Raw genomic sequence first — 56,233 nt, 5'->3', positions numbered from 1 at the left:
GGCGGCTTCTGCGGTACCGGCAACCGCTACCGGGTCTACTTCCACGCCCAGTTCGACCGGCCGTTCAGCAGCGCCGGGATCGTCCGCGCGGCGGCCGACGGCAGCGGCACCGTCGACACCGGCCGGCGCAGTGCCACCGGCACGAGCGGGGGCATCGCCCCGCAGCCCGCCCGCACCGCCGAGGCCCGGGAGCGCCGCACCGGCAGCGGCGGCGACCAGCACCCCGACCGGCAGCGCGCCGCCTCCGGCGCCCAGGCCCTGGTCTCCTTCGACACCGGCGCGGACCGCACCGTCACCGCCCGGGTCGGCATCTCCTTCGTCAGCGCCGAAGGCGCCCGCGCCAACATGATCGCCGAACAGCGCGGCGCCGCCTTCGACGAACTCCGCGCGGCGGCCCGCGCCGCCTGGAACGACCTGCTCGGCCGGATCGCCGTCGACGGCGGCACCACCGCCCAGCGGCGCATCTTCTACACCGCGCTCTACCACGCGCTGCTCCACCCCAGCGCGATCAGCGACACCGACGGCCGCTACCCCGGCTTCGACGGGAAGATCCGCACCGCCCGGCCCGGCCACACCCAGTACGCCGACTTCTCCGGCTGGGACGTCTACCGCTCCCAGGTGCAGCTGCTCGCCCTGCTCGACCCGGCCCGCGCCGCCGACATCGCCCAGTCCGTCGCCGACCAGGGCGCGAGCGCCGGCTACTTCGACCGCTGGACGCTGGCCAACGGCGGTACCGGCGTCATGGTCGGCGACCCGCTGCCGATCATCGCCGCGAGCATCCAGGCCTTCGGAGGCACCGACTTCGACGCGGCCGGCCTGCTGCGGACGGCCACGGCCGGCAGCCGCGACACCCGGCAGCGCCCCGGCCACGGCCCGTACGACACCATCGGCTTCATCCCGGCCGACGCCGGCGGGATCTGGGGCTCGGCGGCGACCACCCTGGAGTACACCAGCGCCGACTTCGCCCTCGCCCAGCTCGCCGACCGGATCGGCGACACCGCCGCCCGGGACACCCTGCTGCACCGCTCCGCGAACTGGCGCAACCTGATCAACAGCGGCAGCGGCCGGATCCAGCCACGGGACACCGACCACTCCTGGCCGGACTTCCGGCCGGCCCAGCAGGACCACTTCGTGGAGGGCAGCGCCGCCCAGTACACCTGGATGGTGCCGTACAACCACCGCGGGCTGTTCGACGCGATGGGCGGCGACGCGGCCGTGGCCGGCCGGCTGGACGACTTCTTCGCCGAACTCAACGGCGGCCCCGACTCCGAGCACGCCTACCTCGGCAACGAGCCCTCGTCCAACGTCCCGTGGGCGTACGCCTACGCCGGCCGCCCGTACCGCACCCAGGACGTGGTGCGGCGGGCGCTGACCGGGCTGTTCGCCGACACCCCGGACGGCGAGCCCGGCAACGACGACCTGGGGCAGATGTCCGCCTGGGTGGTGTGGGCCGCGCTCGGGATGTACCCGCAGGCTCCCGGCCGCGCCGAACTCGTGCTGGCCAGCCCGCTGTTCCCGTCCGTCACCGTCCGCCGCGGCAACGGTGCGGTGATCGACCTGGACGCGCCGGGCGCCTCCGGGTCCGCCCGCTACGTGCACGCCCTCACCGTGGACGGCACCGCAAGTACCCGGCCCTGGCTGAGCGAGGACTTCGTCCGCCGCGGAGGCACGCTCGCCTACACGCTCTCCGAGACCCCCGACCCGGCCTGGGGGAGCGCCCGCGAGGACGCCCCGCCGTCCTTCGACGTCGGCCCGGCCCGCCCGGCCACCGGTGCGATCGCCGGCCTCGGCGGCAAGTGTGCGGACGTGGAGGGGAGTTCGACGGCCAGCGGGACGGCCGTCCAGCTCCGGGAGTGCAACGGCAGCACCGCCCAGCAGTGGACCACCGCTTCCGACGGCACCCTGCGCGCCCTCGGCAAGTGCCTCGATGTCGACGGCAGTTCGGTCTTCAACGGCGCCGCCGTCCAGCTCTGGGACTGCAACGGCACCGGCGCGCAGCAGTGGTGGGCGCGCGCAGACGGCTCACTTCTCAACCCGCCCTCCGGTCGCTGCCTGGACGTTCCCGGAAGCAGCACCGCGAGCGGCACCCGACTGCAACTGTGGGACTGCAACGGCACCGGCGCCCAGCGCTGGACCGTGCCCGCCTGACACGGAGGACCGCATGACCGACCAGCCCGCAGCCGCCGCAGGCGGCGCCGACCACTCCCGGGAGCGCGCCGACCTGCTGGAGGCCCTCGGCACCCACCGCGGCTTCCTCCGGTACACCGTCCGCGATCTCGACGACGAGCAGGCCAAGCAGCGCACCACCGTCAGCGAGCTCTGCCTCGGCGGTCTGATCAAGCACGTCGCCGGGGTCGAGGAGCGCTGGATGCGCTTCGCGGTCGGCGGCGCGGCCGCCATGCGCAGCGAACCCGTCGACTGGGAGGGCCAGTTCAAGATGGCCGAGGGCGAGACGCTGGCCGGCCTGCTCGGCGCCTACGAGCAGGTCGCCGCCCGCACCGACGAGCTGGTGGCCACCCTCGACCTGGACGCCGCCCACGCACTGCCCGAGGCGCCCTGGTTCAAGCCCGGCGCGACCTGGTCCGTCCGGCGGGTGCTGCTGCACGTCCTCGCCGAGACCTCCCAGCACGCGGGGCACGCCGACATCATCCGCGAGTCCCTGGACGGGGCCAGGACCATGGGCTGACCCGGCCCGGCCCGGCCCGGCCCGGCCCGGCACCCCGTCACCCACCGACCGAGAGGAAGAGAACCATGGCCGTGCAACCCGAGGGCACCCCCTGTTGGGTGGATGCGATGTTCCACGACGTGGAGGGCGCCAAGGAGTTCTACGGCGCGGTCCTCGGCTGGACCTTCGGCGAGGCCGCCGCCGAGTTCGGCAACTACACGCAGGCCTACAAGGACGGCAAGGCGGTCGCCGCGGTCGTCCCGCCGATGCCCGGCGAGGAGATGCCCTCCACGTGGTGCCTCTACTTCGCCTCGCCCGACACCGCCGCCACCGTGGAGAAGGTCCGCGCCGCAGGCGGCGAGATCATGATGGAGCCCATGCAGGTCGGCGACTTCGGCACCATGGCGCTCGCCCGCGAACCCAGCGGAGCGGTCTTCGGCATCTGGCAGGCGGACAAGCACGAGGGCTTCGAGAAGGTCGGCGAGCCCGGCTCGTACGCCTGGGCGGAGCTGTGCACCCGCGACCCCGCCCGCGCGGACGCCTTCCTGTCGGCGGTGTTCCCGTACCGCGCCCAGCAGATGGAGGCCGGCGGCGAGATCGACTACCGGGTCTACAACGTGGGCGAGAACCCGGTGCTCGGGCGGATGGAGATGGGTTCGGACTTCCCGGCCGAGGTGCCGCCCTTCGTCAGCGTCTACTTCGGCGTCAGCGACTGCGACGCCGCCGTGGCGAAGGCCACCGAGCTCGGGGCCCGCCTGGTGTTCGGTCCGATGGACAGCCCGTTCGGCCGCTTCGCCGCCTTCACCGACCCGCAGAACGCCCCCTTCGCGGTGATCGACATGGGTCGCACCGAGGGTGAGATGCCGAAGATGACCGACGCCTGATCCGGCTGCGCGCACCGGCCCCGCCCGGGAATCCGGGCGGGGCCGGTGCGCGTGCGCCCGTCGTGCGGGTCACGCCGGGGAGGCGAAGACCTGCGTCCACCAGGGGCCGCCCGCACCGAAGTCCACGCCGAGGCCGATCACCTTGAAGTCGCAGTTCAGGATGTTCGCGCGGTGGCCGGAGCTGTGCATCCAGGCGTCCATCACCGCCGCCGGGTCGGGCTGGCCGTACGCGATGTTCTCGCCCCACGCCCCCGGCCGGTAGCCCGCCGCCTTCAGCCGGCTGTCCGCGTGCCGCCCCTCCGGGTCGGCGTGCTCGAAGTAGTGCCGGGCCACCATGTCCGCGGAGTGCGCCGTGCTGGCCGCCGTCACCTTGGCGTCGAGCACCACCGGCCCGCAACCCGCCTTCGCCCGCTCCGAGTTGGTCAGGTCCGTGACCTCCCGGGCGAACTGCGCGGCCTTCCCGGTGGGCGCGGCCGCCCCGCCCGGCGCGGACCCGCCGCCCCTCCCGGCCGCCGCCCCGCCCGGCTTGGCGGCCGGCGCGGAGGCCGCCGAGGACTTCGGAGCGGCACTGGCCGAGGCCGAGGGCGACGCGCTCGCCGACGGCGAGACCGACGGGGACGGCGAGGCCGAGGCGGTGCCCCCGGACGGCACGGCAGCCGAAGCCGACAGCACGACCGGCTCCGGGACGCGCTCCGCCGCGGCGGTCGACCCGCCCTCCGTCCCGCCCGAGGCCGCCAGTCCGTACACCGCCGAGCAGCCCAGCACCAGCGCCGCGGCCCCCGCGACCGCCAGGGTGCGCCGCCGCCCGCCCGCCGCAGCCCGTCGCCGGGAGCGCCGGCGGTGCGCCCCGCCGCCGTGACCTGCGCCGGGGGCGGCCGGGCCGCCGTACCGGCCCTCCTCCGCGGGGAGGTGGGGGAGGGGGAACCGGGTCGTGGAGTCGTCGTTCATACTGTCTGCTTCCTGAGCGGGTCTGCGCCGGCACTCTTCGTGCCGCTGCGGTCGGTGCCGGCGCTGTGCGTGCCGACGCTCTGGGAGATCGGCGCCCCGGGGTGCCATAACGGAAAAGGTCAGGCCGGGAACATCACTCGGAAATCCTGTTATCCGCCCCGGCCGTGCAGGTCTCCGTCCAGTGGGGGCCGTGGAAACAGGACGAGCGAGGACAGTGCATGGGCAGCGAAGGCGGAATGGACACCGCGGTGGTCGAAGCAGCCCGGGCCGGCGACGACACGGCCCGCGACCGGCTGGTCGCCGACTGCCTGCCGCTCGTCTACAACATCGTCGGCCGAGCCATGAACGGACACTCCGACACCGACGACGTCGTCCAGGAGACCATGATCCGCATGGTCGGCGGCCTCGGCGGTCTGCGCGACACCTCCTCCTTCCGCTCCTGGCTGGTGGCGGTCGCGATGAACGAGGTCCGCCGCTGCCGCACGGCCCGGCAGAGCGGCCCCGTCCCCGACCTCGACGGCATGGTGCACGTCGCCGACCCGGCCGGCGACTTCGTCGACCTCACCGTGCTGCGCCTCGGGCTTTCCGGCCAGCGCCGCGAGGTCACCGAGGCGACCCGCTGGCTGGACGACCGCGACCGCGACCTGCTCTCGCTCTGGTGGCAGGAGGCGGCAGGACGGATCACCCGCACCGAACTCGCGAACGCCCTGGAACTGTCGCCCCAGCACACGGCCGTCCGGGTGCAGCGGATGAAGGAGCAGCTGGAGGTCGGCCGGACGGTCGTCCGTGCGCTGGCCGCCGAACCCCGCTGTCCCGGCATCGAGGAGCTCACGGCAGCCTGGGACGGCCGTCCGAGCGCGCTGTGGCGCAAGCGAATAGCCCGCCACCTCCGTTCCTGCCGCATCTGCGAGCGCGTCGGCCGCGACCTCGTCCCCGCCGAGGGCCTGCTCGCCGGCCTCGTCCTGGTGGTGCCGATGCACGGTTTCTCGCTCGGCCCGGAACTGTTCGCCGGCCGGCTCGCCGCCCTCGCCGACCCGGGCACCCTCGGCTCCGCCGCCGTTCCGCCGACCCCGCCGTCCACCGGCCTGGGACAGCACGCACTCGACCTCGCCGGCTCGCACGGCGCCCGCGGCCTCGGCCGGGTCGCCCGGCACGCCGTCACGGCGGCCGGGGTGCTCGCCGCCACCGCAGCGGTGCTGGGCGTCGTCCGGGCGCTCCCCGACGACGCACCGCCGCCGCCCGCGCCGCCGATCGCCGCACCCACCCCCGACGCCGTCGTCCTCAGCGCCCCGGTGTCGAGCCCGTCCGCCTCCCCGGCTTCCCCCAGCCCCTCCGCGCCGTCGCCGTCGGCGAGCCCCAGCCCGAGCCCGACGGCGCGCAGCCTCGAACGGCAGCTCGTCGACCTGATCAACGCCGAACGGGCCAAGGGCGGCTGCAAGCCGCTGCGCATCGACCCCAAGCTGCACACCGCGGCCCAGCGACACTCCGAGGACATGGCCGCCCGCCGCTACTTCGACCACATCGACCGCTCGGGCAACGGCCCCGAGGAGCGGATCAACGCGACGGGCTACCGGTGGCGCGCCTGGGGCGAGAACATCGACCAGCGCCGCAAGTCCCCGGCCGACGTCTTCGAGGACTGGATGGACGACTCCTACCACCAGGACAACATGCTCGACTGCCGCTACCTCGACGCCGGCGTCGGCGCCGCCCCCGTTTCGGCGGGCGGCTTCCTCTGGACCCTCGACGTCGCCACCCCCGCCTGACGGCGGCTCCGGGACGGTCCGCCGACCGCGCCCGGGCGGCTGTCAGCGGTGCCCGGCGGACGTCCAGCCCTGCCGGTGCAGCCGCTCGAAGCCGTCCAGGAGCAGGTCGAGGGCGAACTCGAACTCGAACTGGTCGTCGCAGCCCCGGCCCACCACCGACCCGTCGTCATGGGCCCCCGCCGTGGCGATCTCGACGATGCGGGGGTACCGGTCGGCTGCCTCGCGGAGGGCGGCCGCCTGCGCCTGCGGGTCGCCGCCCGGGCCGTGGAACAGCTCCTGGGTGAAGCCCCACACCCGGCTGCCCAGGGCGTGCATCGCATGGTGGGTGAGGTCGGCGGAGAGGCCGCCGGCCCGGAACATGCCGATCACCGACTCCAGGTAGTCCAGCGTGCCCGGGGTGGGGGCGGTGCGTGACTCGACGACCTGGGAGGCCCAGGGGTGGCGCAGCAGCGCCCGCCGGGCGGACAGCACGCGTCCGCGGACCGCGCTCCGCCAGTCGGCGCCGTCCGCGGGCGGGTCGATCTCGCCGACGATGACGTCGACCATGCCGTCGAGCAGCTGCTCCTTGTTGGCGACGTGCTTGTAGAGCGCCATCGGCACGACGTCCAGCTCCTGGGCGAGGCTGCGCATGCTCAGTGACCCGATGCCGGCGCGATCGGCGAGGGCGACGGCGGTGTGCAGCACGCGGTCCCTGGTGAGCGGGGTCCGCCGTGTGCCGTCTGCCTGCTGGGCCATCTCCTGACCGCCTCCTGTCGGGCCGGACCCCCTTGACCGGTGTACAGCGTACACCTTACCGTCCCAGCAGAGGTGTACGCCGTACACCTCTGCGGCCTGCGTGTGGTCGGGAGGCCGCCCGTCCGTCATTCGGCAAAGGAGCCACGGTGGCCTCAACGAGAAGACTCGCGACAGCGGCAGGCATCTGCTTCTTCGTCACCCACGTCACGTCGATCGGCGGCCTCGCCCTCTACGGCCCGGTGCTGCACGACCCCGGCTTCGTCCTCGGCCCGGGCCCCGACACCCGGGTGCTGCTGGGCGCGCTGTCGGAGGTGCTGCTCGTCCTCGGCATCGTCGGCACCGCCGTCGCGCTGTACCCCGTCGCGCGCCGCCACAGCGAGGCCGGCGCCGTCGGCTACCTCGGCCTGCGCGTCCTGGAGGCCGCCGTCATCGCGGTCGGCATCGTCGCCCTCCTCGCGGTGGTGACACTCCGCCGGGACGCGGCCGGCGGGCAGGACGCGGCCGCCCTCACCACCACCGCCGGGGCGCTGGTCGCCGTCCACGACTGGACGTTCCTGCTGGGGCCGAACTTCGTCTGCGGGGCCAACACGACGGTGATCGCGTACGTGGTGTACCGCTCGGGCCTGGTGCCCCGGCCCGTCGCCGTCCTCGGGCTGATCGGCGGGCCGCTGATCTTCGCCTCGGCGGTGGCCGTGCTCCTCGGCCGCTACGAGCAGCTGTCCGGCTGGGGCGCCCTCACCGCCCTCCCGGTGTTCGCCTGGGAGTTGGCCCTGGCCGGTCGGCTCGTCGCCCGCGGCTTCACGAGCGCCCGGCACCCCGCCCGGGCGGCCGAGCAGGCCGCCGTACCCGCCTGAGAGCCGGTTCACCGGCACGGCCCGAGGCAGCACGACCGGTGGACGCGGCGCGGGCCGGCCCCCGCTCCGGACGGGGAGCGAAGGCCGGCCCGAAAGGAGCGGCGGTGGGGTCAGACGGTCGGGAACTTGGCGGTGAAGGCGGTCGGGACGCTGACCACGTGGTTGAAGTCGAGCTTGCCGGGGCCGAAGGCGTCGGCGGTGAGGGCCTTCTTCTTGCCGGCGGTGATCTGCCAGACGGTGTTGCTGTCGGGGGAGAGCAGCATGGTGCCGTCGGCGGGGGCGGCCTTGGCGGCGGCCGACTTCAGCCACTCGCCGGGCGCGGCCTCCAGCGGGCGCTTGTCGTAGCCGAGGCCGGTGAAGTCGGCGTAGGTCAGCGGCACGGCCACGCCGCCGGCCATGGCGTACACGGTGGCGTCGGTGCCCGAGGCGTCCTTGACCACGGTGCCGTTGGCGACCTGCTTGGCCACGGTGGAGCCCAGCCACTCGCCGGGGACACCCATCAGGGAACGGGTGTTGTAGCCGTTGGCCGTCCACTCGGCGGCCGAGATGTGCACGGCCGCGCCGTTCAGCATCACGTACCGAGCCGGGTCGTTGCCCGACTGCGCCATCACCACGCGGCCGTTGGCCAAGGTGCGCTCGGCGGCCTGCTGCAGCCAGGCGGTCGGGACGCCCATGTCGGCGCGGGTGTTGTAGCCGTCGGCCGTCCAGTCGGTGCCGCCGATCAGCAGCGCGGCACCGTCGACGACCACGTAGCGGTCGGCGCCGCCGGCCTGGTCGTGGACCACGGTGCCGGCCGGGGGCGCGCTCGGCAGGGCGTTGAACGCCGCGCCGTCCACGAGCACGATCTTGCCCAGGTCGTAGTGGTCGGGGGTGACGTCGGAGGCGGCCACCGGCACGCCGGAGCCGGCGATCATCACCTTCACGTCCGGGCCGTTCGGCGACTTCACCAGCGTCCCGGACGGCAGCGAGGCCGGGTCGGGATAGGAGGGGCCGGCCGGGTACGGGTTGGCGTGGTCGGAGCCCAGGCCCGCGGCGGGGCCGCAGGACGGCCAGGCACCCTCGCCCTGACCGGCCAGGATCTTCTCGCCCGTCAGGATCTGCTGTTGCTTGGTCGCCAGATCGGGGCGCGAGGCGTACGCGGTGCCGCCGAAGGCGCGCCACGTCGACATCGAGATCTGGAGGCCGCCGTAGTAGCCGTTCCCGGTGTTGATGCTCCAGTTGCCGCTGGCCTCGCACTGGGCGACCTTGTCCCAGGTCGAGACGGAGGCGGCCGAGGCGGTGGTACCGGTGAGCAGCGGGGCGGCGAGCGCGATCAGGGCGGTGGCGGTGACGGCGAGCGCGGACTTCTGGCGGGCGGCGGAGCGCATGGAGGGTCCTGTTCGGGGCGAGGCGAGGCGTGGGCGGCGGGTGGTGCCGGAAGAGCGGGCCGGCCCGGGCCGCCCGGCCGGTAGGAGGCCGGGCGGCCCGCGGTGGTGCTCAGGCAGGCGCTGGTCAGGCGGTGACGGTCGGGAACTTGGCGGTGAAGGCGGTCGGGACGCTGACCACGTGGTTGAAGTCGAGCTTGCCGGGGCCGAAGGCGTCGGCGGTGAGGGCCTTCTTCTTGCCGGCGGTGATCTGCCAGACGGTGTTGCTGTCGGGGGAGAGCAGCATGGTGCCGTCGGCGGGGGCGGCCTTGGCGGCGGCCGACTTCAGCCACTCGCCGGGCGCGGCCTCCAGCGGGCGCTTGTCGTAGCCGAGGCCGGTGAAGTCGGCGTAGGTCAGCGGCACGGCCACGCCGCCGGCCATGGCGTACACGGTGGCGTCGGTGCCCGAGGCGTCCTTGACCACGGTGCCGTTGGCGACCTGCTTGGCCACGGTGGAGCCCAGCCACTCGCCGGGGACACCCATCAGGGAACGGGTGTTGTAACCGTTGGCCGTCCACTCGGCGGCCGAGATGTGCACGGCCGCACCGTTCAGCATCACGTACCGAGCCGGGTCGTTGCCGGACTGGTCCATGATCACGGTGCCGGTCGGCACCGTCTTCGCGACGGCCCCCTTCAGCCACTGGCCCGGGACGCCCATCAGCATCTGGGTGTCGTACCCGTCGGCCGTCCACTCGGTCGCCGAGATGTGCAGCGCCGCGCCGTCCACCATCACGTAGCGCGCCGGGTCGTTGCCCGTCTGGTCCATCACGACGGTGCCGGTCGGCACCGTGCGCTGCGCGGCAGCCTTCAGCCAGGCGGTCGGAACGCCCATGTCGGCACGGGTGTTGTAGCCCGCCGGGACCCAGTCCTCGCCGCCGATCAGCAGAGCCGCGTTGTCGATGACCACGTAGCGGTTGGCGCCGCCGGCCTGGTCGTGGACCACGGTGCCGGCCGGGGGCGCACTCGGCAGGGCGCGGAAGGCGGAGTCGTCGATCAGCACGATCTTGCTCAGGTCGTAGTTGTCGGGCGTGACGTCGGAGGCGGCCACCGGCACGCCGGAGCCGGCGATCATCACCTTCACGTCCGGGCCGTTCGGCGACTTCACCAGCGTCCCGGCGGGCAGCGAAGCCGGGTTGGGGTACTGCGGGTTGGTGGTGCCGGCCGGCGAGATGTAGCCGCTGATCCGCTGGCCCCAGGGTGCCTGGCCGACCCGCCAGCTGGTGGTGGAGTTGGTGGAGACGTGGCCCGGGTATCCGCCCTGGTTGCCGCCGGTGATGGTGACCCGGTCGCCGCTCACACCGGTGACGAGGGCCACGTGGTCCGCGTAGTCGCTCCCGTTGTAGTTGTAGACGACCGCGTCGCCGACGTGCGGAGTCTGGGACAGGGTGCCGTACTTCTTCCCGTAGTCCATGAAGCTGGCCGCCCGGTCGTCCAGCGTGCCGAGGCCGGTGACCCCGTTCCGGGCCCAGACCCAGCCGGCGAAGTCGGCGCACCAGGCGTGGGTGCGGGTCGTACCGCCGGTGCAGCTGCTGCTCTGGTTCGGGCCGCCGACGTAACCGCCGTGGGCGCAGTAGGAGTTGCCGTCCTCGGCGCGGGCCGTGGCCGAGATGCCGTCGGTGAGCGGCGAGGCGGCGGCCGGGACGGCGACGACCGTGGCGAGCACGGACACGGCCAGGGCGGAGGCGGAAGTCAGGCGGACGGCGGCGGTCTTGAGGTTCTTGGACACGGCGGAGCTCCTGGAGGCAGGGAAGAAGGTCTGTGGGGTGCTGCAGGTGCCGCAGCAGGCATGGCGATGCCGAAGCGCGTGGCGCCGCACCGTGGCGGGACGGCTGCCCTGCAGGAGCAGTCGGACCGGTGGACACGGGGCGCCCGAGGCGCTGTGGTGGTGATGAAGGCGGGTGCTCAGGGGGTTCTGACCCCCGAAGACGCGGGGAGTGCGGTGCGGGGCGTGACTCGGGGGCCGCGGGCCCGGTTACTCCCAGACGGTGGTGACCTTGCCGGCCGGGGCGATCTCCCACACGGTGGTGGCGGTGGTGCGGGTGTGCTGGGCGGTGGTGGCCTGTGCGACCAGGGCGGGAGTGACGGCGGCGGCGCCGAGGGCGAGGGTGGTGACCGCGGCGGCCCGGACGAGGCGGGTGCGAAGCATGGGAGTGGTCCTTTCGAGAGCCTGGGTGAAGCGGTGGTGGTCCGGTGTGTGCGTCCCGCGGTGACGCTTCCTCCGGTGCTGCCTGCCGGGTCCGTGTGCTGTTCCCTGCCGGCGATCACTAGCTTCGTCGCAGCTCAAGGCATGTGGAAGGGCTTTCAGGTGGACGGAAACGGTCCTGGACGATTCCGTCCAGCGAGGCCGGAAGCGGCCGTCAGGAGGCGCTCGTAGTACGGCGCCACCAGGGGCGCGCCGACCCTGGCGACCGTCCACCCGCGCAGCGCGGGAACCTCCTGGAGGGCACGCCGGCAGAGCGACTCCGTGCGGCGCTCCGCCTCGCCCAGGCTGGCGGCGAGCAGGTAGACGCCGAGAACCGGATCGGGCTGGGCCTGCGGATGTGCGCTGACGTGCTCCACCGGGCCCTCGGAGTCGGCCAGTCCGCGCACGAAATCTGCACATTCCGAGGGGAGTTGGGCCATCGGAGCGGGCGCGCGGAGGGCGGCATGGATCAGGTACATGCGTGCACTCTGCCGAACACCGGCCCGAGGTGGGGCGGCAGCGGACTGGACGTTCCGGTCCATGGCCGGAACCGTCCACGCATTGGTCACATCGTGCACGACGTGCAACGATTCGAGGACCTTGATCGAAAAGGCTCACACCGGGGGGAACCGCTGTGCTCGCCACTCTCGGCCTCGACGCCACGGCAGAGGCTGTCTACCGCGCCATGCTCGCGTACCCGCAGGACGGCGTACGGGCGCTCGTCGACCGGCTCGGGCAGCCCGAGGACGCCGTACGGCGCAGCCTGGACACCCTCAGCGAGCTCGCCCTGGTCCGGCCCTCCTACGAGCGGGAGGGACAGCTGCGCGCGGTCTCCCCCGAGGTCGGCATGGAACTCCTGATGGCCCGCCAGCAGGCCGAGTTGGCGGCCCAGCAGCTGCGCATCGAGGCCTCCCGCGCTGCCGCGACCCAGCTCATCGCGGAGTTCGCGGACCTGACGCCCTCCGTGGCCAGCCCGGGGGTGGAACAGCTACTGGGCCTCGATGCGATCCGCGACCGGATCTCCGGCCTCGCCCGCGAGGTCCGCAGCGAACTGATGACCTTCGCGCCCGGCGGCGGCCACCGCCCCGAGAGCCTGGAGGCGTCCAAGCCCAACGACCAGGCCCTGCTCGGCCGCGGCGTGCGGATGCGTTCGCTCTTCCTGGACAGCGTCCGCAACAGCCAGTGCACCGTGGCCTACGCGGCCTGGCTCGGCGACCTCGGCGGCGAGGTGCGCACGGCACCGGAACTGCCCACCCGGCTGATCATCTTCGACCGGTCCACCGCCGTCATCCCGGTCAGCAGCGACGACAGCGCCGCCGGCGCGGTGGTCCTCACCGGCCACGGGACCCTGACCGCGCTCTGCGCACTCTTCGACAACGTCTGGTCCGGCGCCCGCCCCCTGGGCACCGCCGAGATCCCCCGCGACGAGGGCGGCCTCAGCGCCCAGGAGACCACCGTCATCCGCCTGCTCGCCCAGGGCCTGACCGACGAGGCCATCAGCAAGCGACTCGCCGTCTCCCCGCGCACCGCCCGCCGCCTGGCCAACGACCTGATGGACCGCCTCAACGCCCGCAGCCGATTCGAATTCGGCGTCCGCGCCGTCCAGCGCGGCTGGCTCCCGCACACGGAGTGACGCCCGATCGTGATCGCCCGGCTCGACCTGGACCGCGGCCGCGAGACGACGAAGGCCCCGACCGGAAACCGGTCGGGGCCTTTCGTTCGCTCTGGCGGGCAGGGGGCGGAGGACGGGGGATTCGAACTCGTGGGGGACGCCCCGGGCCGGCTGTGCCCGTCCCGGGTTACGCGGGCATCACGCCGTGGATACGGGAGACGGTGAACATGCGCTCGTCGTCCCGCAGGTGGCACCAGGCGTGGAGGTAGGGGGCATCGAGTTCGAGCCGGCTGAGGACGCGGACGGTCGTGCTGCCCGAGGTGGCGACGTACTCGATCGTGATCGGCTGCCCCTCGTCGACGGCATGGGCCAGTTGGCGGACATCGGTGAAGGAGAGGTTGCGCGCGTACCCGGCGATGATCTCCTCGGTGTCGCTGGCGTAGGGGCGGCCGTCCTCCGGGTCGGGCTCCGCGAGGTCCTGCGGGGCGTTCCGGAGTCGGGCGGCGAGGGCGTGCAGGTCGACAGCCGTCCCCGCGTCCGCGGTGCGGGCGTCCGTCCGCCGTGTGCGGGACCTGCCGCCGGGCAGGCGCGGGGACGGGACCGGGTTCGCCGCGCGGTGGCTCTGGGCCCGTTCGATCCGGACGGATCCGTCGGGCTTCTCGGCGACCGGAGCGTAGCCCGCCGCTCGCAGCGCTGCGAGGGTCTTGTCCGCCGGGGTCCGGCTGACCAACACCGTCGGCGCCAGCTGTCGCAGACCGAGCTGGACGAGTTTGCGGTGGGCGGCCAGCTCGGCCAGGAGGGCGGGCTCCTGACCGTGGATCACACAGGCTGCGGAGACGACGCGTACCCGGCCGTGGCTGCGCGCGGTGTCGTGGATCAGGTACGAGAGCGGTTGGGGAAGCGACTCGACGGCGACGGCGGTCAGGTCGGCCGTGAGGGCGTCGGGGGTGAGCCCCGTGTCGAGGGCGCGGCGGACGCTGCCCGGGCTGAACCGCCATACGGACGCCGCACCGGCGGTCTCCCGGTCCGCGACGGAGTCCAGCAGCGCGAGGAGGTGTGCCGACGGCGTACCGGCAACCACGGCCGTGAGATCGCTGCCGAAGCGGGCGGTCCCGCTGGCGGCGGGCAGCAGCCGTCGGCAGGCGCCGGTCAGCGCTTCGGCGTCGTCGGCGAGCAGGGCGGCCCCGATCGGGGACACGGCCCCGAGAGCGAGCGCGCCGAGCAGTTCCGCCTCCCGGATCAGGGTGGCGAACGGCGTGGCGTCCTGGGGGAGTTCGTCGACGAGCGGGCGGAGCCACACGAGCAGCGCCCCCAGGTCCGCCGAGTTCGCCGCGCCTTCGCCGGCCGGGAGCCGCGACGCGGCTGTGAGCAGCCCGTGCCGGGCCTGTACGCAGCCTCCGCAGGGCGGGGCCCCGGCGAGTGCCGGCAGAGCCTTCCCGTCCTCGTCGCGGCTCCCGCCAGGGGTCAGCGGGAGCGCCCACCACGCCCGGAGCAGCACGGCGAGCTGGTCGGCCGGCTCCTGCTCGGCCCAGGTGTCGTAGGACGCGGTCGCCGCGACCCGGTCGCCGTCCCGGGCCAGCAGCCCGGCCGCGCCCGCCGCTTCCAGCACGAGGCGTACCAGGATCTCGTCGCACTGCGCCGCCCTGCCGATCCGGGAGAGTTCGCGGGCGCCGATCCCGCCGGCCTTGAGCCGGGCCGGTGGAGCGGCGGCGCACACCCCGAGGACGGACACGGCGTGGGCGGCGAACGCCATGGAGGCGGCTGCGGCTTCCCGTTCGATGTCCAGGACGGTGGTGGGCACCGACCGCACGTCGGGCGGGACGGGTGTGAACGGGGCGTACCAGTCGGGGCCGCGCAGTGCGAGTGCCACCTCCTCGGACATGCGGGCCGGCCCGTACCGGTACCGGTCCCGGATCAGTAGCCCCCGTTCCACCGCCCATTGTTCGGCGGGCTCGAAGTCGGCCTGCGGAGCCCCGAAAACGATGAAGCCCGGTTGCTCCGGAGCCTCACGTGCCCGCCGCTCGAGGAGTTCCCGGGTGGCTGCGGGCGCCTCGGCCACCAGCGCGGCGACCCGAGCCGGATCGTTGTGATGGTCGACCAGCGCCGCCAGCCGCTGCTCCTTCCTGCGGGCGACAGGTCCGACGTTGATTTTCGCCAGCATGCGGCCCAGTTCGTCGGAGTTCGAGCCCGCGAGCAGTTGCACGAGCGGTGCGTCGAGCCCCAGCGGCGAGTCCCACGCGTTCCGCAGCGGCGCCGCCATGTGCAGCAGGCCATTGCCGTCCGGCCACACCAGGGCGTGATCAACCAGCGCCTCCAGGGCGGCGGCCAATCCGTGGGCGCGTTCACCGTGCGTCGCGTCCAGGAGACCTGCCAGATCGTCCAGCGACGCAGCCGTCAGCGCGGCGAGGGCCTCCGCCACCTGCAGGCACGGCAGCGCGAGCCGGGGCAGGACCAGCGCCACTGACGCCGGGCGCTGAAGACGGTCCGCCAGTTCACCCACCGACCGCGGCTCCGGAGCCGACGCGGCGTCCGGGCGCGCCGCCAGGACCTGCTCCAACTCGGCCGCATCGAGACCGTGCAGCCATGAGGCCAGTGCCGATCCGCTCTTCTTACTGATGGGACACCTCACCACGCAGGAGGACGGCCATGCCCTACGAAGCCGGCCGAAAGCACCAGGATGGCGCACCAACGGGAGCGGAAACGCCGAAGGCGGAGGATACGAGATGCGAACTCGTGAGGGATTGCCCCCCAACGCGCTTTCCAATTCTCCCGAACCCTGTCCACCGGGGTTTGCACCTATTCTGACCTGCGGCGGAGCGAGCTGCTGGGCAATGGCTGAACCTGACCGGACGGGAGCGGACGAGACCGGAACCGAGACCACTCGTGCAGGCCCCCAGGGGAACGCCGGCTCTGTCGTGCGTCATCCGCCTGGTCTCCATCTGTAGCTGACGCAGTCCGACCAGGGCGGCGGTGCGGCCTGAGCACAGCTGTCGCCCCCGATCGAGTGAACCGGCAGTACCCGGCGGTTCGCCGAATCGTTGCCCGGGAAGGCGTTGCGAATATTTCGAATACTTCGGATACTGCGACTGTATCGGGGAAGCTGGGAGGTTCGACTACGGCAGCCACGGAAGGCCGGAAGATCACGCTGGGCGCCGTCGACGCTCAAAGCGCCGAACGTGCACTGCGCAGGATCCGTGACTACCTCGCGCACAACACGGACACCACCGCGGACATCACCATCCTCGGTGAAGTCGGTTCCGACGACCCCCTCGTCCTGCCGCGCCCCACCGTCGAGATGTTCGCCGCGATGCTTGCCGCCCTCGCGAACGGGCAAGGCGTGCAGGTCATGCCCGTCAATGCCATCGTGTCCACCCAGGTCGCCGCCGACATGCTCAACGTTTCCAGGCCCTACCTGATCGGTCTCCTGGAGAAGGGGGCCATCCCCTTCGAGCGGGTCGGGCGCCATCGCCGCATCAAGTTCAACGACGTCATGGAGTACAAGCGGAGGGACGACCGCGAACGCAAGGACGCAGCCGACTCCCTCACGGCCCTCGACGAGGAGCTGGGACTGCTCTGACATGGCCTTCATCGTCCTGTACGACTCGAACGTGCTCTACCCGAACACGGTGCGGGATCTGCTCATCCGTCTGGTCCGGCACGGAATCGTCCAGGCCAAGTGGATCGAGCAGATCCTCGACGAGGTGGAGGTCGCACTCCGCCGCAACGACGTTGGCGACGACGAGAAGCGTGCGGAGCAGCGGCGCCGCATGAACGCAGCTGTGCGGGACTGCATCGTCACCGGCTACGAGCCTCTGATCGAGGGGCTCAAGCTCCCCGATCCGAACGACCGCCACGTCCTCGCGGCGGCGATCAAGGCCGGCGCGCAGGTGATCGTCACCGACAACAGCAAGGACTTCCCGTCCGAGTGCGTAGCGGAGTGGGGCATCGAGCAGAAAACCGCTGACGACTTCGTCATGGACCTGATCGACCTGGACGACCGTGTCGTCTACGGCTGCGTCATGGAGATCGTCGGTAGTCGACGACGGGAGCCGGTCACGTTTGACGACGTGCTGGGCCAACTGGAGAGATCTCAGCTGATCGGATCAGTGAGCATGCTCCGAGGTGGACCTGTCGAGAGCATCTGACTCGCCGCGTCTCAAGGCCCCGGCCACCACCGGGTGCTGGTCGGGGCCCGCCGCATCTCGCCCCGCCACGCTTTCCGATTCTCCCGAACGTTGCCCGCCGGGGTTCACGCCTGTTCTGACCCGGGGTGAAGCGGGGCGCTGCCCAGGCTCTGAACCCGCTGGACGGCGGTGGATGAGAGCAGAACCGAGCCCTTGGGCGGCAACTGCACCCGCCGTGACGAGGTCGGCCCGGGCGCGAGGAGCGTCCGGACCGACGTGGCCTCACGCGTGGATTCACGCGTCTCGCAGCCGGAGGATCGCGCCGCCGAGGAACAGCGCGATCGCTGCCCAGAGGGCCAGAACGCCGAGGCCCGTCCAGGGGCCGATGGGAAGGTGGTGCAGGTTCGCCGTCGCCTGGATCGCGAGGCCTGCCGGCATCGGGCCGAGCTGCGCCAGCAGTCGCTGCAGGTGGGGCTCGGTGACGACATGACCGAGCAGCGGGAACAGGTAGAGCAGTGCCAGCACGACGCCGACCGCGACCGCCGCGTCGCGAACCGCTGCGGCGATGCCGAGTGCGAGCAGGGCCACCAGGACCAGGTAGAGCACCGAGCCCGCCGCCGCGCGCAGGGTCGGGCCGTCGGCGAGGGAGAGCCGGGCGTAGCCGTGGGCGGGTGTGTATCCGGCGCCCGGCAGGAGCAGACGGCCCGCGAGGACGGAGGCGAGCACGGCGACGCTTCCGACTGCGAGGACCGCTCCGCCGAGCACGGTGGCTTTCGCGGCCAGCACCGTGCCGCGCCCGGGCATCGCCACAAGCGTGGTGCGGATCAGACCGGTGCCGTACTCGCCGCCCACGAGCAGGACGGCCGTGATCGCGGCGAGTACCTGACTCACCGACACCCCGGCCAGGCTGAGCCGCACCTGGTCCTGGCCGCAGCCCGCCACCGGGCACGGGACGTTCGCGGACACGGCCGCGCCGACGCCGGCCGTGACGAGAACCAGGGCGACCATCAGCCAGCCGTGCCCGGCCTCGGTGTGCAGCTTCGTCCACTCGGCGCGGCAGGCACGGCGGAACCCGGCGGGGTGGAGGCCACTCATGCGTCCCTCCGGCGCAGCAGCACGGTCGCCGCCGCGAGGGCGAGCGCGCTCCAGACACCGAGCACGGCGAGGCCGCCCCAGGGGGAGAGCGGGAAGTATCCGGACGAGGGGGCGTAGACGGTGAGCACCTGGTCGTAGCGCGGCAGCGTCTGCTGGACGGCGAAGCCCGCCGCCGGGGTGAGCCGGAGCAACCACTCGGCCGGGCCGCTCGGCAGCATGCCGCCGAAGGCGAGCAGATACGGGAGCACCGTCGCCGCCACCACCGCCGTGATCGCCGTGACGCTGCGCCGCAGCACCACTCCGAGGGCCAGCGACAGGACTGCCGTCGCGGCCAGCAGCAGCCCCGTGCCGAGGACCGCTCGCGTCTGGACCGCCGTGGGTACGGTGAGTACGGCGAAGTGGGTGGCGCGCGCCCGCAGTTCACCGAGCGGGATGCTCACGGCGGCGGCCGCGGCGCCGACGGCGAAAGCGACCGTTGCCACGACGGCGGCCTTTGCGAGGAGCATCCGGCCGCGGTGGGGTGTCGATGCCAGGGTCTGACCGAGCAGCCCGCGACGGTACTCGGCGGTGACGAACTGCACGGCCACCACCGTCAGCATGATCAAGCCCACGAACGTGCCGACGAGGAAGGTCTCCACGGTGAACGCCGGTCCGAGCGCCGGCCCGCCGACCACGGGGGCGATGTCGCCCGCGCCGGTGACGGTGAAGCCCTCGCCGGTCGTCGTCCAGCCGCCGCTGGTGCCGGGTGTGTAGCTGCCCGAGGTCCCGGCGTCGTCACCGACCTGCAGGCCCTGCCAGCCTCCGGCCGCCTGCCCCCAGGAGCCGCTGAGCGTTACGCGACCGAAGCTTCCCGTGGCCGTGGCCGGACTGCTGCTGCCGCCACCACTCGCCCGTACCGCCGCCGGGGCGGCGACGAACAGCCCCACCTGCACCGTTGTCGCTGACTCGGGCAGTCGTGCGGTGCCGACCTCGGTCCACCGCTCGCCGTCGGTCGAGTCGTAGCCGGTGACCGTCCCGCCCGTCCGGACGAGCCGCAGCCAGCGGGGCTCAGCGGTCGAGGGACTGCCGGGCAGGCCCGCGCGGTCGTGTGTGAAGTCGTCCTGCATCCGCACCCCGTGCGCGCCGGTGACCGTCATCGCCGCGTAGGACGAGCCCTGGCCGAGACTCTGCTTGACCAGGATCCCGGCCTTGGACCACGGGGTGACGCCGGACGTGGTTCCGCCCGGCCCACCTGCCGTACCAGCACCCGCCGGATCAGCCAGTACGCCGGTCAGCGCGGTGACCGGGACGGTGATGCCGCCGTCGCCGGACAACGCCCGGTGCACGAAGTAGAAGCTGTCGTTGACCGCCCCGCCGCCGGGGCCTGCGGAGAGCGCCGTCGCCCGCTGCGGATGCTCGTTCGACGAGGCCGTGCCGACCAGCAGGAACAGTACGGACGCCAGCATCGCGCCGACGGCGCCCAGTACCCAGCCGCGCACGGTGCGGAACTTGGTCCACTCGGCATGCAGCGTCCTCATCGCTCCACCCCCGCCGCCGCGTCGGCACTCCGATACTGAACGGCATCCCCGGTGAGCGCGAGATAGGCCTCCTCCAGCGTCGCGCGGTGGGTGGACAGTTCGGCGAACGGCACGGCCGCCGCGGTGAGCCGAGCGACGATCGCCTCGCCCGGCAGCCCGGTGATGCCGAGCGTCTCGGGTCCGGTCACCTGCACCGCTGCGCCGGTGCCCGACAGCGCTTCGGCGGCGACGAGCGGTGCAGAGGTGCGCAGCGTCACCCGGCCGGCCGCGACACCCGCCAGCAGCTCGCGCACGCCGGTGTCGGCCACGACCCGGCCGCGCCCGACAACCACCAGGTGGTCCGCGACGTCCTCCAACTCGCCCATGAGATGGCTGGAGACCAGTACCGCGCGGCCCTCGGCCGCCAGCGAGGCGAGCAGGCCGCGGATCCACCGGATGCCCTCCGGGTCCAGGCCGTTGAACGGCTCGTCCAACATCAGCGCGGGTGGGTCGCCGAGCAGCGCCGCCGCGATGCCGAGCCGCTGCCGCATGCCCAACGAAAAGCCGCCCGCCCGGCGCCGGGCCGCGCCGGCCAGCCCCACCTGCTCCAGCACCTGGTCCACCCGGCGGGCCGGAAGGCCCTGTGAACGAGCCAGCCACAGCAGGTGGTTACGGGCGGTCCGGCTGGGCTGCAGAGCTCCGGCGTCCAGCAGTGAGCCCAGCCGCGTCAACGGACTGCGCAGGCTCCGGTACGACCGGCCGCCGACCAGCGCGTGGCCCGCGTCGGGCGTGTCCAGACCCAGCACCACCCGCATGGTGGTGGACTTGCCCGCGCCGTTCGGGCCCACGAAGCCGGTCACCCGACCGGGCCGGACCGTGAACGTCATCCCGTCCAGTGCCTGCGTCTCCCCGAAGCGCTTCCGCAGCCCGGCCAGCTCGATTCCGACGTCGTCCCTCATCGCAACCGCCCGTCCTCTCACAGGTTCTCGGTTTCGGCCCCACCTTGCGTGCGAGGGCGTGACACGGGCGGAACGGGCGCTGTCATGTCGCTGTTAGGTCGCCTCGCCTAGCCTGATCAGACAGCCGGGTGGTGCGGGAGAGGGAGGACCGATGACGGTGGACCAGGGTCTGCCCGAGCGACCCGTGCCACGCCGCCGCAGTGTCCGTTGGCAGTTCACGACCCTGTATTCCAGCCTCTTCCTGGCCTCGGGCGCCATGATGCTGGCGGTGGTCTGGCTGATCGCGGGCGGATCGCTGGAGGTCGCGCCCGCTCTGGGCAACGGGACCGGGCCCATCGCCCCGGGCGCCCAGGCGCGGATCGCGAGCCTCGAGCACCAGCTCGCCGAGGCCCACACCCGGCAGACGCACCAACTGCTGCTCGGCTCGGCCGTCGGCCTGACCGTGATGGGCCTGGTCTCGGTGGTGCTCGGCTGGTACGCCGCCGGGCGCGTGCTGCGCCCACTGCGTGCGATGACCACCGCCACCCGCCGGATCTCCGCCGACAACCTGCACGAGCGGCTTGCCGTCCAGGGCCCGAACGACGAGCTGAGGAACCTCGGCGACACCATCGACGGGCTACTGGTGCGCTTGGAGGGCGCGTTCACGGCCCAGCGGCGATTCGTCGCCGACGCCTCCCACGAACTGCGCACCCCGTTGGCCACCATGCGGGCGGCAGTGGACGTGACGCTCGCCAAGCCGGGCCCCCTCCCCGAGCGGACGCGGACGCTGGCGGGCCGGGTGCGCGCGGAGCTCGACCAGGTCGACCGGTTGCTGGACGGCCTGCTGACCCTGGCCCGCGCCCAGCACGGCGTGCTGCCGGGCACCGAAACCGTCCGCCTGGACGAGCTCGCCGCCGGAGCCCTCGACGAGCGGGCCGACACCATCGCCCGCCGTGGTCTGACGGCGACCCGCGAGACCGACTCCGACGTCCGCGTGCGCGGCAGCCGCACGCTGTTGTGCCGACTGGTGCAGAACCTGGTCGACAACGCGGCGCAGCACAACGAGCCCGGCGGCTGGCTCCGCGTCGCCGTCCGCACCGGCAGCGACGCGCCCGTCCACCTGGTCGTGGAGAACGCCGGACCGAAGCTGACGCAGGACGAGGCGGCACAGCTCGTCCGCCCGTTCCGCCGGATCGGCCCGGATCGGCCCGGCGCCGGCGACGGATCGGGTCTCGGGCTCGCCATCGTCGCGGCGGTCGCCGAGGCGCACGGCGGCACGCTGGAGCTGCGTGCCCGATCCGAGGGCGGCCTGCGGGTCACCGTCACCCTGCCGCAGGTCGGCGGGGACCAGGAGCCCGTGGCATGAGGGTTCTGGTGGTCGAGGACGCCCGGGCGCTCGCCGACCTCGTGGCCGAGGGCCTGCGCGACCAGGGCATGGCGGTGGACGTCGCCTACGACGGTCTGGAGGCCGCGGCGAAACTGAGCACCGCCGCGTACGAGGCGGTGGTGCTGGACCGGGATCTGCCGGGCATCCACGGCGACGCGCTCTGCCAGATGATCGCGGACCGGGACGAGCGGCCCATGGTGCTGATGCTGACCGCGGCCGACTCGCCGGGCGACCGCGTCGACGGTCTGAGCCTGGGTGCCGACGACTACCTGGTCAAGCCCTTCCACTTCCCCGAACTCGTCCTCCGGCTACGGGCCCTGGCCCGCCGGCGGCCCTACGCCCGCGCCCGCGTGCTCCGCGCGGCCGGCATCGAGCTCGACCCCGTCCGCCGCGCCGCCAGTCGGGACGGGCGACGGCTCGACCTCTCGGTCAAGGAGTTCGAAGTCCTCGCCGCCCTGCTGCAGGCCAGTCCCGCATTCCTCAGCGCGGAGGCCCTGCTGGAACAGGTGTGGGACGAGCACGCCGACCCGTTCACCAACACCGTCGCGGTGACCATCGGCAGACTCCGACGCAAGCTCGGCGATCCACCAGTGATCGCCACCACACCCACGGTCGGCTACCGGATCGCCGATCCGACGGAGTGATCGCCCGTGCGAGCCGCCGCTGCACCACTTGCGGCAACGGCGCTCCATTGACGACGAAGGCCCGGACCGCGTGGTGCGGTCCGGGCCTTTCGCTTGCCCTGGCGGGCGGAGGCGGAGGATACGAGATTCGAACTCGTGAGGGGTTGCCCCCAACACGCTTTCCAACTCTGCATGTGCCGGTTCGCAGGTGTCCGCCCTCGTTCACCACGCAGGTGGTGCGCCATGGAAGAGGTGGCCGGACTGCGCCGGACCGCGGCGGACGAGACTACAGATGAGACTGCAAGCTCCCGGCCTCCACCCCCCAGCGCCCCAACTATGCCGACCCATGAGCGATGGCCGAAGCTGGTGACAACTGACGGCCCCGGTGATCCGCCTCCAGGCGTAGGGTGTTCGCACAATCCGTGGGCCGGGGGGACATATTGGACAAACGTCTGACTGAGCAGGAGCGCCGCGCGCTGCTCGACAAGTGGATCTCGCCCGCCACCGAAGCTGAGGCCGACCGGCAGGAGCGGGCGGAGCGGATGGTGAAGCAGGCCATCCATGCCCACCCGCCTTTTGCTGGGCTGGACCTCAAAGTGGAAGCCAAAGGCTCGTATCGCAACAACACAAACGTCCGAGCTGACGCTGATGTAGACATCAAGGTCCAGCTCAATCGCCCTGTTCATGCGGACTTTCTGCAGTTTGTCAACCCTCTTAGGCGCCAGACACTGTTAGGCGACCCGTACGACGGTCCGTGGCGGCCAGGCAAGCTTCGACAGGAAGTCTTTGCCGCACTGGACAACTACTTTGCTGGGCCTATCGACGCAGACCACAACATCGCGTTCAACATCCCAGCCGTTCCTGGAAGCCGGCCCAGCATTGACGTGGTCCCATGCTTCCGCTACCTGCTTTACAGCGGATTCAACTGCGATCGGTGCGATGAGGGTAGCATCGTCTATCCCAGGGACGGAAAAGAGATTGTTAACTGGCCAGATCAACAGCTATCGAACGGCCGCGCGAAGAACAACCGTACCAATCGGCGGTACAAATTTGTGGTTCGCGTGCTTAAGGCGGTTGAGAACGAGCTCGCCGCGCAGGGCGTGATCAAACCTCTGCCTTCATACTTCTCCGAGTGTTTGATTTACAACGTCCCTGATGACCGCCTTGCGGGCGGAACCTTCGATGATGCAGTCCGGGAATCGCTCGCATATCTCGCCAGGGAACTCCACTGGTGGTTTGGCGACAGCGGTCGAGCCATGGTGGAGCCAAATGGGATCAAGAAGGTGTTTGGGCCGGGTCAAAAGTGGACGATCGATGACGCCCGAACTCTGGTGAACTCGGCCTTGACATACCTCAACTACAGGTGAATCTGATGAGCCCTGCCAGCACCATCCGTACGACAGCCACAACCATCACGACCATTTACACTCTTGCCCTTCCGATCTTTGGTATCACGCCCACCGCAAATTTGAAGTACCTATTCGCATACCTTCCCTCTCTGCTGGGCTATGGGGTTCTAATCTTCGATAAGTGGGCATGGCGGTGGCCGCTCATTCATCGAATCACCGGTCACCCGTGGGTTGGCGGCACTTGGCGTGCAGTGCTCACCCCTGCAGCTGAGAGTCGCATTCCTGCCGGCGGAAATCGTGGCCCCATTACCAGCTACCTGGCCATAGAGCAGACCTACTGGACTTTGCACGCTACGCTGCGAACAGCAGAGAGCATGTCGCGTTCCACCAATGCGACGATGGTGAAGACAGAAGGTTCTGAGACCGTGGAACTGCGCTTCCTATATGAGAACACCCCGCGCACCGAACACCAGAGGCGCAGCCCACGGCATGCTGGTGCATGCCAACTCTCGGTTACGGGGCGTATCCCTCGGAGCATCGCCGGTAGCTATTTCACTTCCAGATTTACTGCTGGCGACATGGACTTGAGCTTGCTCAGCCGGTCCACTGATTACGGAACATTTGCTGAAGCCCAGACTGCGGATCAAGGGGACGCCGCATCTAACTGATTCTTGGCTTGCCATTTACTTGGGCAAGATGATTGACATGGATGGGTGAGGCCGATAATGATCGGGCGCGCGATCAGGCAATTCATGTGGGGCTATCAGCCGCATTTCCGAATTTCGGTCGAAGTTGACATTGATTCGGCCTTGAAGTCTATCGGCTTTGCGGGAGACCCTAAAGTCATGCTAGTGGGTTTTCAGGTTGCCGGTGAGCATGAATTTGACATCTGCATTGAGCCTGAAAAAGGCCAGTACTCCCCTGCCCATTTGAGGGGTGTACGTGAGCGAGCGGCGGAGCTTTATGCGTGTCACCCGGACCGAGAGATGCTCTCCACTAGCCGGACCCTTGACGATTCTCGTCAAGCGGCACTGCGCAATCAAATGCGAGCCAAGGCTCTAGAGGAGGCGCTCTCCGCAGTACCAGGCGAGAGCGAAAGAAGTTTTTTCGCAGGCAGGTCGGTCCGTGTCGCGGATTACGATGTTCACATCGTTATCAGTGTTGATAGGGGCGCTCTCGGTCGGGTTCCAAAGATTTCTACCGAGGAGCGCGACAGAATCAAAGTCCAAAAGTCTTTGGTGCACGCCGTTATTGCTGAAATTCTTATTCGTGCCACGCGCTCACTGCACCTTCCAGATCCTGGATCCGGGCTCAATGTCACGGGAGCTAGCACCGATGAGATTGTTCGAAGCGCAACTGAAGCCCTCGTCCGGTCGGCGATGTATTGCGCGGGATTCTGGTTCGGTAGTAACAATCATCTACTGATGAGCGGAATTTCGGCCTTGCCATATGAAGGGCGCTCCGGGTTTGGTCGCCTCATCGTGGCCAAGGAAAGCCACTCTGCTATTGAGGTCGTTCTCAAATTCCGGAGCCCTGTGGAGCTGCGAAACGTAGCGGCGGTGAGAAAACTTCTGGAGGCGAGTGGTCCAGAGGCTGACCTGTTGACCAATGGGGAGTATGTCTACGCGCTAGGAAAGATGACCTCCGATTACGATATCTCAAGCGAGACTGTATTCGTCGTGAGCGTGACTAATCGAGGTGTTTGGGAGCTTTCTCATGGAGGTGAGGCTCTGCTGTCTGTCCGGGACGGAGTTCCTTGCTTGCCAGTGCGGGCTCTCGATTTGGAATATCTCCGCGACCTAGTTGATCGCCTATTTGCTGATGCTGATGAGCCGATCTTGGTGGCGCTGGCTCAGGCTGCTGGCGAGCATAGGCACGGCGCTATGCTGATTATTTCTGAAGATGCGGCGGGCGAGGCCAAGCGCTTGTCCCCGCAGGCCTGGTCTGTTGAGCCAGTGAATCTTTCGCCGGAGCTCCTGAAGCAGCTTACGGATATGGACGGCGCAGTGCTGATTGATCCGCAAGGTAGATGCCATGCCGTGGGAGTTATCCTTGACGGAATAGCGCAGGGCGCGGGTGATCCAGCGCGGGGAAGCAGATTTAATAATGCTGTACGGTATCTTGGTGCAAATCCTCCAGCAACCGTTGTGATTGCTTTTAGTGCTGATGGCGGAGTTGACGTCCTTCCCAAGCTTAAGCCGCGAGTCAGCAGGGCCGTAGTGGATCGTGCAGTTGATCGATATTTGGCGGCCGCAAAAGCAGATTCATTGGATCGCGAGGAGGCGAGTCGGGCGTGGGAATCAGTCAAGTCCCTACGCTTCTATCTCTCCAGCGACCAATGCGAGATGCTTAACCGTGCGAGTGCTGATATCGAAGCCCGGGAAGCAGATAGTGTCTCCATTAGAATTGCGAGAGAAGATTTTCGGCCAGACTCGCGCATGAATGATAGTTACTGGATTTGAAGTGCCAAGCCTCGCAAGGTGAGTTTCCTGTAGAGATAAAACTCATGAAAACTGGAGAAAGTTTGCGATGTGCTCCATTGAATCGACGACCGCAATCGCGCCAGCGGCAGCCAGCTTTGCACCCTTCCCAGGCTTGTTTGCGTAACCGATGGTTTCGACCTGGGCCGCATGGCCAGCTTCCACGTCTCTGGTTGCATCGCCGATGAAGATGCATTCTTCCGGCTTGGTCGCGATGGCATCCATTGCTTCGAGCAGGAGCCGTGGGTTCGGCTTCATGGACGACGGGTCTCCCGGTACCCTGCCGAACACGCCAGCCACATAGCTGCTTAGACTGTGTCGGGCAAGGTAAGCCTGGATCGCTGTCCCCGCATTGTTGCTGACCACCGTTACCGACCGGCCGGAGGTAGCGCATGCGCGCAGAACCGATTCTCCGCCCGGATTCGGCCGGCCGATCAGCACGGCTTCCGTCTCCAGCTTGGTCAGAGCCTCATCGGCGGTTGCGGCAAGATCCGGCCGGGCGTCTGCAATGAGGCGAAGCAACGCGAGTGGGTCACTTTCAGTCTCGCTCCCGGCCGGGGACTGCTCGCCGGCAGTGAGCAGGCCCTGACGAAGGCGGCGCGCGACTTCCGATGCCGGCAGCCCGGCGAAGACTGAGCAGACGGGGCCGTCGAAGTCGAGCAGGACGTGCTTTACAGGACGAAGCACGTCTGCGAGTGACAGGGAAGCGGCCGTCATGGCTGACGCTCGTACGCGATCGTGGACCATACGCTGTCGAACCACATCTGTGCCTGCTGGACGTACTGAGATCCGAGCGAGGCGTCATCCGGTCCGGCGGCATGGTGGAACAGCGTGGTGTCCTTGCCGGTGACGTCGTAGAACGTATGGTCGCCGCCGCCGGTCGCTACTGTCCGCTCGCGGAGCGGGTAGAACCCGAAGAACGCCTCAGAGCGGTTCAGGATGTACAGCTTGAAGAGGCTGGACGCCCTGTGCACCTTCACCTGAACCGTCGCGTTCTGCACGAGACCAAGTTCCGCCAGCACCTCGACTGAGTGGGCGATGCCGCCGGCGTTGGTGAGCGCGATGTTCCGGGCGCGCTCCCGGAGTGCTGGCTCGTCTTTGAGACCGTCCACCAGCACCGGCACGGCCATGGGCTCGGTGGTGTCTGGCAGGAGAAGCCGCACAGCGATGGACTCCGGGGCGAGCCTGCCAGAGCGGACCTTGTCGAGCGGCTCCTGCAGTGCGTTGTGGAGCGTCTCGCTGGAGAAGCCGGCGAAGTCCAGCGTCACCTGCTTCTGCTCGAAAGCTGCTTCGAGGTGCGGCCGAAGACCGACCGGACGTGACGTGCGCTCGCGGACGAAGGACCCGCTGCCCTGCCGGGTCACGATCAGCCCCTCGGTCCTGAGCAGGTCGAGGGCCTTGTCGATCGTGCCGCGCGCTACGCCAAAGTGCTTGGCGAGCTCGGGGCCGGATGGGAGCTTGTCGCCGGTTTCGAAGCCGGGCTTCTTCGTGAGGATCGAGGCCCGCAAAGAGCTGCTGACCTGCTGATACGGCGGGCGGGAGTCATCCGGGTCGAGGCTCATACACCCATGCTAGGGCAGATGCCCAACACACGCGAGAAACCCAACCCTCTTGACCTGCCTAGGCAGGTTGCCTATGTTGTGAGTGTCGCAACCGAGAGAAGCGGGAGTGACGCGGAGGGGCCTTCTTTGGGCTGCTCTGAGCTGCACGGATGCGCCTGGAGGGGTGGGGTGACAGCCCCCCGAAGGAAGTGCGCGTTCCTTGAGAACTCAACAGTGCGCCTGATGAACGAACGAGTGTCTTTGGTGACCGGCCCGCCCGCCCGCGGGTGGGCCGGGATCCATGGCTACTCGTGCGTGACGAGTGGTCTGGGCCCACGAAATCGGGCCGCCGCGCTCCGGCCAAGGAGTGCGCGGCGGCCCTGGGGCCCACCTCCCCGACGGACGAAGAGGTTGACCCGTGAAGTCGATTGTTGCAGGCCAGCATGCCGCGAACTTGGATGAGTTCGCGGAGCTGGCGTTGGGCGTGGACGAGGAGCTGTTCGCCGGCGTGCCCGGCGAGACGGCGATCGACCGCGCCGCCCGCATGGACGTCGCCGCCGCCGTGCTGGCGGACCTGCGCCGGGAGGCTCCGGAGCTGGCCGCCTACGCCGAGCGCCTGCTGGCCGCCGCCCCGGTCCCGCTCCCCACGACCCGCCGTACGGCCGGCCGCCCGCGGCCGGTGCTGGGGGTGGCGGCCTGATGGGACGCATCCGTGACGCCGCGGAACGCGCGGCCATCTCGCTCTGCTCGGACCGGCACGGCAACCCGGCCGGCGACCGACGGGCCGCCACCCTCGGCGGCCTGCTCTCGTCGGTGGCCGCCGACCACGGTCACCCGGCCGCGGCCGTCGTGGTGTCCGTCCTCGGCGCCACCGCGGTCGCCGCCGGGCAGGCTGTGGGCTACCCGGAGCCGCCCGAGGGCGGATACGCCGGGTTCGCCACCGACGGCGACAAGCCGCGCCGGGGGTGGTTCCGGTGAGCCGGTGGGGCAAGTTCTGGATGGTCGCCGCGCTGCTGGGTGTGGTCGGCATGGCGTTCCGCGTCTCGTGGAACGCGCTCAAGGACGTGGCCCGTGCGATCGGTGCGGACCCGCTCGCGGCCGGTCTCTACCCGCTGGTGGTCGACGGCCTGATGGCCTTGGCCCTGGTCGCCGCCCTGGTGCTGACCGGGGCCGACCGCCGGTTTGCTCTGCGGGTGCTGGGCGGCTACACCGCCGCCTCGCTGGTGCTCAACTACGTGCACGGTCTGGTGCCCGCGCTGCACGGCGGCGGTCGGGTCCGGTTGGCCGACTGGGCGCCCGCCCACTACGCGCTGGTGCTGCTCGCTTCGTGCCTGCCGGTCGGCTCCATCTTCTTCGGATCCGACCTGGTGGCCAAGGTTCTGCACCACCGACCCGAACCGGCAGAAAACGACCAGACCACTGCAAACCGGTCGACCCCTGACCTGCCCGAACCTGCCGAAGCCGCTCCGGTGTCGGCGGACGGGCAGTCGGCCGACCCCGCGCCGACCGCGGAGCCGACTCCGGTCCCGGTGGAGGTGGCGCCGGTCCGGCCGGTGCGGGCGGTTGCGGCGGTCGCGAGTCGGCCCCGCCGGTCGACTGGCAGCCTGCCGCAGTCGGCCCGCGCGAAGGTGCCAACCCGCACCGCTGAGGAGCTCCTTGCCGAGGCCCGGTCGGCCACCGCCGACTGGCCCGAGGCGGAGCTGACTGCGGAGCGGATCCGCGCCGCGGTCCGCACGTCCGCCGACCGCGCCCGGACCCTGCGCGACACCCTCAAGGCCGAGCGCACCAACACCCCGCCCGCCGCCGGCACCGACGACGGTGGCGCCGAGGACGGGGAGTCGGCGGCGTGAGCCGGCCGTGGTTCTGGGACCCGCACGGGGAGCGGTTCGGCCTGCCGACCTACCCGTGGCGGATGGCACCCGACGGGTACGCCACCCGGCGCCAGCTCCGCACGCGGGGGCTGCGGCCGGGTGGTCAGCCGGTCGCCGCACAGATCCTGTGGCGCTCGCGCCGCACCAAGAGCGTGCGTGCCGCTCACCTCTACCGGGCCGACCTCGCGAAGCCCGTCCGCCCGATGACCGAGGCCCGTTGGGCCGCGCTCGCCGCGGCGAACCGGGCCCGGCGCACCTGCCCCGCCTGCCGACGGGACGCCGGATACGTCCTGCCCGCTCACCTCGGCACCTGTCTGCCCTGCGCGGGCGGCCTCGCCGAGGTGGCCTGACTGCACCACAGCACTGCCCCGGGACGGCCGCTCAGCTTGCCGGCACGACGGCCGCCCCGGGTCCCCTCCCCGCACCACCAACTGGCAGTAAGGAAGGAACACCCAGTGAACCAGCACCACACGCCCGACCCGCACAACCCCGACGACCCGGACGGCCTGTTCGCCGCCCTGGAGGCCGACCTGGCCACCGACCAGGCCATCGGCGCCACCGTCCTGGACTTCGACAAGGCCCGTGCCGACCGCCGACCCCCGGCCGTGGACGACGACGGCATGCCCTCGGTCTACGTCGACTCCCGCAACCCCCGCGACCAGGTGGGCACGGTGGACCGGATGGCGATGGCCCACGGGGCGAAGCGCCGTCCGATCATCCCCGCGTGGGCGAAGTCGAAGGCCGAACTGCTCTCCTACGCCCGCTGGTTGGGCGGCAACGCCGCGCACACGGCTGGCTACCACGCGGTGCGCTCCCCGCTCTACGCGGGCAAGCTACTCGCTCGGGCGCCGCGCGGCACGGCCCGGCTGGTCGGCGGCACCTTCTGGTGGGTCACGGACGCCGAGGGACGCCCGGTGCGGGCCGCCTCGGTGCGCCGCGAGGACGTCGAGCAGTACCTGATCCTGTCGAGGCAGCGGGACCGCCGGGTCCGCGCCCGCGGCATCATGCTCCTGCTCGCCTCCGTGCTGGGGGTGGCGTTCACGGCGGTGCTGCTGGTCGCCACCCCCGGCTGGACCACCCTCGCCCTGGCCACCGCCGCCGCCCTCGCCCTCGGCACGGCGGGCGGGCAGGCCGACCAGCCCCTGATCGACCGGGCGGTCGTCGCGACGAAGGTCCAGCGGCTCACCTCGGACATCGTGGTCCGCGCGCTGGGGGCGATGGGCATCGCGGAGATCAACAAGGCGATGGCCAAGGGCGGTGACGGGATCAAGTTCGTCGCCCCGATCACCCGGGACGGCAACGGCTGGCGCGCCGACATCGACCTCCCCTACGGCGTGACCGCGATCGACATCATCGACAAGCGCGACCGCCTCGCCTCGGGACTTCGCCGCCCTCTGGGGTGCGTGTGGCCGGAGCCGGTGCACGACCAGCACGCCGGACGGCTGATGCTGTGGGTCGGCGACCAGGACATGTCCCAGACCAAGGCCCCCGCGTGGCCGCTCGCCTCGGCCGGGACGATCAGCCTGTTCAAGCCGCTGCCGTTCGGCACCGACCAGCGCGGCCGCTCCGTGAGCATGCTGCTGATGTTCGCGAACGTGCTGATCGGCGCCATGCCCCGGTTCGGCAAGACCTTCGCCCTGCGCGTCCTGATGCTCGCCGCCGCGCTCGACCCGACCGCGGAGCTGCACGTGTGGGAGCTCAAGGGCACCGGTGACCTGGAGGACGCCGCCAAGGTCGCCGCCGACTACGGCTCCGGCGCCGACGACGAGACCGTCGAAGGCGCCGTCGGGAGTCTGCGGTACGTGCACAAGGAGCTGGAGCGGCGGGCGGCGGTGATCCGCTCGCTGCCGAAGGAGCGGCGGCCGGAGAACAAGGTCACCCCGGAGCTGGCGGCCGACCGGAAGTTGGGGCTGCATCCGCTGGTGCTGATCATCGACGAGTGCCAGGAGCTGTACTCCCACGACACGTTCGGTAAGGAGGCCGGCACCCTCTCCGAGGCGATCATCAAGCGCGGCCCCGCGATGGGCGTGATCCTGCTGCTGGCCACCCAGCGCCCGGACGTGAAGTCCCTGCCGTCCGGGGTGTCGGCGAACGTGGGCATCCGGTTCTGCCTGCGGGTGATGGGCCAGACCGAGAACGACATGGTGCTGGGCACGTCCAGCTACAAGAACGGGCTGCGGGCCACCTCGTTCACCGCGAACGACAAGGGCATCGGCTACCTGGTCGGTGCCGCCACCGACGCGCAGATCGTCCGCTCCTACTACCTCGACGGACCCGCCGCCGGACGCATCATGGACCGCGCCCGCGCCGCCCGCATCGCCGCCGGCACCCTCACCGGCATCGCCGCCGGCGAGACCCCCGAGCGGGCCAAGAACACCAGCAGCATCCTCGACGACCTGATCTCCATCTGGCCCACCGGGGAGGCCAAGGTCTGGTCCGAGACCCTGGTCGCCGCGCTCGCCGCCCTGGACGAGGACCGCTACGGCGGCTGGGAGGCCGACCAGCTCGCCGCCGCGCTCAAGCCGCACGGCGTGGAGACGGTGCAGATCTCCCGCCGCGTCGACGGCCGGCAGACCAACCGGCGCGGCGTGGAGCGCGACCGCATCACGGAGGCCATCACGCGCCGTGACGGACAGCGGTCCGCCTGACCCTCAAGCGACGGTGCTACCGGTAGCGGGTGGGCCCGCTACCGGTAGCACCCCCGCTAGCACCCCATCCCTGCCCTGAGCTGGCCGCTAGCGGATAGCGGCCCACCTGGGCAAACCCCCGAAACCGCCCCGGGAGGCCCCCACGTGACCCCCGCCGCCCTGGCACTCGCCTGCCTACTCGCCGTCACCCTGTGTTACTGCCTGGTGTGTTGGGTGAGCCCGTTCGGCCGCTGCCGCAGGTGCACCGGCACCGGCCTGCTGATGCCCACCGGCCGCATCCGCCGCCCGAAGCCCTGCCGCCGCTGCCAGGCCACCGGCCGGCGGCTGCGGATCGGCCGCCGCCTGCACCACCACACCACCGCCACCCGCAACGTGGCCCGCCGCATCCGCGACGACGCCCACCACTGAACCCCGAGGGGAGAACCGCCGTGCTCGTCACCGTCTCCGCCGCGCTCCTGATGGCCGCCACCTCCGGAGCGCTCCTGTACTTCCGCCGCCTCGGCCCCGGCGCCGCCACCGTCGTGTGGCTGTCCGGCTTCACCGCCGCCTCCACCGGCCTCGCCGGGCCCGTCAACGCCCTGCTGACCGCCGCCGTCCACGCCCTCGCCCAGCACTGAGCCCAGGGGAGCCCACCATGCCCGCTCACGAGATCCGGCCTCTCGCCGCCGTCCACTTCCGCGAGGCGATGACCGCCGCCGGCGACCGCCAGCCCGCCGTGGCGCTCGCCGCCCTGATGCACATCGACAACGAGTCCTGGCAGGCCATCGAACACCGGCTTGCCGCCCTCGGCACCACCGTCCTGGACACCCTCGCCGCCCTCACCGCGAACGGAGGCACCACCCCGTGAACACCACCGACCTGGTCACCGCCGCCGTCCTGTTCGGCCCCGGACTCGCCGGCACCGCCGCCTACCTCCACACCCAGCGCGGCTGGCGCACCGACACCGCCGCCGTCCGCACCGTCCTCGCCGAATCCGCGACCGCCCGCGCCGCCGAGGGCGGCCTGCCCCCGCAGGGCGGCGAGCCCGCCCCCGACACCACCGAGACCGCGGAGCCGGTCCGGCTCGCCACCGTCCTGCCCTTCCCCGCCACCGGCCGCCACGCCGCCTGAAACGGAGACATCAGCCATGGCCAAGGAACCCCGCAGCTACCTCGACCCGCGGCAGATGGGCGCCGACAACCTCACCGATGCCGCCCGCCTGTTCCTCATCGGCATCCGCGTCGTGCGCGCCGAGAACCGCGGCAAGTCCACCGCCCGCCTCGAAGCGCGCGCCGACCGCATCCAGAACGAGGCCATCGCCCGCTGGGACGCCAAGTACGGCGACCGCTAACCACTGATGGCCGGGCCCGTCCTCGACTGGCGCGACGCCCGCCACTACGACCGCACCACCGACAAGCCATGCCGGTGGTGCGGTCACCGCACCCCGCTCCGCGACGACACCCGCCGCCCCGCGCACAAGGTGTGCGCCGAGCGGCACACCCCACCGGAGGAAGGAGAAACCCTTGCCCCCGACCAGTGAAAACCTCCGCCTCGCCGCCGCCCTCGCGGCGGCCGACCGCGGGCACCACGTCTTCCCGCTCGCCCCCAACGCCAAGTACCCCGCCCTGCACCACAAGGACCGCTGCCCCCACGCCGGCGCGTGCGCCGACGGCCACCTCGGCTGGGAGCAACGTGCCACCCTCGACCCCGACGTGATCGGCCGAGCATGGGGGCACGGCCCCTACGGCATCGGGGTGGCCTGCGGCCCGTCCGGGCTGCTGGTGGTCGACCTCGACACCCCCAAACACCCCCGCGACGTGCCGCCGCCCGAGGCGGCCGGGCAGGGCATCGCGGACGGCATGGACGTGTTCGCCGCCCTGTGCGAGCAGCACCACCAGCCCATCCCCGACCAGACGTTCACCGTCCGCACCGGCCGCGGCGGCCTGCACCTGTACTACGCCCTGCCGGCCGGGGTGTGGCTGCGGAACACCACCGGCGACAAGCGCGGCGGCCTCGGCTGGAAGGTCGACACCCGCGCCGCCGGCGGCTACGTCGTCGCCCCCGGCAGCACCGCCGCCGGCAAGCCCTACATGGTGACCGTCGACCTGCCCCCGGCCCCGCTCCCGCCGTGGCTGCTCGCCCTGCTCACCCCCAAGGCCCCCGCCGGGCCGCCGCCTGACGTGGCGTCGATCCGCGCCCGGATCGGCCGCCTGAGCGCCTACAACCGGGCCGTCCTCGACCGCGAGGCCGCCAAGGTCGAGGAAGCGGGCGAGGGGCGGCGGAACACGGCCCTGTTCGCCTCCGCCGCCTCCGTCGGCCGCCTGGTCGCCGCCGGAACCCTGCCCGAGGCCGACGCCACGAATGCCCTGCTCGCCGCCGGTCGCTCCATCGGCCTTGGAGAGACCGAGTGCCTGCGCACCATCCGCCAGGGCCTCGCCCGCGGCGCACAGGGCGTCAGCCGCGCGGCCTGAGCTCTGCCCGCCGGTGCCCCAAGGAGTAAGCGGCTTTCTCCTTGAGGTACCCGGGCCCGCATGTCCCCGTAGCGCTCGCCACAGCCTGCCTGACCGCCCATCATCCCTGCTCGGAAGGAACGCCCATGTCCATGCCCGCCAGCCCGTCTGAGCCCCCATACGACAACGTCACCAGCCTGTTCGGCGAGGGCTGGGACGACGCCCCGCCGCCGGAGGACGGGGACCGTTGGGACACCCCGATCCCGCTCGGCCAGGCCCGCGCCCTGCCCCCGTTCCCCGTGGACGCCCTGCCCGGCTGGCTCGGCGAGGCCGTGGCGGCGGTGGCCGAGGAGACGCAGACCCCGCCGGACCTTGCCGGCTCCCTCGCCCTCGCCGTGCTCGCCACCGCTGCGGGCGGCCGAGCCGAGGTGCTGGTGCGCGGCCGGTGGCGCGAACCGCTGAATCTCTACACCGTCGTCGCCCTGCCCCCGGGCAACCGGAAGTCCGCCGTGTTCGCGTTCATGGCCGCACCCCTGCTGGCCGTCGAGAAGGTCATGGTGGAGGCCGCGAGCGCCCAGCGGGCCGAGGCCGAGACCATGGCCAAACTGGCCCGCTCCGCCGCCGAGAAGGCCTCCAGCCGGGCCGCCTCGGCCGCCCCGGACGAGAAGGACGCGCTCACCGCCGAGGCCATCGCCCTCGCCCAGGCCGCCGAAGCCGCCACCATCCCCGAAAAGCCGCAGTTGGTCATCGACGACATCACCCCGGAGAACGCCGCCACCATGCTCGACCAGCAGGGCGGCCGCATCGCCGCCCTGAGCGCCGAGGGCGGCCTGTTCGACATCATCGCCGGCCGCTACTCCGGCACCCCGAACATGGACGTCTTCCTCAAGGCCCACGCCGGGGACATGATCCGCGTCAACCGGCAGGGCCGGGAATCCCAGTACATCCAGTCCCCGGCCCTCACCATCGGCCTCGCCGTGCAGCCGTCCGTTCTGGAGGACATCGCCAAGGTCCGCGGCTTCGAGGGCCGCGGCCTGCTCGCCCGCTTCCTCTACGCCCTGCCCAAGTCGCTGGTCGGCCGACGGAACCTGGAGCCGCGGACCATCCCTGATCAGGTCGCCGACACCTACACCACCACGCTCAGCGGCCTCACCCTCGCCCTCTCCGACTGGACCGACCCCGCCGTCCTCACCCTCACCCCCGACGCGGACCGGGCCGTCCTCGATCAGCAGAAGCGCACCGAACCCAAGCTCGACAAGGGCGGCTCCCTCGCGCACGTCGTCACCTGGGCCAGCAAGCTCGACGGCGCCGTCGTCCGCATCGCCGGCCTGCTCCACCTCGCCGCACATCCCGCCGACGGCTACACCCGCCCCATCGAGGCCACCACCGTCCAGGCCGCCGCGCGGATCGGCGACTACTACACCGCGCACGCCCTCGCTGTCTTCGACGCCATGGGCTCCGACCCCGCCCTCGGCCGGGCCCGCACCCTGCTCGCCCACCTCCAGAACCTCGGAGCCGAGGCGGTCACCAAGCGGGAGCTGTTCCGCGGCCTCGCCCGCGGCGACTTCCCGACTGTCGCCGACCTCGACCCCGCCCTCGCCCTGCTGGAGGAACACGGCTGGATCCGCCAGGACCCGCCGCCCGCCCGGACCGGTCGCGGCGGCCGGCCGCCGTCCCCGCGCTTCCAGCTGCACCCCGAGATCAGCCACCCCAACCCCTGACCACCCCAGACAGAACCGACAGAACTGACACAACCCCCAGCCGCCCGGCCTGACCTGCGCAAACCCGCCACAAGATCGCATGACAGAACCCGGCCCAAACTCCGACACAACCCCCGACCCCGAAACCGGCCCCTCCGACCGGGAGGTTCTGTCGGAGTTTCCGACCAGTTCTGTCACGCGATCTTGAAACGCAAAGCCGCAGGCCAGGACCCCTGCCGAGGGGTTCTGTCAGTTCTGTCGGTTCTGTCACGCCCCAAGCCGTCCCGCCCGTGCGCAGGAGGACCCGCCGATGGAACCCGCCGCCCCCGAAGCACTCTCCGCTGACCCCACCCTCCTTGTCCTCAAGGTCGAGGAGGCCGCACGTCGTCTCCGTATCGGTCGGACGCTGATGTACGAGCTCATCTCCTCTGGTGAGGTCCAGTCCATCGCCATCGGCCGCTCGCGCCGAGTTCCCGTTGCCGCCCTGACGGACTACGTAGTGCGGCTCATGCAGTGCCCGAACACCGAATCCGCAGCCTGAGAAGGACTGGCCATGACCAAGCGAGCAAAGCGCCCTGACGGCACGTCTTCCATCTACTTCGGCAAGGACGGCTACTGGCACGGCCGTGTCACCGTCGGTGTGCGCGACGACGGCAAGCCGGACCGCCGGCACGTCATGAGCAAGACCAGCGAAGCCGAAGTCATCCGCAAGGTGCGCGAGCTGGAGAAGCAGCGCGACGCGGGGAAGGTGCGTAAGCCCGGCAAGCCGTGGACCGTAAAGGCGTGGCTGCTGCACTGGGTGGAGGAGATCGCCAAGCCGTCCGTGCGCGAAAACACCTACAGCGGCTACGAGGTGGCCGTCCGGGTGCACCTCATCCCCGGGGTCGGAGCGCACCGGCTCGACAAGCTGGAGCCGGAGCATCTGGAGCGCTTCTACACGAAGATGCAGGCGAACGGCAGCAAGCCCGCCACCGCCCACCAGGTGCACCGCACGATCCGGACCGCTCTCAATCACGCGCTTCGGCGCGGCCACATCACCCGCAACGTGGCCACCCTCGCCGTGCCGCCGCGGATCGAAGAGGAGGAAGTCGAGCCGTACGACATCGAGGAGGTGCAGCGGCTGCTCGCCGAAGCCGCGAAGCGACCGAACAGCGCCCGATGGTCCATCGCCCTGGCCCTCGGGCTTCGGCAGGGGGAGACCTTGGGGCTGCGGTGGGCTGATGTCGACCTCAAGAGCGGCACTCTGCGGGTGCGCAAGAATCGTCTCCGGCCGAAGTACAAGCACGGCTGCGGGGGCGACTGCGGCCGAATGCCCGGCTACTGCAAGCAGCGCCTTCGGAAGAACGAGGACACCGCGAACACGAAGTCGCGCGCCGGCCGCCGGGTCATCGGCTTGCCGGAGGAGCTGATCCGGCTGCTGGAGCTGCACCGGGAGGAGCAGGACCGAGACCGCCGTCGCGCCGGGCAGGAGTGGCACGACAGCGGGTACGTCTTCACCTCGCCGTTCGGATGGCCGTTGGTGCCGAGCACGGACTACGACGCCTGGAAGCTGCTGCTGTCCGACGCCAAGGTCCGGGACGGGCGGCTGCACGACGCCCGCCACACCGCCGCCACGGTGCTCCTCATCCTCGGTGTCCCCGAACGAGTGGTGATGCAGATCATGGGCTGGTCGTCCACGGCCATGGCCGCCCGGTACCAGCACGTGACGGGCGGCATCCTCCAGGACGTCGCCAAGCGCGTCGGCGGACTCATCTGGCAGGTGGCCAAGGACGCGGACGGCCATGGCGAGGAGGCCGACGAGAAGGGCCGTTGAGACTACGGATGAGACTGTGAACGACGAAGGCCCCGACCGCAGTGCGGTCGGGGCCTTTCGTTTGCCCTGGCGGGCGGAGGCGGAGGATACGAGATTCGAACTCGTGAGGGGTTGCCCCCAACACGCTTTCCAAGCGTGCGCCCTAGGCCTCTAGGCGAATCCTCCGTGGGAGAGCTTAGTACATGTCGAGGGGTGCTCGCGAACCGCTATCCCGCAGGTGGCCGTGCGCGGTCGCCTGCGGATCTCAGACGGGGTGGATGGGCCACCCCGGGGCTGGGATCCGCTACTCTTGGGGCAGCCCCTCGTGCGGCGTCATCTCTCTGAACCCCCCCAGGGCCGGAAGGCAGCAAGGGTAGGAGGGCTCTGGCGGGTGCACGGGGGGTCCTTGCGTTCAGGAGTGCCCGACCGTCGAGGGACGACGCGTTTGTCGGCCCGTCCCGATATCGTCGGTGGCGTGTCCCTAGCCCTGTACCGCCGCTACCGCCCCGAGACCTTCGCGGAGGTCATCGGGCAGGAGCACGTGACCGCCCCGCTCCAGCAGGCCCTGCGCAACAACAGGGTCAACCACGCGTACCTGTTCAGCGGGCCGCGCGGCTGCGGCAAGACGACCAGCGCCCGCATCCTCGCGCGCTGTCTGAACTGCGAGCAGGGCCCGACCCCGACCCCCTGCGGCGAGTGCCAGTCCTGCCGTGACCTGGCGACCGGCGGCCCGGGGTCGATCGACGTGATCGAGATCGACGCCGCCTCGCACGGCGGCGTCGACGACGCGCGCGAGCTGCGCGAGCGGGCGTTCTTCGCCCCGGTGCACAGCCGGTACAAGATCTTCATCCTGGACGAGGCGCACATGGTGACCTCGGCCGGCTTCAACGCCCTGCTGAAGGTCGTGGAGGAGCCGCCGGAGCACCTCAAGTTCATCTTCGCGACCACCGAGCCGGAGAAGGTGATCGGGACGATCCGGTCCCGCACCCACCACTACCCCTTCCGCCTGGTGCCCCCCGGCACCCTGCGCGACTACCTCGCCGAGGTCTGCGGCCGCGAGGGCATCCAGGTCGAGGACTCGGTCTTCCCCCTGGTCGTCCGGGCCGGTGCCGGCTCGGTGCGCGACTCGATGTCGGTGATGGACCAGCTGCTGGCGGGCGCCGGCGAGGCCGGCGTGACGTACCAGATGGCCACCGCCCTGCTCGGGTACACCGACTCCGCTCTGCTGGACGAGGTGGTGGACGCCTTCGCCGCGCACGACGGCGCCACCGTCTTCCAGGTGGTGGACCGCGTCGTCGAGGGCGGCCACGACCCGCGGCGCTTCGTGACGGACCTGCTGGAGCGGCTGCGCGACCTGGTGATCCTCGCCACAGTGCCGGACGCCGGCGAGAAGGGTCTGATCGACGCCCCGGCCGACCGGGTCGCGGTGATGCAGGCACAGGCGGACCGCTTCGGCGCGGCCGAGCTCAGCCGCGCCGCCGACATCGTCAACACCGGCCTGACGGAGATGCGCGGCAATGCCGCGCCCCGCCTCCAGCTGGAGCTGATCTGCGCCCGGGTGATGCTGCCCGGTGCGTACAGCGACGAGCTCTCGCTGCAGGCCCGCCTGGACAAGCTGGAGCGGCGTGCCACGATGGGCGGCTTCCCCGCCGCGGGCGCCATGGTCGCCAGGCCCGGCCCGGTGATCGCTGCCGCACCTGTACAGGCCGCCCCCGTCCAGGCAGCCCACGTGCCGGTCGCCGAGGTGTCGCCCGTGCACCAGCCGCCGGCCCCGGCCCCCGTCCAGGCACCTGCCACGCCCCCCGCGCCGCAGCAGGCGGCCGCCCAAGCCGCTCCGGCGCCCGGCGCCTGGCCGATCCCGCGCAGCTTCCCCGCCCCCGGTGCGGCCCCCGCCCCCGGTGCGGCCCCCGCGGCCGCCCAGGCACCGGCCCCGCAGGCCCCCGCGCCCGCGGCCCCTCCGGTGCAGCCGCCGCCGCAGGCCGCGCCCGCCCCCGCGTCCGGTGCGCAGCCGTCCGCGGCCGCCCAGCAGGGCGCGGCCCAGATCCGGCAGATGTGGCCGCAGATCCTGGAGGCCGTGAAGAACCGCCGCCGTTTCACCTGGATCCTGCTCAGCCAGAACGGCCAGGTCGCCGGCTTCGACGGCAGCGTCCTGCAGGTGTCCTTCGTCAATGCGGGCGCCCGGGACAGCTTCGTGGGCAGCAACAGCGACGAGGTGCTGCGCCAGGCGCTGGCGGACGCGCTCGGTGTGGACTGGCGGGTGGAGTGCATCGTCGACCCGTCGGGCGGCGCCGGTGCGCCGGCCCCGGCCCCGCAGGGCGGGGGCGGCGGCTGGGGTGCTCCGCCGCAGCGTCCGGCCGCCCCGCCCGCGCAGCCGTCGTACCAGCCGCAGTCCGCCCCGCCGCCGCAGCCCGCCGCCCCGCAGGCCGCTCCGGTGCAGCCGCCGCGGCCCGCGGGCCCGTCCGCGGCGCAGCCGTCCGCGCCGGTGGCGGCCCCGCCGCAGGCCGCGGGCGGCTACCAGGCCCCGCAGCCGCCGCCGGTGGCCCCGGAGGACGACGTCCCGGAGGACGACGACCCGGATCTGACCGAGGAGGCCTTCTCCGGCCAGGAACTGATCATTCGTGAGCTCGGGGCGACGGTCCTGGAGGAGATCCACCACAACGGCTGACGCACCCCGGAGGGCGGTGCCGGGCCGCGGCGGGGTTCCCGGCCGCGGCGCCCGGTGGCGCCGCGTAGGCTCGGGTGCGACGACGTCGTTGAAGGCAGGAGAGTGCCGTGTTCCCTGGTGGCCAGCCCAACATGCAGCAGCTGCTGAAGCAGGCGCAGAAGATGCAGGAGGAGCTCGGCCGGGCTCAGAAGGAACTGGCCGAGACGAAGGTGAGCGGTTCGGCGGGCGGCGGCCTGGTCGAGGCGACGGTGACGGGCGCCGGCGAGCTGGTGGCGCTGACCATCGCCCCGGCCGCGGTCGACCCGGAGGACACCGAGACCCTGGCCGACCTGGTGCTCGCCGCCGTCCGGGACGCCAACGCGGCGGCCCAGCGGCTGCAGGCCGAGCGGATGGGCCCGCTCACCCAGGGCCTCGGCGGCGGCATCCCCGGTCTGCCGTTCTGACCCGTGTCGCGAACCGGGTCCGCCCGCGGTGTCCGGCGCGCCCCCGGCGGGCCGGAACGCGCCGGTGCTGTGTGATTTATGGGTGAGTCGGGCGCCGGACGGTGTGTCCGGCGCCCGATTCGTTGGATGATGGCACCGGAGCGACGGGCCCGGAGCACTGGGCACCGGGCCGTGGCCCGGCCGAAGGAAGGCGTGACGTGTACGAGGGCGTGGTTCAGGACCTGATCGACGAACTGGGCAGGCTGCCCGGCGTCGGGCCCAAGAGCGCGCAGCGGATCGCCTTCCATGTGCTGCAGGCCGACCCGGTGGACGTCCGGCGGCTGGCGAACGCGCTGATGCAGGTGAAGGAGAGGGTCCGGTTCTGCGTGGTCTGCGGCAATGTCGCGGAGTCCGAGCAGTGCCGGGTCTGTCTGGACCCGCGCCGCGACCTCGCGGTGATCTGCGTGGTCGAGGAGCCGAAGGACGTGGTGGCGATCGAGCGGACGCGCGAGTTCCGCGGCCGGTACCACGTGCTGGGCGGCGCGATCAGCCCGATCGAGGGCGTCGGCCCGGACGACCTGCGGATCCGGGAGCTGATGACGCGGCTCGCGGACGGCACGGTCACCGAGCTGATCCTGGCCACCGACCCCAACCTGGAGGGGGAGGCGACCGCCACCTATCTGGCCCGGCTGTGCAAGCCGATGGGCCTGAAGGTGACCCGGCTGGCGAGCGGCCTGCCCGTCGGCGGGGACCTGGAGTACGCCGACGAGGTCACCCTCGGCCGGGCCTTCGAAGGGAGACGACTGCTCGATGTCTGACCACAGTGACACCGCCCACACCCGGGAACCCGACGACTTCGCCGTCCAGATCGCCGACTCGGTGGAGAGCTTCGTGCTCGCCGTGACCGAGGTGGCCAAGGGCGACGAGCCGGGCAGCGCGATCTCGCTGCTGCTGCTGGAGGTCTCGCAGCTGCTGCTGGCGGGCGGCCGGCTGGGGGCCATCGAGGACGTCCTGCCGGAGGACCGGTTCGAGCCGGACACCGGGCCGGAGCCGGACGGCGTCGAGCTGCGCGAGCGGCTCGCCGAGCTGCTGGCGCCGATCGACGTGTACCACGAGGTCTTCGACCCGTACGGGCCGCCGGAGAAGCCGAGCGCCTTCCGGATCTCGGACGACCTGGCGGGTGTGGTCGCGGAGCTGCGGCACGGCCTGGTGCACTACCGGGAGGGCCGGGTCAGCGAGGCGCTGTGGTGGTGGCAGTTCTCGTACCTGTCCAACTGGGGTTCGACCTGCACCGCGGTGCTGCGGGCGCTGCAGTCGCTGATCGCGCACGTCCGGCTGGACAGCCCGATCGGTGCGGCGGTGGACGGTGCGGACACCGACCAGGACGGGCTCACCGACGAGCAGCTGGAGCAGCAGGCCGGCGACCTGATGGCCGCCGAGCTGGGTCTGTGAGGAAGGTTCCACCGAATCTCCACAACGTGAAATCCGGGGTCGGGCTGATGCCCGGCCCCGGATTTTCTTTCGGCGGGCGGGGCTCCGCCCGCAGACCTGCCTGTTCCCGCTGCTCACCAGGCGATATGGTCGTCTCGTCATATGGATGGCTCCGGTCGCCCGCGCCCCGCTCGATAGACTGGCCGCGACCGCAGAAGGGGGCCACCACCCCCGAAACGACACAAGTCGAGGAGCGCACGTGGGCCTTGTCGTGCAGAAGTACGGCGGCTCATCCGTTGCGGATGCCGAGGGCATCAAGCGCGTCGCCCGACGGATCGTCGACACCAGGAAGGCCGGCCATGAGGTCGTCGTCGTGGTGTCCGCGATGGGAGACACGACGGACGAGCTCATCGAACTCGCGGAACAGGTGACCCCTATTCCGTCCGGCCGTGAGTTCGACATGCTGCTGACCGCAGGAGAGCGCATCTCCATGGCGCTGCTGGCCATGGCGATCAGAACGCTGGGCTTCGACGCCCAGTCCTTCACGGGCAGCCAGGCGGGCGTCATCACCGACGCCACGCACAACAAGGCACGCATCATCGACGTCACGCCCGGCCGCATCCGCAACGCCCTGGACGAGGGCAACATCGCGATCGTGGCCGGCTTCCAGGGCGTGTCGCAGGTCAGCAAGGACATCACCACGCTGGGCCGCGGCGGCTCGGACACCACCGCCGTCGCCCTGGCGGCGGCGCTCGGCGCCGAGGTCTGCGAGATCTACACCGACGTGGACGGCGTGTTCACCGCCGACCCGCGCGTGGTGAAGAAGGCCCGCAAGATCGACTGGATCGCCTTCGAGGACATGCTGGAGCTGGCGTCGTCCGGCTCCAAGGTGCTCCTCGACCGCTGCGTCGAGTACGCGCGCCGCTACAACATCCCGATCCACGTTCGCTCGTCGTTCTCCGGTCTGCCGGGGACAATCGTGAGCAACGACAACCCCAACAAGCCCGAAGGGGGCGAGATGGAGCAGGCCATCATCTCCGGAGTCGCCCACGACACGTCCGAGGCCAAGATCACGGTCGTCGGGGTGCCGGACAAGCCGGGCGAGGCGGCCCGCATCTTCCGTGCCATCGCGGATGCCGAGGTCAACATCGACATGGTGGTGCAGAACGTCTCCACCGCGTCCACCGGCCTGACCGACATCTCCTTCACCCTGCCCAAGACCGACGGCCAGAAGGCCATCGACGCCCTCGGCCGGGTCAAGGACGGAATCGGCTACGAGTCGCTGCGCTACGACGACGCCATCGGCAAGCTCTCGCTGGTCGGCGCCGGCATGCGCTCCAACCCGGGCGTCACCGCGACGTTCTTCGAGGCGCTCTCCGAGGCCGGGGTCAACATCGAGCTGATCTCCACCTCCGAGATCCGCATCTCGGTCGTCACCCGCTCCGAGGACATCCCGGAGGCCGTGCGCGCCGTGCACACCGCCTTCGGCCTGGACACGGACACCGACGAGGCCGTCGTCTACGGCGGCACCGGCCGCTGATCCACCGGACGGGCCGGGCGCACCGATTCTGCGGTGCGCCCGGCCCGTTCGTTCGTGGAACGGGAGCACCGTCACGGTTTCTCCCGATCCTGCCGAGACAATCCGTCATAATCACCCGTTGTTCCGCTGGAGCGGCCTCCCGTTCGTACGGAAGAATGGCAGGCCGTCCGGGCAACCATGACGGGGGATCGAGTGTCCAACAGGCGTGTCGAACGTGATCGAGGCGGTGCCGGTGGTGTCGCTGCCGCTGCCGGTACGCCGGTCGGCAGCTAGTCGGATGGGCTCGGCCGCGGCGGCGGACGCGACGGGGGCCAGCGTCGACCAGCTCACCGAGACCTACCAGGCCCACTACCGGTCACTGCTGCGCCTGGCCGCGCTGCTGCTGGACGACCTCTCCTCCTGCGAGGACGTCGTGCAGGAGGCGTTCATCCGGGTCCACGCCGCCCGCAAGCGGGTCCGCGAGCCCGAGAAGACCCTCGCCTACCTGCGGCAGACCGTCGTCAACCTGTCCCGCTCCACGCTGCGCCGGCGCATCCTGGGCCTCCGCCTGCTGCCCAAGCCCATGCCTGACATGGCCAGTGCAGAAGAAGGGGCCTACGATGCGCTGGAGCGCGATCAGCTGAGGACCGCGCTGAAAGGGCTGCAACGCCGTCAGCGGGAGGTGCTCGTGCTGCGCTACTACGCGGACCTGACGGAGGCCCAGGTCGCCGAGGTGCTCGGCGTCTCCGTCGGCTCGGTCAAGGCGTACGGCTCGCGCGGACTGGCCACCCTGCGCGTCCTGATGGAGAGCAGCCATGACTGACGACCAGCAGGGCCGCGAGCGCGCCGAGTACGAGCTGCGCGCCCTCTTCCGCGAATCCGTGGCCGCCGTCGAGCCCGACCCGGCCGCACTCGGCCGCATCCGCCTCGCCGTGCCCCGCCGCCGCGCCCGCCGGCGCCACGCCTGGACGGGCGCGGTCGCCGCCACCCTGGTCGCGGCCGCCGCCGTGCCCACCCTGCACGCCGTCCGGCCCTTCGACCTCTCCGGCGGGCCCACCGCCGGCAGCGCAGACGCGCACGGCGCCAGCAGCGTGCCCCGGCCCAGCCGGGGTAGCCCCGGCGGCCCGCGCAGCACCCCGCTGCCCGCTTTCCCCGACGGGCGGCCCACCCCTTCGGCGAGCGGCAGCGGCACCGCCACCGACCCCGGGCAGTCCGGCGCCCCCGCCAGCGCGCCCCCGGCCGTCCCCGCCTGCCTGCGGGCCGACCTCGGCCGCGCCACCGCCCACCTGGACACGGCGGACAGCGCCGGCAGCGTCTACGGGTACTTCACCGTACGGAACACCTCGGCCCGCAGCTGCGGGCTGACCGGCCCCGGCACCGTCGCCGCCACCGCGGGCGGCCCCGCCGAACAGGCCCGGATCAAGGTCGTCGACCACATCGCCGGCGACGCCGCCGCGGCACTGCCCGCCCCGACCGCCGTCCCCCTCCCGCTGGTGCTCGCGCCCGGCGAGGGCTACCGCGTCCGGTTCGGCTGGGTGCCCGAGGGCACCTGCCCGAGCAGCGCCCCCCGGGCCGCCGCGCCCGCCGCCGACAGTGCCGCCCCGGCCGTCCCCGGCGCGGCCGGCACCGAGACCAGCCCCAGCCCGACCCCCTCGGCCGTCCCGCCGAGCGTCACCGTCGCGCACACCCCCGAGGGCGGCGTACCCGAGGCGGCCAGTGCGGTGATCACCGGGAGCTGCGGCGGCACGGTCTACCGCACCGCCCCCGAGACCGTCCCGGTCGAGCCGTCCACCGCCGCACCCACCTCCGGCTGACCGCGGCGGGGCGCGGCGCGCCGGCCCGCGGCGGCACCCCTGCGGCCGGGGGCCGGCGTAGGGGTCGTTACCGTGGTGGTGTGTACCGGTTTCTCCTGACTCCGCGGTGGATCGCCGCCAGTGCCGTCGGCGTGGCCGCCATCGTGGTCTGCCTGATGCTCGGCAGCTGGCAGCTCGGCCGGTTCGAGGACCGGGTCGACAGCCACCGGGACACCGCCCAGGCATCCGCCGCCGCGGCCGCCTCCGCCGCCGCGCCGCTCACGGACGTGCTCACCGCCGACCGGCCGCAGGTCGGCACCGACACCGTCGGCCGGACCGTCACCGTCACCGGCAGCTACGACAGCGCCCACCAGCTCCTCGTCCCCGGCCGCACCGTCGACGGGAAGCAGGGCTACTACGTGCTCACCCCGCTGCGCACCGCCGACGGCCGGGCCGCCGCCGTCGTCCGCGGCTGGGCGCCCGGGGAGCCCGGCAGCGGGCAGGCGCCGCCCGCGGCGCCGACCGGCGAGGTCACCGTCGCCGGCCGGCTCCAGGCACCCGAGAACAGCGGCAGCGGCGGCGCCGTCGCCGGCGGCCTGCCCGCCGGGCAGCTCGGCACCATCAGCCCCGCCACCCTGATCAACGTGCTGCCCTACCAGGTGTACGACGGCTGGATCGCCGCCGACGGCGTCACCCCGCCGCTGGCCCGGGTGCCGACCGTCGAACCGCAGGGCGGCAACGGCCTCACCCTGCGCGCCTTCCAGAACCTCGGCTACACCCTGGAGTGGTTCGTCTTCGCCGGCTTCGTGGTGTTCATGTGGTTCCGGCTGGTCCGCCGGGAGGCGGAGGCCGCCCAGGACCGGGCCCTCGGGCTGGACCCGGTCCAGTAGGGCGCTACCGCTTGGTCGGCAGCGGGGTCTTCGCCGTCGGCAGCGGAGTCCGCGGCGAGGGCAGCAGGCTGCCGGAGCCCGGCACCGGGCTCGGCGAGAAGGACCACGACCGGCTCGGCGCCGGGCTCGGCGAGGAACCGCAGCCGTAGCCGTCGCCGCTCGACCCGCTCGTCGAGCCGGACGTGCCCGAGTGGTGGTGGTGCACCGTCCGGCTGCTCTTGGACTTCTTGGCGCTGCGCCCCGACTTGGCCATCAGCTGCGCCGACAGGTCGCCGCCGGGCGCCCCGCCGTCCACCGAGACGGCCGGAGCACCGGCCGCATCGGGGTCGCAGGGGTCCTCGCTCTCGTCCGAGCACGCCGTCGCCGTCAGCAGTACGGTCAGCACTGCGGCCGCAGCCAGGGCGGTGCGTCTGCTCATTCCCCGTCTCCCCCGTGCACAGGGCCGCCGAGGTGCCGCTGCGCGAAGTCGATCTCAAGCCTCAGCTGCCGGATGCGCTCCTCCACCACCAGCGAGCCGTGGCCGGCGTCGTAGCGGTAGACCTCGTGCACCTTACCGAGGGCCTCCAGCCGGGCGACATAGTTCTCGATCTGCCGGATCGGGCAGCGCGGGTCGTTCACACCCGCGCTGATGTACACCGGAGCCTTCACCTGCTCCACGTACGTCAGCGGCGAGGACGCCCGCCAGCGGTCCGGCACCTCCTCCGGCGTGCCGCCGAACAGCGTGCGGTCCAGCGACTTCAGCGCCTCCATCTCATCCGCGTACGCCGTGAGGTAGTCCGCGACCGGGACGGCCGCCAGGCCCAGCGTCCAGTCCTCGGGCTGCACCCCGAGACCGAGCAGCGTCAGGTAGCCGCCCCAGGAACCGCCGGACAGCACCAGCCGGGCCGGATCGGCCAGCCCCGACTCCACCGCCCAGGTGCGGACCGCGCCGATGTCCTCCAGCTCGATCAGACCGACCCGCTCGCGCAGCGCGTCCGTCCAGGCCTGCCCGTAGCCCGTCGAGCCCCGGTAGTTGACCCGGACGACGGCGAAACCGTGATCCAGCCAGGCGGCGGGCCCGGCCGCGAAGGAATCGCTGTCGTGGTGGGTCGGGCCGCCGTGGATCTCGAAGACCGTCGGGAACGGGCCCTCGCCGGCCGGTCGCTGGACCAGCGCGTGCACCCGGCCGCCCGGCCCCTCCACCCAGACGTCCTCCACCGGCACCGACCCCGGCGGCACCGGGCCCGGAGCCCGCAGCACCACCGTGCCCGCCGTCGAGCGGACCGCCGACGGCTCCGCCGCCGACGACCACAGGAACTCCACCGTGCCGTCCGGCCGCGCCGTCGCCCCCGCGACCGTGCCGCGCGGCGTGTCCAGCCGGGTCAGCTCCGCCGCCGCCAGGTCGTACGAGAAGAGCTCGCTGCGCGCCTCGTACTCGTGCTCGATGAGCAGGGACCGCGCGCCCGGCCGCCACTGCGCCGACAGGTCGCCGGGGAACTCCCGGCCCTGCTCGTCGCGGAGCACCAGCTCGGTCTCGGTGCCGGCCACGACGTCCCACAGCATCGGCTCCCAGCGGCCCCGGCGCTGGTGCGCGACCAGCAGCCGGGTGTCGCCGTCGGCCGGCGCGAAGCCCAGGCAGGCCACCCCGCGCGGGTCCGCGCGCCCGGTGACCTCGTCCAGCTCGGCGATGGCCGCACCGTCGGACAGCCGCAGCACCCGGATCGCCGAGTGCATCGCGTCGCCGTGCTCGGTGTGGTCCACCGCCAGCAGCGAACCGTCGTACGACAGGTCGCCGATGCCGCCGTACTCGGCGTGCCGGTACACCACCTCCACCTCGGACGAACCCGGCCGGCGCAGGTACAGCGCGGTGCCCTCGTCGTCCGTGGAGGTGCCCACCACCACCGTGCCGTCCCGGCCGAGCGCCAGACCCGCCGAGTACGCGGCGGGCACGCCCGGCACCGCCTCCTCGTCCGGGCCGCCCGCGAACGGCTGGCGGCGCCACACCCCGAACTCGTCGCCGTCGGTGTCGTCGAACCACCACACCCAGGCGCCGTCCGGGCTGAGCTCCGCATCGGTCGTGCCGTTCGGGCGGTCGGTCACCCGGCGGTGCGTGTCCGTCACCCGGTCCCAGGCGTACACCTCGTAGGTACCGGTGCCGTTCGACACGTACAGCGCCCGCTCCGGGGCCTCCTCCGCCCAGTCGGGCAGCGACACCCGTGCCGCCCGGAACCGCTGCTCCCACGCCGGTGCGGCGTTCTTCTCCTCGCTCATCCCCCCATCCAACCCGATGCCCGGCGCGGAACGGAACGCGTCCGCAGCGCCGGGCACCGGACGGCCCCGCCTCAGGCGCCGGGCACCTTGTCGAGGAAGCCCGCCACCGAGGCGACCCGGCCCTCGCCGTCCACGGCCAGCACGTCGAAGCCCTCCACCAGCGGCTCCGCCCCGGCCGGGCCGAGGCCCCAGGTGAACCGGGCCACCCGGTGGTGCGCGTCGACCGGTCCGAGCGTGAACACGAAGCCCGGGAACTGCGCCTGCACCGCCGCCACCGTCGCGTCCAGCCCGTCCCGCCCGACCACGTCCACCAGCGGGTCGGTGTAGCTGCCGTCCTCGGCCCACAGGGCGTCGATCGCCGCCCGGCGGTCGCCGCCGTCGGTCTCGTTCCACACGGAGATGTACTCCTCGACGATCTGCCGGAGGTCGCTCACGATGCTGTCCCTTCGATCCGTCGCGGGCCGTTCCCGCTGCTCACGAAGGTAGCCGCGGCCCGGTGCCCGGCGAATCGGTCGGCCATAGGCAACTGCCGCGCCCCGCACCGGACATGGCTGGGTAGGGTGGCAGGCGTGCTGTACGGCAGGACGGGGGAGCAGGCAGCGGTCGAGGCCCTGCTGGACGCCGCGCGGGAGGGCCGCAGCGGCGCCCTGGTGCTGCGCGGCGAGGCCGGCATCGGCAAGACCGCGCTGCTCGACGCCGCAGCCCGCACCGCCGACGGCTTCCGCGTGCTCAGGGCCACCGGCATCGAGTACGAGGCCGAACTCTCCTTCGCCGGGCTGCACCTGCTGCTCGCACCCGCCCTCGACCGCCTGGACGCCCTGCCCGGCCCGTTGCGCCGCGCCCTGGAAGGCGCGTTCGGCCTCGCCGACACCGGCCCCGGCGACCGGCTGCTGCTGGGCCTCGCCACCCAACACCTGCTCGCCGAACTCGCCGGCGACCGGCCGCTGCTGTGCCTGGTCGACGACGCCCAATGGCTGGACGCCGCCTCCGCGGAGGCACTGCTGATCGCCGCCCGCCGGCTCCGCGAGGAGGGCGTGGCGCTGCTGTTCGCCGCCCGCGACGGCGAAGGCGCCTTCCCGGCAGGCGGGTTGGCCGAACTCCGGCCCGCCCCGCTGGCCGCCGCCGACGCCGAACAACTGCTCCCCGCCGGGCTCGACCCCGCTCTCCGCCGCCGGGTGCTCGCCGAGGCGCACGGCAACCCGCTCGCCCTCACCGAACTCCCCGCCGCCCTCGCCGCCGGCGCCGCGGCGGGCCCGCTGCCGCTGCCCGGCCGCCTCCGGCTCGCCTTCCACGGACGGCTGACCCGCCTGCCCGCCGCGACCCAGACCCTGCTGCTGGCCGCAGCCGTCGAGGAGACCGGCGACCTCGGCACCGTCCTCGCCGCAGCCGCCGCACTCGGAGCCGGCCCCGCCGACCTCCCGCCCGCCGAGCAGGACGGCCTGGTCCGCGCCGCCGACGGCGGGATCGCCTTCCACCACCCGCTGCTGCGCGAAGCCGTCCTGCAACGCGCCCCGCTCGACCAGCGGATCGCCGTCCACCGGGCCCTCGCCGGGGCCCTCGACGGCGACCGCCGCACCTGGCACCTCGCCCTCGCCGCCACCGGACCCGACGACGGCCTCGCCGACGCACTCGAAGAAGCCGCCCACCGTGCCGAGGCCCGCGGCGGGCACGCCGGCGCCGCAGCCGCCTTCGAACGGGCCGCCCGGCTCACCGCCGACCGCGACGGACACACCAGGCGCCTCGTCCTCGCCGCCGAGGCCGCCGCCGACGCCGGCGAGAGCGACCGGGCCGCCGACCTCGCCGTCCGCGCCCGCGCCCGCACCGCCGACCCCGTCGCCCACGCCCTGATCGACCACCTGCGCGCCGCCGCGGCCTTCCAGCACGGCGACCACCCCGCCGCCTACCGGCTGCTCCTCGACGCGGCCGGCCCCGGCACCCCGGCCCCGGACGCCGCCCGGATGCTCTTCCTCGCCTTCCACGCCGCCTGGTACCTCGGCGAGGCCGAACTCGCCACCGCCGTCGACCGGCTGGCCGCCCTGGCACTCCCGCCCGACGACCCGGCCGCGCCGATCGCCGACTACCTCCTGGCCGGCACCCTCCCGCTGCTCGGCCGCCCCGCACCGCCCGCCCCCGACGCCGCCGAGGCCGTCGACCGGGCCCGCCGCGCCGGCGCCGACGCCGTCCGGGACTTCGCCCAACTCAGCGGCGTCACCCTCGTCCTCGGCCGGGACGAGGAGACCCACCGGGTCACCGCCGCCCTGATCGAGGAGGCCCGCCGGGCGGGCGCCGTCGGCACCCTCCCCACCCTGCTCTTCTTCCACGCCGAGGCCCAGCTCTTCCACGGCCGGCACCGCGAGGCCGAGATCACCGCCGGCGAGGGCCTCTCGCTCGCCCGCGACACCGGCCAGCACCAGTGGGCCAGCCAGCTCGGCGCCCTGCTCGCCCTGCTCGCCGCCCTGGCCGGGGACGCCGGGCGCTGCACCGCCCTCGCCACCGAGGCCCTCGACGGCCGCGGCCCGGCCCGACCCGCCGGACGCGCCTGGACGCAGTGGGCACTCGGCCTGCTCGACCTCGGCGAGGGCCGCGCCGCCGAGGCCCTGGACCGGCTCGCCGAACTCACCGGCGGCAGCCAGCGGTACCACGTCTCCGGCACCCGGGCCGTGCCCGACCTGGTCGAGGCCGCCGTCCGGATCGGCCGCCCGGAGCAGGCCGAGGAGCCGTACCGGCGGTTCGCCCGCTGGGCGGAGGCCTGCGGACAGCCGTGGGCCCGCGCCCTGCTGCTGCGCTGCCGGGCCCTGCTCGGCCCCGACGAACTCGCCGAGGCCGGCTACCTCGCCGCCCTCGACCTGCACCGCACCGCCGAGCGCCCCTTCGAACAGGCCCGCACCGCCCTGCTGTACGGGGAGTGGCTGCGCCGCTCGCGCCGCCGCACCGACGCCCGGCCGCACCTGCGGGCCGCCCTGGAGGCCTTCGACCTGCTCGGCGCCGGGCCCTGGGCCGACCGGGCGCGCACCGAGCTCACCGCCACCGGCGTCGGCGCCCCCGCCGCACCGGCGGCCGGACCGCTCGCCGCCCTCACCCCGCAGGAGCTGCAGATCGTCCGGCTCGCCGCCCAGGGCCTGAGCAACCGGGACATCGCCGCCCAGCTGTTCCTGAGCCCGCGCACCGTGGGCCATCACCTCTACAAGGCCTACCCCAAGCTGGGGGTGGCCTCCCGCCAGGACCTCGCCGGCCTGCTCTGACGGCGGCCGACGGGTTCGCTCCGCGGGTTTCTGCGTGGCACGCTCCGCGGGTTCTGCGCGGTCCGCCCTGCCGGTTCTTGCGTGGTCCGCCCTGCCGACACGCCGGACGGCCGCGGCGACCTGTCGGCCCGTTCCTCCGGGGTGCCCGCCGCCCCTCCACCCTGCTGCTCGACGCCGCGACCTCGCGGTTCGCGGACCGGGGGCCGGCCGGTCCGGCTGCCCGTCAGGGCGAGGGGACTCGCCCGCCGCCGCGGCCCGCGTCGCCGCGGAGGGCCTTCCGGGTTATCAATGAAGCTGCGACAAACCCGGACAAAAGGACCAGCGCCATGCCCGTCTCCAACCTCATCGTCGGTCCGCCGCCCCCACTGACCGTCACCGTGGACGGCTCCGCCCTGATCACCGAGATCGAGGACTACCTCGCCTCGCTGCCGCCGTCCGCGCGCGTCCCCGTCCCGTACGTCTGCCCGCTGGGCCGGGCCCTCCAGCCCTGGAACGCCGACCAGCCGCTGCCCCGCCGCACCGTCCTGGACCGGCTGGCGCACCGTCCGCCACGGCCCGTCCCGGTGTCCGTCGCCGGGCACCTCCAGCTGACGTCGCGCTACCTCACCGCCTTCGGCTGGCTGCAGGGCGCCCTCTGGGACAGGCACGGCCGGGTCTGCCTGCTCGGTGCCCAGACCGCCGTGCTCGCCCACGGTTACGGCACCCCGCAGACCGTCCGCCGCGCCCGCACCCAGGTCATGGAGGTCCTGCACGCCGGCGGCATCACCGTCAGCTCGCCGGACGTCTACAACGACGCCCCCACCACCCGCGAGGCCGACATCCACCGCCTCCTCGCCTCGGCCGCAGCCCGCGCCCACCACCTGGGCATCTGAGGCCTGGCGGCCGGGCCGGAGGGCGGGCGCGAGGCGGGGCTCAGCCGGCCGTACCGGCCCGGCTCGACCAGGTCGACCGCGGAGGCCGGACCGAGGCCGGGGACGGCCCGGCGCAACTCGCGGACGGCGCGCACCTCGTCGCCCTGCGGATCGACGCCGGCCTGCGCGAGCACGCCTGCGACCCACCGCCCTTCGCCTGCTGCAGCGCCTCGCGGGCAACGTCCAGCTCGCGCAGGACCACCAGGTGGGTTTCAGAGCGATCGTCAGACGAGGTCTGCCCGGGGCCCTGCGGCCCCGGGTGGGCGGGGATCCGATCGTGGTCGCCCTTCGGGCACCTGTATGTTGATCAACCGTCGGACCTGTCGGTGTCCCGTCCGGGATGTCGGCGTGCAGGGCCGGCCGGGCCGGCGACCGCATCGCGGAATTGGGTCGCTGTCGCCGGGGGATCGGGACAGACTTCGGCGTCGGGTTGAACAGCCGCCCGTCATCCCAACGTGCTCGAAGGATTCTGCATGACTACTCCTGCCCCGCCCGACAGCCCGCAGCCTGTCGGGGAACCGGCCGACGCGAACCCGTGGGCACCGCCGGGCCCGCGTCAGGGCGAGGGGCAGGGCGAGGCGCCGGGTCGGGAGGCCCTGGCCACGGCCGTGGCTCCTGACCCCGGCGCGGGCCCGGGTGTGCCGTACTGGCCGCCGTATCCGATGCCGGCGCCGCAGCCCCGCAACGGCCTGGGCATCGCCGCCATGGTGCTCGGGATCGTCGGCGCCGTCCTCAGCCTGACCGTCATCCTGTTCTGGCTGTCCTGGCTGCCGGCCCTGCTTGCGGTGATCTTCGGTGCCGTCGGGCTGAGCCGTGTGGGCAAGGGCCTGGCGACCAACCGGGCGATGGCGCTCGCGGGCGTGATCCTGGGCGTCTCGGGCCTGCTGGTCTCGGCCGGTGCCGGGGTGTTCGTCGTGGCGCACGTGCAGGCGGTCAACGAGAAGCGGCAGGTGGCCGAGGACGCCGCCCGCGCCCGCGCCGAGGAGCGGGTGGCGAAGGAGAAGGAGCGGATCGAGGCCCAGAACAGGAAGATCGAGGCCGAGCGGGAGAAGCAGGCTGCGGACGAGCGGGCCCGGCACCTGTCGTTCGGCCAGTCCTACACCTACGAGGACGGGCTGAAGGTCACCATGGCCAAGCCGGAGCCGTACGTTCCGAGCGAGACCGTGTTCGAGGCCCCCAAGGATGCCACGATCGTCCAGGTGAAGATCACCGTCGTCAACACCGGGCCGAAGGAGCTCTCGCTCTACGGATCGGGGATGCTCTTCGTCAAGGACGCCAAGGGCAACCTCGTCTTCACGCTGATCGACGGCAGCGGGCGGATGAAGCTCCTCGCCGGCTCCCTCGCCCCCGGCCAGGAGGCCACCGGCCTGACTGCGTACGCCCTGCCGAACAGCGCGGCCGACCCGTTCTCCGTCGAGTTCACCTACGGCTCCGGGCTGCAGCGCAAGGGCGTCGCCTGGTCCGGCCCTCCCAACTGACCCGAGGCCACACCCCCAGAACCCGCCGCGCAGGAACCAGGACCACCGACCTGCTGCACAGCAGAAACCCCGCGCCGCGAGCACCACAGTCCGGCCGCCCGGCTGAGGGACCGCCAGTAGCTGCCCGCCCGGAGACGGATTCCAAGACCTTCTCCGGAATTCCTCCCGACAGCCCCGGAAAGCCAGTCAGGCCCGGTCTCCCCTACGGAAGACCGGGCCTGACCTGGTCTTACTGGTCCGGGGTGGCGGGATTCGAACCCACGTCCTCTTCTACCCGAAGCAACCCGGGCGCTCGGGTGATGTGGTGGTGCAATGCCGCTGTCCTGTGTGAGCGATCCCTCGACGTCTGCGGTTGTCCGCCGGCGTACGGAGCCGTTGTCGCGCAGTTACTGACTTCGGCTTGTCAGGGTGAACCTTCCCGAGGTCCCTGATGGGCTTGGCCTGGAGGCGGTGCGGATGCAGGTGGCCGAGCTGTCCGAGCAGGGGTCAAGCCGCCGGAAGTGGCACTGCAGCTGCGAGTGAGCCGGAAGTCGGCCTACCAGTGGCACCAGCTGTGGCGGGACGGCGATGTGCAGACTTTGGCGTCCCGCGGCCCGAGCGGATCACGGTGCCGTCTGCCGCCGCGCTGCCTGGAGAAACTCACCGCGCATCTGGAACAGGGCCCGGCCGCGCACGGCTGGGTGGAGGACCAGATGCGGACCGCGGCGCGGGTGACCACGCTGATCGGCGGCGTCCACCAACTGGTCAAGGCACCGATCGTGCTGGTCCGGGACCGCCTGAACAGCCACGTCTCCCATGCCATGTGCGAGTTGATCGGCCAACGGGCCTGGTTGACGGTCTTCCTCCTTCCCGCCCACTCGCCCGACCTCAACCCCGTGGAACGGGTCCGGGCACACGTCAAACGTGGCCTGGCCGACCCCCGCCACCAGCTGCCTCACTGCCGATCCGGAGGCGCCTGACTGCCGGCCCGCATGCTTGCCGGCATGGAGTGGGACGGGCCTCGGCAGAACGTCGTGGCGCGTACGAGGCACCGGTGTCGCCCGGCCCGGAGGGCTGCGTACCTGCGCCGGACGGGATGAGTACTTCTACTCAGGCCGGGCCCGCGGTGATGAT

Annotated in this window: 56 protein-coding genes, 1 tRNA gene and 1 other RNA gene (1 of these 58 cut by a window edge); 42 read left to right on the top strand and 16 right to left on the bottom strand. The window is 72.1% G+C overall.

Annotation, left to right across the window (positions count from 1 at the left end):
* The 3 genes from AB0M03_RS16600 to AB0M03_RS16590 all read left to right on the top strand — a co-directional run.
* On the top strand, positions 1 to 2,148 hold the 3' portion of the coding sequence (locus AB0M03_RS16600) for a lectin (RefSeq protein WP_363492231.1). The gene continues 621 nt to the left of window position 1, outside the view; only the last 2,148 of its 2,769 coding nucleotides appear in the window; its start codon lies off the left edge, out of view; it ends in the stop codon at positions 2,146 to 2,148.
* A 13-nt stretch (positions 2,149 to 2,161) separates the two neighbouring features.
* Entirely contained in the window at positions 2,162 to 2,686 is a 525-nt protein-coding gene (locus AB0M03_RS16595; protein ID WP_363492230.1) for a DinB family protein, read from the top strand.
* A 65-nt stretch (positions 2,687 to 2,751) separates the two neighbouring features.
* On the top strand, positions 2,752 to 3,549 hold the full coding sequence (locus AB0M03_RS16590; RefSeq protein WP_363492229.1) for a VOC family protein: 798 nt from the start codon (positions 2,752 to 2,754) through the stop codon (positions 3,547 to 3,549).
* Between the two features lie 69 nt (positions 3,550 to 3,618).
* On the opposite strand, the gene AB0M03_RS16585 is transcribed toward AB0M03_RS16590, so the two are convergent.
* Positions 3,619 to 3,975, bottom strand: a complete 357-nt coding sequence (locus AB0M03_RS16585; protein WP_363492291.1) for a CAP domain-containing protein — start codon at positions 3,973 to 3,975, stop codon at positions 3,619 to 3,621.
* A 4-nt stretch (positions 3,976 to 3,979) separates the two neighbouring features.
* On the opposite strand from AB0M03_RS16585, the gene AB0M03_RS16580 reads away from it, so the two are divergent.
* Both AB0M03_RS16580 and AB0M03_RS16575 read left to right on the top strand, forming a co-directional pair.
* On the top strand, positions 3,980 to 4,408 hold the full coding sequence (locus tag AB0M03_RS16580; RefSeq protein WP_363492298.1) for a hypothetical protein: 429 nt from the start codon (positions 3,980 to 3,982) through the stop codon (positions 4,406 to 4,408).
* Between the two features lie 307 nt (positions 4,409 to 4,715).
* On the top strand, positions 4,716 to 6,260 hold the full coding sequence (locus tag AB0M03_RS16575) for a sigma-70 family RNA polymerase sigma factor (RefSeq protein WP_363492227.1): 1,545 nt from the start codon (positions 4,716 to 4,718) through the stop codon (positions 6,258 to 6,260).
* Between the two features lie 42 nt (positions 6,261 to 6,302).
* On the opposite strand, the gene AB0M03_RS16570 is transcribed toward AB0M03_RS16575, so the two are convergent.
* Entirely contained in the window at positions 6,303 to 6,995 is a 693-nt protein-coding gene (locus tag AB0M03_RS16570; RefSeq protein ID WP_363492226.1) for a TetR/AcrR family transcriptional regulator, read from the bottom strand.
* Positions 6,996 to 7,141: 146 nt separating this feature from the next.
* On the opposite strand from AB0M03_RS16570, the gene AB0M03_RS16565 reads away from it, so the two are divergent.
* On the top strand, positions 7,142 to 7,849 hold the full coding sequence (locus tag AB0M03_RS16565; RefSeq protein ID WP_363492225.1) for a DUF4386 domain-containing protein: 708 nt from the start codon (positions 7,142 to 7,144) through the stop codon (positions 7,847 to 7,849).
* A gap of 110 nt (positions 7,850 to 7,959) precedes the next feature.
* Here the strand turns inward: AB0M03_RS16565 and AB0M03_RS16560 are convergent, their stop codons facing one another.
* From AB0M03_RS16560 to AB0M03_RS16545, 4 genes are all read right to left on the bottom strand, one after another.
* Entirely contained in the window at positions 7,960 to 9,216 is a 1,257-nt protein-coding gene (locus AB0M03_RS16560; protein ID WP_363492224.1) for a transglycosylase family protein, read from the bottom strand.
* 124 nt (positions 9,217 to 9,340) lie between these two features.
* Positions 9,341 to 10,978 carry a CHAP domain-containing protein gene (locus tag AB0M03_RS16555; protein WP_363492222.1) on the bottom strand — a complete coding sequence of 546 codons (1,638 nt, stop codon included), beginning with the start codon at positions 10,976 to 10,978 and terminating at the stop codon, positions 9,341 to 9,343.
* 246 nt (positions 10,979 to 11,224) lie between these two features.
* Complete coding sequence (locus tag AB0M03_RS16550) at positions 11,225 to 11,398, bottom strand: hypothetical protein (protein WP_363492221.1); 174 nt, start codon at positions 11,396 to 11,398, stop codon at positions 11,225 to 11,227.
* 155 nt (positions 11,399 to 11,553) lie between these two features.
* Entirely contained in the window at positions 11,554 to 11,913 is a 360-nt protein-coding gene (locus tag AB0M03_RS16545; RefSeq protein ID WP_363492220.1) for a hypothetical protein, read from the bottom strand.
* A 155-nt stretch (positions 11,914 to 12,068) separates the two neighbouring features.
* Between AB0M03_RS16545 and AB0M03_RS16540 the strand changes: the two genes are divergently transcribed.
* Positions 12,069 to 13,067, top strand: coding sequence for a helix-turn-helix transcriptional regulator (locus AB0M03_RS16540; RefSeq protein WP_363492219.1), 999 nt, complete (start codon positions 12,069 to 12,071; stop codon positions 13,065 to 13,067).
* 166 nt (positions 13,068 to 13,233) lie between these two features.
* Here the strand turns inward: AB0M03_RS16540 and AB0M03_RS16535 are convergent, their stop codons facing one another.
* Positions 13,234 to 15,546, bottom strand: coding sequence for a helicase C-terminal domain-containing protein (locus AB0M03_RS16535; RefSeq protein ID WP_363492218.1), 2,313 nt, complete (start codon positions 15,544 to 15,546; stop codon positions 13,234 to 13,236).
* 504 nt (positions 15,547 to 16,050) lie between these two features.
* Between AB0M03_RS16535 and AB0M03_RS16530 the strand changes: the two genes are divergently transcribed.
* Together AB0M03_RS16530 and AB0M03_RS16525 are read left to right on the top strand one after the other, a co-directional pair.
* Positions 16,051 to 16,623, top strand: a complete 573-nt coding sequence (locus AB0M03_RS16530; protein WP_363492217.1) for a helix-turn-helix domain-containing protein — start codon at positions 16,051 to 16,053, stop codon at positions 16,621 to 16,623.
* Position 16,624: 1 nt separating this feature from the next.
* On the top strand, positions 16,625 to 17,191 hold the full coding sequence (locus AB0M03_RS16525) for a PIN domain-containing protein (protein ID WP_363492216.1): 567 nt from the start codon (positions 16,625 to 16,627) through the stop codon (positions 17,189 to 17,191).
* A gap of 273 nt (positions 17,192 to 17,464) precedes the next feature.
* On the opposite strand, the gene AB0M03_RS16520 is transcribed toward AB0M03_RS16525, so the two are convergent.
* Genes AB0M03_RS16520 through AB0M03_RS16510 form a run of 3 tightly spaced genes read right to left on the bottom strand, consistent with a single transcriptional unit; the run spans position 17,465 to position 20,720 of the window.
* The gene (locus AB0M03_RS16520) at positions 17,465 to 18,265 is read right to left on the bottom strand and encodes an ABC transporter permease (RefSeq protein WP_363492215.1); all 801 of its coding nucleotides are present in this window, start codon (positions 18,263 to 18,265) and stop codon (positions 17,465 to 17,467) included.
* Positions 18,262 to 19,782, bottom strand: coding sequence for an ABC transporter permease subunit (locus AB0M03_RS16515; protein ID WP_363492214.1), 1,521 nt, complete (start codon positions 19,780 to 19,782; stop codon positions 18,262 to 18,264). Before AB0M03_RS16515 ends, AB0M03_RS16520 begins: the two co-directional genes overlap by 4 nt.
* Positions 19,779 to 20,720, bottom strand: a complete 942-nt coding sequence (locus tag AB0M03_RS16510; RefSeq protein ID WP_363492213.1) for an ATP-binding cassette domain-containing protein — start codon at positions 20,718 to 20,720, stop codon at positions 19,779 to 19,781. Before AB0M03_RS16510 ends, AB0M03_RS16515 begins: the two co-directional genes overlap by 4 nt.
* Positions 20,721 to 20,871: 151 nt before the next feature.
* Here AB0M03_RS16510 and AB0M03_RS16505 point away from each other — a divergent pair, with 151 nt between their 5' ends.
* From AB0M03_RS16505 to AB0M03_RS16485, 5 genes are all read left to right on the top strand, one after another.
* Positions 20,872 to 22,065 (top strand): HAMP domain-containing sensor histidine kinase, encoded by a 1,194-nt coding sequence (locus AB0M03_RS16505; RefSeq protein ID WP_363492212.1) that lies wholly within the window; start codon positions 20,872 to 20,874, stop codon positions 22,063 to 22,065.
* Entirely contained in the window at positions 22,062 to 22,730 is a 669-nt protein-coding gene (locus AB0M03_RS16500) for a response regulator transcription factor (RefSeq protein WP_363492211.1), read from the top strand. Before AB0M03_RS16505 ends, AB0M03_RS16500 begins: the two co-directional genes overlap by 4 nt.
* A 419-nt stretch (positions 22,731 to 23,149) precedes the next feature.
* Entirely contained in the window at positions 23,150 to 24,076 is a 927-nt protein-coding gene (locus tag AB0M03_RS16495; RefSeq protein ID WP_363492210.1) for a hypothetical protein, read from the top strand.
* 5 nt (positions 24,077 to 24,081) lie between these two features.
* A complete protein-coding gene (locus AB0M03_RS16490) occupies positions 24,082 to 24,726 on the top strand; it encodes a hypothetical protein (protein ID WP_363492209.1) in 645 nt (214 codons plus the stop codon).
* 84 nt (positions 24,727 to 24,810) lie between these two features.
* Complete coding sequence (locus tag AB0M03_RS16485; protein ID WP_363492208.1) at positions 24,811 to 26,520, top strand: hypothetical protein; 1,710 nt, start codon at positions 24,811 to 24,813, stop codon at positions 26,518 to 26,520.
* A 42-nt stretch (positions 26,521 to 26,562) separates the two neighbouring features.
* Here the strand turns inward: AB0M03_RS16485 and AB0M03_RS16480 are convergent, their stop codons facing one another.
* Positions 26,563 to 27,255: an HAD-IA family hydrolase gene (locus tag AB0M03_RS16480; protein ID WP_363492206.1), complete on the bottom strand. Its 693-nt coding sequence runs from the start codon at positions 27,253 to 27,255 to the stop codon at positions 26,563 to 26,565.
* Positions 27,252 to 28,100: a GntR family transcriptional regulator gene (locus AB0M03_RS16475; protein ID WP_363492205.1), complete on the bottom strand. Its 849-nt coding sequence runs from the start codon at positions 28,098 to 28,100 to the stop codon at positions 27,252 to 27,254. Before AB0M03_RS16475 ends, AB0M03_RS16480 begins: the two co-directional genes overlap by 4 nt.
* A 433-nt stretch (positions 28,101 to 28,533) precedes the next feature.
* On the opposite strand from AB0M03_RS16475, the gene AB0M03_RS16470 reads away from it, so the two are divergent.
* From AB0M03_RS16470 to AB0M03_RS16400, 15 genes are all read left to right on the top strand, one after another.
* Complete coding sequence (locus AB0M03_RS16470) at positions 28,534 to 28,779, top strand: hypothetical protein (protein WP_363492204.1); 246 nt, start codon at positions 28,534 to 28,536, stop codon at positions 28,777 to 28,779.
* On the top strand, positions 28,779 to 29,057 hold the full coding sequence (locus AB0M03_RS16465; protein WP_363492203.1) for a hypothetical protein: 279 nt from the start codon (positions 28,779 to 28,781) through the stop codon (positions 29,055 to 29,057). The genes AB0M03_RS16470 and AB0M03_RS16465 overlap by 1 nt, the downstream gene beginning before the upstream one ends.
* A complete protein-coding gene (locus AB0M03_RS16460) occupies positions 29,054 to 29,929 on the top strand; it encodes a DUF2637 domain-containing protein (protein WP_363492202.1) in 876 nt (291 codons plus the stop codon). Before AB0M03_RS16465 ends, AB0M03_RS16460 begins: the two co-directional genes overlap by 4 nt.
* A complete protein-coding gene (locus tag AB0M03_RS16455) occupies positions 29,926 to 30,300 on the top strand; it encodes an RRQRL motif-containing zinc-binding protein (protein WP_363492201.1) in 375 nt (124 codons plus the stop codon). The genes AB0M03_RS16460 and AB0M03_RS16455 overlap by 4 nt, the downstream gene beginning before the upstream one ends.
* A gap of 105 nt (positions 30,301 to 30,405) precedes the next feature.
* On the top strand, positions 30,406 to 32,598 hold the full coding sequence (locus AB0M03_RS16450; protein WP_363492199.1) for a cell division protein FtsK: 2,193 nt from the start codon (positions 30,406 to 30,408) through the stop codon (positions 32,596 to 32,598).
* A 144-nt stretch (positions 32,599 to 32,742) separates the two neighbouring features.
* On the top strand, positions 32,743 to 33,006 hold the full coding sequence (locus tag AB0M03_RS16445; RefSeq protein WP_363492198.1) for a hypothetical protein: 264 nt from the start codon (positions 32,743 to 32,745) through the stop codon (positions 33,004 to 33,006).
* Between the two features lie 20 nt (positions 33,007 to 33,026).
* Positions 33,027 to 33,215, top strand: a complete 189-nt coding sequence (locus AB0M03_RS16440; RefSeq protein ID WP_344624997.1) for a hypothetical protein — start codon at positions 33,027 to 33,029, stop codon at positions 33,213 to 33,215.
* A gap of 17 nt (positions 33,216 to 33,232) precedes the next feature.
* Positions 33,233 to 33,445: a hypothetical protein gene (locus tag AB0M03_RS16435; RefSeq protein WP_363492197.1), complete on the top strand. Its 213-nt coding sequence runs from the start codon at positions 33,233 to 33,235 to the stop codon at positions 33,443 to 33,445.
* Complete coding sequence (locus AB0M03_RS16430; RefSeq protein ID WP_363492195.1) at positions 33,442 to 33,708, top strand: hypothetical protein; 267 nt, start codon at positions 33,442 to 33,444, stop codon at positions 33,706 to 33,708. Before AB0M03_RS16435 ends, AB0M03_RS16430 begins: the two co-directional genes overlap by 4 nt.
* Before the next feature lie 16 nt (positions 33,709 to 33,724).
* On the top strand, positions 33,725 to 33,928 hold the full coding sequence (locus AB0M03_RS16425; RefSeq protein ID WP_363492194.1) for a hypothetical protein: 204 nt from the start codon (positions 33,725 to 33,727) through the stop codon (positions 33,926 to 33,928).
* A gap of 6 nt (positions 33,929 to 33,934) precedes the next feature.
* Positions 33,935 to 34,117, top strand: coding sequence for a hypothetical protein (locus tag AB0M03_RS16420; RefSeq protein ID WP_363492193.1), 183 nt, complete (start codon positions 33,935 to 33,937; stop codon positions 34,115 to 34,117).
* On the top strand, positions 34,101 to 35,048 hold the full coding sequence (locus tag AB0M03_RS16415) for a bifunctional DNA primase/polymerase (protein ID WP_363492192.1): 948 nt from the start codon (positions 34,101 to 34,103) through the stop codon (positions 35,046 to 35,048). Before AB0M03_RS16420 ends, AB0M03_RS16415 begins: the two co-directional genes overlap by 17 nt.
* Before the next feature lie 125 nt (positions 35,049 to 35,173).
* Positions 35,174 to 36,748: a YfjI family protein gene (locus tag AB0M03_RS16410; protein ID WP_363492191.1), complete on the top strand. Its 1,575-nt coding sequence runs from the start codon at positions 35,174 to 35,176 to the stop codon at positions 36,746 to 36,748.
* Positions 36,749 to 37,037: 289 nt separating this feature from the next.
* Positions 37,038 to 37,268, top strand: coding sequence for a helix-turn-helix domain-containing protein (locus AB0M03_RS16405; RefSeq protein ID WP_363492190.1), 231 nt, complete (start codon positions 37,038 to 37,040; stop codon positions 37,266 to 37,268).
* 12 nt (positions 37,269 to 37,280) lie between these two features.
* A complete protein-coding gene (locus tag AB0M03_RS16400) occupies positions 37,281 to 38,540 on the top strand; it encodes a site-specific integrase (protein WP_363492189.1) in 1,260 nt (419 codons plus the stop codon).
* 80 nt (positions 38,541 to 38,620) lie between these two features.
* On the opposite strand, the gene AB0M03_RS16395 is transcribed toward AB0M03_RS16400, so the two are convergent.
* Positions 38,621 to 38,705 (bottom strand) — tRNA-Ser (locus AB0M03_RS16395).
* 131 nt (positions 38,706 to 38,836) lie between these two features.
* Between AB0M03_RS16395 and ffs the strand changes: the two genes are divergently transcribed.
* The 9 genes from ffs (at position 38,837) to AB0M03_RS16350 (ending at position 47,239) form a co-directional block, all read left to right on the top strand.
* An RNA gene (gene ffs / locus AB0M03_RS16390) (signal recognition particle sRNA small type) lies at positions 38,837 to 38,927 on the top strand.
* A 67-nt stretch (positions 38,928 to 38,994) separates the two neighbouring features.
* Positions 38,995 to 41,184 carry a DNA polymerase III subunit gamma and tau gene (locus AB0M03_RS16385; protein ID WP_363492188.1) on the top strand — a complete coding sequence of 730 codons (2,190 nt, stop codon included), beginning with the start codon at positions 38,995 to 38,997 and terminating at the stop codon, positions 41,182 to 41,184.
* Between the two features lie 107 nt (positions 41,185 to 41,291).
* Positions 41,292 to 41,627 (top strand): YbaB/EbfC family nucleoid-associated protein, encoded by a 336-nt coding sequence (locus AB0M03_RS16380; RefSeq protein WP_363492187.1) that lies wholly within the window; start codon positions 41,292 to 41,294, stop codon positions 41,625 to 41,627.
* Positions 41,628 to 41,824: 197 nt separating this feature from the next.
* Positions 41,825 to 42,424, top strand: coding sequence for a recombination mediator RecR (gene recR, locus AB0M03_RS16375; RefSeq protein ID WP_363492186.1), 600 nt, complete (start codon positions 41,825 to 41,827; stop codon positions 42,422 to 42,424).
* Entirely contained in the window at positions 42,417 to 43,058 is a 642-nt protein-coding gene (locus AB0M03_RS16370; RefSeq protein ID WP_363492184.1) for a DUF5063 domain-containing protein, read from the top strand. The genes recR and AB0M03_RS16370 overlap by 8 nt, the downstream gene beginning before the upstream one ends.
* Positions 43,059 to 43,296: 238 nt before the next feature.
* The gene (locus AB0M03_RS16365; RefSeq protein ID WP_363492183.1) at positions 43,297 to 44,577 is read left to right on the top strand and encodes an aspartate kinase; all 1,281 of its coding nucleotides are present in this window, start codon (positions 43,297 to 43,299) and stop codon (positions 44,575 to 44,577) included.
* A 277-nt stretch (positions 44,578 to 44,854) separates the two neighbouring features.
* On the top strand, positions 44,855 to 45,379 hold the full coding sequence (locus AB0M03_RS16360; RefSeq protein ID WP_363492290.1) for a SigE family RNA polymerase sigma factor: 525 nt from the start codon (positions 44,855 to 44,857) through the stop codon (positions 45,377 to 45,379).
* A complete protein-coding gene (locus tag AB0M03_RS16355) occupies positions 45,372 to 46,370 on the top strand; it encodes a hypothetical protein (RefSeq protein ID WP_363492182.1) in 999 nt (332 codons plus the stop codon). The genes AB0M03_RS16360 and AB0M03_RS16355 overlap by 8 nt, the downstream gene beginning before the upstream one ends.
* An 80-nt stretch (positions 46,371 to 46,450) precedes the next feature.
* Positions 46,451 to 47,239, top strand: a complete 789-nt coding sequence (locus tag AB0M03_RS16350) for an SURF1 family protein (RefSeq protein WP_363492181.1) — start codon at positions 46,451 to 46,453, stop codon at positions 47,237 to 47,239.
* 4 nt (positions 47,240 to 47,243) lie between these two features.
* On the opposite strand, the gene AB0M03_RS16345 is transcribed toward AB0M03_RS16350, so the two are convergent.
* The 3 genes from AB0M03_RS16345 to AB0M03_RS16335 form a co-directional block, all read right to left on the bottom strand.
* Positions 47,244 to 47,657: a hypothetical protein gene (locus AB0M03_RS16345; RefSeq protein ID WP_363492180.1), complete on the bottom strand. Its 414-nt coding sequence runs from the start codon at positions 47,655 to 47,657 to the stop codon at positions 47,244 to 47,246.
* Positions 47,654 to 49,489 (bottom strand): prolyl oligopeptidase family serine peptidase, encoded by a 1,836-nt coding sequence (locus AB0M03_RS16340; protein ID WP_363492179.1) that lies wholly within the window; start codon positions 49,487 to 49,489, stop codon positions 47,654 to 47,656. Before AB0M03_RS16340 ends, AB0M03_RS16345 begins: the two co-directional genes overlap by 4 nt.
* Positions 49,490 to 49,560: 71 nt before the next feature.
* A complete protein-coding gene (locus AB0M03_RS16335; RefSeq protein WP_363492178.1) occupies positions 49,561 to 49,923 on the bottom strand; it encodes a nuclear transport factor 2 family protein in 363 nt (120 codons plus the stop codon).
* Between the two features lie 135 nt (positions 49,924 to 50,058).
* On the opposite strand from AB0M03_RS16335, the gene AB0M03_RS16330 reads away from it, so the two are divergent.
* From AB0M03_RS16330 to AB0M03_RS16315, 4 genes are all read left to right on the top strand, one after another.
* The gene (locus tag AB0M03_RS16330; RefSeq protein WP_363492177.1) at positions 50,059 to 52,731 is read left to right on the top strand and encodes an AAA family ATPase; all 2,673 of its coding nucleotides are present in this window, start codon (positions 50,059 to 50,061) and stop codon (positions 52,729 to 52,731) included.
* A gap of 326 nt (positions 52,732 to 53,057) precedes the next feature.
* A complete protein-coding gene (locus AB0M03_RS16325) occupies positions 53,058 to 53,603 on the top strand; it encodes a hypothetical protein (protein ID WP_363492176.1) in 546 nt (181 codons plus the stop codon).
* 512 nt (positions 53,604 to 54,115) lie between these two features.
* Positions 54,116 to 55,120 (top strand): hypothetical protein, encoded by a 1,005-nt coding sequence (locus AB0M03_RS16320; RefSeq protein WP_363492175.1) that lies wholly within the window; start codon positions 54,116 to 54,118, stop codon positions 55,118 to 55,120.
* A 500-nt stretch (positions 55,121 to 55,620) separates the two neighbouring features.
* On the top strand, positions 55,621 to 56,079 hold the full coding sequence (locus tag AB0M03_RS16315) for a transposase (protein WP_363492174.1): 459 nt from the start codon (positions 55,621 to 55,623) through the stop codon (positions 56,077 to 56,079).
* Positions 56,080 to 56,233: the final 154 nt, after the last annotated feature.

It is taken from the genome of Kitasatospora sp. NPDC051914 (assembly GCF_040680995.1).
Lineage (GTDB): Bacteria > Actinomycetota > Actinomycetes > Streptomycetales > Streptomycetaceae > Kitasatospora.
Note: the sequence above shows the minus strand (reverse complement) of the source record. Positions and strands in the feature narration are given on the sequence as shown.

What these genes read in the sequence shown, in the direction of transcription:
- AB0M03_RS16595 (WP_363492230.1), top strand. Translation starts at nt 2,162, where the DNA reads ATGACCGACCAGCCCGCAGCCGCCGCAGGCGGCGCCGACCACTCCCGG.
- AB0M03_RS16590 (WP_363492229.1), top strand. Translation starts at nt 2,752, where the DNA reads ATGGCCGTGCAACCCGAGGGCACCCCCTGTTGGGTGGATGCGATGTTC.
- AB0M03_RS16575 (WP_363492227.1), top strand. Translation starts at nt 4,716, where the DNA reads ATGGGCAGCGAAGGCGGAATGGACACCGCGGTGGTCGAAGCAGCCCGG.
- AB0M03_RS16570 (WP_363492226.1), bottom strand. Translation starts at nt 6,995, where the DNA reads ATGGCCCAGCAGGCAGACGGCACACGGCGGACCCCGCTCACCAGGGAC.
- AB0M03_RS16560 (WP_363492224.1), bottom strand. Translation starts at nt 9,216, where the DNA reads ATGCGCTCCGCCGCCCGCCAGAAGTCCGCGCTCGCCGTCACCGCCACC.
- AB0M03_RS16550 (WP_363492221.1), bottom strand. Translation starts at nt 11,398, where the DNA reads ATGCTTCGCACCCGCCTCGTCCGGGCCGCCGCGGTCACCACCCTCGCC.
- AB0M03_RS16545 (WP_363492220.1), bottom strand. Translation starts at nt 11,913, where the DNA reads ATGTACCTGATCCATGCCGCCCTCCGCGCGCCCGCTCCGATGGCCCAA.
- AB0M03_RS16525 (WP_363492216.1), top strand. Translation starts at nt 16,625, where the DNA reads ATGGCCTTCATCGTCCTGTACGACTCGAACGTGCTCTACCCGAACACG.
- AB0M03_RS16520 (WP_363492215.1), bottom strand. Translation starts at nt 18,265, where the DNA reads ATGAGTGGCCTCCACCCCGCCGGGTTCCGCCGTGCCTGCCGCGCCGAG.
- AB0M03_RS16515 (WP_363492214.1), bottom strand. Translation starts at nt 19,782, where the DNA reads ATGAGGACGCTGCATGCCGAGTGGACCAAGTTCCGCACCGTGCGCGGC.
- AB0M03_RS16510 (WP_363492213.1), bottom strand. Translation starts at nt 20,720, where the DNA reads ATGAGGGACGACGTCGGAATCGAGCTGGCCGGGCTGCGGAAGCGCTTC.
- AB0M03_RS16505 (WP_363492212.1), top strand. Translation starts at nt 20,872, where the DNA reads ATGACGGTGGACCAGGGTCTGCCCGAGCGACCCGTGCCACGCCGCCGC.
- AB0M03_RS16500 (WP_363492211.1), top strand. Translation starts at nt 22,062, where the DNA reads ATGAGGGTTCTGGTGGTCGAGGACGCCCGGGCGCTCGCCGACCTCGTG.
- AB0M03_RS16490 (WP_363492209.1), top strand. Translation starts at nt 24,082, where the DNA reads ATGAGCCCTGCCAGCACCATCCGTACGACAGCCACAACCATCACGACC.
- AB0M03_RS16485 (WP_363492208.1), top strand. Translation starts at nt 24,811, where the DNA reads ATGTGGGGCTATCAGCCGCATTTCCGAATTTCGGTCGAAGTTGACATT.
- AB0M03_RS16480 (WP_363492206.1), bottom strand. Translation starts at nt 27,255, where the DNA reads ATGACGGCCGCTTCCCTGTCACTCGCAGACGTGCTTCGTCCTGTAAAG.
- AB0M03_RS16475 (WP_363492205.1), bottom strand. Translation starts at nt 28,100, where the DNA reads ATGAGCCTCGACCCGGATGACTCCCGCCCGCCGTATCAGCAGGTCAGC.
- AB0M03_RS16465 (WP_363492203.1), top strand. Translation starts at nt 28,779, where the DNA reads ATGGGACGCATCCGTGACGCCGCGGAACGCGCGGCCATCTCGCTCTGC.
- AB0M03_RS16435 (WP_363492197.1), top strand. Translation starts at nt 33,233, where the DNA reads ATGCCCGCTCACGAGATCCGGCCTCTCGCCGCCGTCCACTTCCGCGAG.
- AB0M03_RS16425 (WP_363492194.1), top strand. Translation starts at nt 33,725, where the DNA reads ATGGCCAAGGAACCCCGCAGCTACCTCGACCCGCGGCAGATGGGCGCC.
- AB0M03_RS16420 (WP_363492193.1), top strand. Translation starts at nt 33,935, where the DNA reads ATGGCCGGGCCCGTCCTCGACTGGCGCGACGCCCGCCACTACGACCGC.
- AB0M03_RS16410 (WP_363492191.1), top strand. Translation starts at nt 35,174, where the DNA reads ATGTCCATGCCCGCCAGCCCGTCTGAGCCCCCATACGACAACGTCACC.
- AB0M03_RS16405 (WP_363492190.1), top strand. Translation starts at nt 37,038, where the DNA reads ATGGAACCCGCCGCCCCCGAAGCACTCTCCGCTGACCCCACCCTCCTT.
- AB0M03_RS16400 (WP_363492189.1), top strand. Translation starts at nt 37,281, where the DNA reads ATGACCAAGCGAGCAAAGCGCCCTGACGGCACGTCTTCCATCTACTTC.
- AB0M03_RS16370 (WP_363492184.1), top strand. Translation starts at nt 42,417, where the DNA reads ATGTCTGACCACAGTGACACCGCCCACACCCGGGAACCCGACGACTTC.
- AB0M03_RS16360 (WP_363492290.1), top strand. Translation starts at nt 44,855, where the DNA reads ATGGGCTCGGCCGCGGCGGCGGACGCGACGGGGGCCAGCGTCGACCAG.
- AB0M03_RS16355 (WP_363492182.1), top strand. Translation starts at nt 45,372, where the DNA reads ATGACTGACGACCAGCAGGGCCGCGAGCGCGCCGAGTACGAGCTGCGC.
- AB0M03_RS16345 (WP_363492180.1), bottom strand. Translation starts at nt 47,657, where the DNA reads ATGAGCAGACGCACCGCCCTGGCTGCGGCCGCAGTGCTGACCGTACTG.
- AB0M03_RS16340 (WP_363492179.1), bottom strand. Translation starts at nt 49,489, where the DNA reads ATGAGCGAGGAGAAGAACGCCGCACCGGCGTGGGAGCAGCGGTTCCGG.
- AB0M03_RS16325 (WP_363492176.1), top strand. Translation starts at nt 53,058, where the DNA reads ATGCCCGTCTCCAACCTCATCGTCGGTCCGCCGCCCCCACTGACCGTC.
- AB0M03_RS16320 (WP_363492175.1), top strand. Translation starts at nt 54,116, where the DNA reads ATGACTACTCCTGCCCCGCCCGACAGCCCGCAGCCTGTCGGGGAACCG.